Genomic DNA, 56,841 nt, shown 5'->3' with positions numbered 1-56,841 from the left:
CGCGCGCCGGAACGCTCGATCGCCTCGAGGTCCGTGCTCGATGATGGATGCAGGTCGTAATAACTCGAGTCATCCGTGAGGATCGAGCCGATACCAACGACGGCGATTTTGGCTTCGCGCGCCCGTTTGAAGACATCGGCGACCGAGCGCATGTTGATCAGCATGGCGCGCTCGGAAGGGCTGTCGGCAAACAGCGGCGCGTGAATCTGGTAGGCGCGCCCGCCGAGCCTGTCGGCCATCAGGGTCGAGACATGGTTGACATCGGTATAGTGCTTGCCCTGGACGCAGCCGGTGGCCGGGATCACCTCGACATCGAAACGGCGCGGCGCCTGCAATCCGGCAACCACGGCGCTGACACCCTTGCCGCCGGTAATGCAGATCGTATCGCCATCGGTGATCTCCTCGATCAGCAATCGCGCCGCAGCCTCGCCGACCGCCTGAAGCGCCGTCTGCGGATTGTCGGACACCGTCGGCACGACAATGGCACGGCTGATGCCGCCGAGTGCCAGCAGCTGTTCCTCCATATCGACCAGCGGCTCGACCGGCGATTTGATCTTGATCTCGACGAGGCCAAGCTGGCGGCCGCGCTTGATAAGGCGGTTGACCGTCGGCTGCGAAAGCCCGAGCTGGTCGGCAATCTGCGCCTGGGTCAGCCCCTCGAGAAAGTGCAGGACCAGCGCCTGGTGCATCTGCCGCGCGATGACGATCTCCTCGCGCGGAGCCGCGTGTTTCGGATTGAGTTTGATAATCGCCATGTCAGGAGGCCTTCCGCTTGTGCAGGAAATGGTCGATGGAGACGGCCGTCAGAAGAATGCACCCCTTTATCATGTCCTGCCAGTAGACGGAGACATCGAGCAGCACCAGCGAGCTGGTGACGAGCGACAGCAGCGCTATGCCAAGGATGGCGCCAAGGATCGTGCCGGACCCGCCATTGAGCGAGGCACCGCCGATAACCGCAGCTGCAATGATGTTGAGCTCCATGCCGACGCCGAAGGTCGGTGTCGCCGCGCCGAAGCGCGACATGTAGATCACTCCGGCGAACCCCGCGAGCGTCGAGCAGAGAACCGTTACCCAGAATTTCACCTGCTTCGTGCGGATGCCTGAATAAAGCGCCGCCTTTTCATTGCTGCCGGTATAGAAAACCTTGCGCAGGGCGGTGGCGCGCCGCAGCAGGAAATCGAAGAGCATGACCACCGCGAAGAAGATGAGGATGACGTAGGGCACCCCGTAAAACGAGCCCTGCCCGACCGCCTTGAATGCGGGCGGCAGGGTGAAGAGCGAAAGCGGCGTTCCCTTGGTGATGATCAGGCACAGGCCGCGCACGATCACCATGCCGGCCAGCGAGGTGATGAAGTGGTTGAGCCCCACCACCGTGACGAAGAACCCCATGACACAACCGATCAGCCCGCTGGCCAGAATGCCGATGAGCGAGGCCGTCCACGGGTCGAGCCCGGCCAGGAACAGCGTGCCGGAAAGCACCATGGCAAAGCAGACAACCGAACCGACGGCGAGATCGATGCCGCCGACGATCAAAAGGATCGTCATGCCGACAACGACAATGCCTTCCACGGAAAAGCTCATCAGCATGGCGCGGAAGTTGCCAAGCGTCAGAAAATGCGGCGAGACAAAACTCATCGCGATGCAGAGCGCGAGAATGATGGCGATGAGACCGGCTTCGCGCATCGAGCCCAATTTCTTCCAGGATGAAACCTGCACCGTTTTTGCCGTCATCGTCTCGACCGCCATTCGTGTATCTCCCAATCGCTCTTCAGGCTGCATGTTCTGGTGCATGCGTCGTTGTATGTTTCAGTCCGGATGCGAGCCGGATGATCGCTTCTTCGCTCATTTCATCGCTGCCGAGTTCACCGGCCACCGCACCTTCACGGATGACAAGCACCCGGTCACACAGGCCCAACAGCTCCGGAAGCTCGGAGGAAATGACAACAATGCCGATCCCGGAGCGGGCGAGTTCGCGCAGAAGCTGGTGAATCTCGGATTTCGCACCCACATCGATGCCGCGCGTCGGCTCGTCCATCAGGATAACCTTGGGTTGGACCGCCAGTTGCTTGGCGATGGCCACCTTCTGCTGGTTGCCGCCGCTGAGCGATGACACCGGCATGTCGACATGGTTCATCCGCACGCCGAGCCTGCTCGCAAAGTCGCGGGCGAGCTGGCCTTCGGCCTTGGCATCGATCAAACCGAGATGACCGGTGACTGCCTTCAGATTGAGAACGGATATGTTCTGGGCAATCGACAGGTCCAGGAAGACCCCTGATCCCTTGCGGTCCTCCGAAAGGTAGACAATTCCTGCCTTGACCGCATCCGCATAGGTTCGAATGGCCTGCGGCTTGCCGTGCAGGGAAATCTCACCCTCGACAGCCGTACGCAAACCGCAAATGCCCTCGGCAATCTCGGTGCGCCCGGACCCGATAAGCCCGCCAATCCCGAGGATTTCGCCGCGCTTCAGATCAAACGACACGCGGCTGAAACGGTCCCCGTCGCCAAGCGCGCGAACCGACAAGATTGTCTCGCCCGAGCGCTCAGTCTCGATCTGCTTGGGTGGATAGAGCTGCGTGATCTCGCGTCCCACCATGCGCCGCACCACGTCATCGGGGGTGACATCGGCAATATCTTCGGTGGAGACATAGCGGCCATCGCGCAGCACGGTGACGCGATCGCACAGGCTGAAAATCTCCGCCATCCGGTGGCTGATATAGATAATGGAAATGCCGTGCGTCTTCAGTTCCCGGATGATGCCGAAGAGTATCCGCGTTTCCGCTTCCGTCAGCGCCGCCGTCGGTTCGTCGAAAATCAGCACCCGGCAGTCGAGCGTGAGCGCCTTGGCAATCTCCACCAGCTGCTGGCTGGAAATCGCCAGGTCGCCGACCCTTTGCCGGACGTCGATGGGTGCCAGCCGGTCCATGACCGCCTGCGCATCGCGTTCCAGCCTGCGGTAATTCATCAGAAACGACCGGCGTCGGCTTGTGGTCGCCATGAAAATGTTCTCGGCAACGCTGGCATCGGGACAGAGCGCGATTTCCTGATGCACCAGTCCGATGCCCAGTGACTGCGCAACCGAAGGCGATCCAATCTTCTGCGGTTTGCCATCGAGCAGAATCTCACCGTCATCGGGCTGAAGGACGCCGGCAAGAATGTTCATGAGCGTGGATTTTCCGGCACCGTTCTCACCGCAAAGCGCATGAACTTCGCCGCGCGCCAGAGTGAAGTCGACGCCCGTCAGCGCTTTCACCGCACCGAAATGCTTGGTGATACCGCGGATACTCAAGACCGGTTCCGATGCCATCGCGCCTTCCTCCCTCCCGTTCGCCGAGGCTATCCGGACCTTGCGGGCCCGGATAGCCGTCTGCGAAGACTACTCGTCGATGCCCTTGGTGCCGCGACGCTTGAGGTACTTGTCCCAGAAGAAGTCATCCGCATTGTCGGCTGTTACAATGGACAGGCCATTGTCGACGAAGGGGATGCTCATCGGGTTGGATCCGGCGCGCTTGGCATCGTTCATGGGATCGATCAGTTCCGGATGCTTGGCGAACCAGAGCAGCATGAAACCCATATAGCCCTGCATGCCCTGATTGGGATTGATCGAGCCGAAGACCTGACCGGCCTTGATCATATCAAGGATATTGGCATTGACGTCGGCGCACATGACGAGAATCTTGCCGCCGCTTTCCTTGTTGGCCTGCGCGGCGCCAATCGCCGAATTGGCTTCCGGCATGAAGACGGCTGCCAGATTGGGATTGGCCTGCGCGATGCTCATCAGGCCCTGATAGGCCTTTGTCGGGTCCTGATTCGACGCCGCCCTGCCGACCAGCTTCATATCCGGCCACTTTTCCTTCATCCGGTCGATAAAGGCCGTGACGCGGCGGTCATGATTGTCCTGGCCCGGATTTTCCAGAACGGCATATTCGCCCTTGCCGCCCAGCTTCGTGGCGATGGCGTCGGCTGCGTAAATGCCTTCACGCTTGTTATCCGAGGTGATGAATGAAATCCGCTTGGACAGCGGCGAGTCGGCCGCAAAGGTGACGACCGCGGTGCCCTGGTCGACCGCCCGGTTGATCGGTTCGATGAAGGGATCGGAATTCATCGGATGCACCAGAATACCGGCAGGGTTCTGCGCCAGCGCCTGATCGAAACTCGCTATCTGCTTGTTGACGTCATATTCCGGTGTGCCCGTATAGGCTGTCTCGCAGCCCAGCTGCTTGCCCGCCTGCTTGAACATTTCATAGACGGGAAACCAGTATTCAACGCCCGAAACCATGACGTTCATGACGTATTTTTCACCCGGCTTGCAGCGGAACGGATTTTCCGTTTCCGCGTTCGCCGATGATGCAAAGAGTGTGGTCGCAAGGACCGCCATGGCGGTCGTGCCCAGAAAAGTGCGCAAGTGTCCTCCTCGAGGCCGAAGCCCCTCCCATTGGTGTGTGGCGCCTTGTATGGCGGCCGCTGTTCCTTATGAAGACCAGCAATCCTCCTCGAGTGCTGGCAGGGATAACTAAGCGTATGATAAAGCGACTGTCAATATAATTCATAACGTGAATTATAATTCATATAATCCAGGATTTGCCCGGTCAGACGCGGATATGCCCGCGCCTGATAGCGCACGGGAATGGCGCCTCCGGTTGGTGACGATTGCCAGCTGGCCGCGCTGGCGAAAACAGCACCCGCCATGAAACGTTTCATCTATCGCGCGCCGAATTGACCTTTTCTCAACCTATACACGGCAAGTGAAGGCAGTGATAAAATGTGACCGGCAAGCGCTTGCCACATTCTGTCGTCGCTGATCTGATATGCTCATCATCTGCTGCGGCCAGGTTTGATGCACAAACACCAAGAGGGCCACATGGACTACAGCATATTGTTGACCGGTGTTGTTCGTATCCTTGGTCTGACGGCGCTTGTCATCCTAAGCTATTCCATTGTCATCCGCACCTTTTCCAAAGGGTGGAAAAAAGGCGCGGCCGTCGGTGTTCTGCTGGCGCTCGGCGGAATCTTGTCGATGAACGATCCGGTTGTTATCGCACCGGGGGTCATCTTTGATGGACGGACAGCATTGCTTGCCATCGCATACCCCTATGGCGGGCCTGTTGGCACAATCGTTGCCGCCCTGCTCATGGCGGGATACCGAATCTGGCTCGGCGGCGTCGGGGTGGTACCGGGACTGATTTCGATTGTCCTGATTTGCGCCATAGGGTGCGGGATCGCGCTTATCCCCGTGCGCAAGCTTCCGATCGGGTTTATCCGTTCCGTTGTGACAGGCATGCTCGCCTCATTGTCGCTCGTCTCGATCAGCCTGTTGCCGCACGACATCATTGCAACGATCGTCGGGTTTCCCCTCTTTGCCGTCGTCATCGCCAACATTGTGAATGTGGTGATTCTCTCGGATTTTCTCGAGCGGGAAAAGTCCCGCCTGCGGATCATGCGGGCTCTGGAGCACGAAGCCTGGGTGGACCCGCTGACAAAGCTGCAGAACCGGCGCGCTTTCGATCGCGCGGCGCTTCGGGCCATGAATGACAACAAGTCCAAGGCAGCCCATTGTTCCCTGGTCATGATCGACATCGATCATTTCAAGGCCATCAATGATCGTTGGGGTCACGATACAGGTGACATGGTGCTGGCGGATGTCGCCGCCATCATCCGCAGGAATGTTCGCATCACCGACGTTGTTGTCCGTTACGGCGGCGAGGAAATCGTCCTGCTGCTGACGAATACGCCGCAGAACGTAGCCAATGAACTCGCCGAGCGGGTGCGCAGCGAGATCGAGCTTGCGCGCTTTTCCACGGACCTTGAGAACGTAACCGTCACGGTCAGTGCGGGTGTTGCCAGTCTCAACGGGCAGCACACCAGCATGGAAGCATTGCTGAAAGCGGCAGACAGGGCGCTCTATCGCGCGAAAACCAGCGGACGCAACCGGGTGGAAGTCGCCTGAACAATTTTTGACATTGCGTCGTCCTTTCTGCTCATATGGCTGCAAATCAGGTTTCGATCCCAACGGCACACTTGAAGCACCAGCGCTGGAGCAAACATGGACGTGGATTTCGACGACGCATCAAAGAGAGAAGCCAAACCACAGCCGGCACCGGCCAACGGCAGCAAGTCTTCAGCACTCGGTACATTGAGCAATCTTCTGGGCCGTGCCGGCATTCGCGTCAACGGCGACGCCCCCTGGGACATCCAGATCAAGGATCCGAGAGCCGCAACCCGCATCCTGGGGCAAGGCAGTCTGGGCCTCGGCGAAAGCTACATGGACGGATGGTGGGACTGTGCGGCGCTGGATCAGTTCTTTGACCGCATATTTCGCGCCAATCTGACCGAACATGTGACGGCCAAGGACGTGTTGCAAACACTGCGAGCGCGATTGCTCAACTTGCAGAACAGCAGGCGCTCCTGGCAGGTTGGAAAGGAACATTACGACGTTGGTAATGACCTGTTCTCCGCGATGCTTGACCGCCGCATGACCTATTCCTGCGGATACTGGAAAGACGCCGGCAATCTCGACGACGCCCAGAGTGCAAAGCTCGATCTCGTTTGCCGCAAGCTCGGTCTTCAACCGGGCATGCGCCTTCTGGATGTCGGCTGCGGCTGGGGCAGCCTGATGCAGTTTGCCGCCGAGAACTATGGCGTCTCCTGTGTCGGCTTGACCATTTCCAGGGAACAGGCGGAATTCGCGCAACGAACATTGCAGGGTCTGCCCGTCGAATTCCGCCTCGCGGATTACCGGTCGTTCAATGTCGAGGGACTTGAGAAATTCGACCGGATTGCCTCGATCGGCATGTTTGAGCATGTCGGGCACAAGAACTACCCCGCTTTCTTTGATGCTTGCAGACGCAGCCTGTCGGACGACGGATTGTTCCTGCTGCACACGATCGGGCGGAAACGCACCCGGAACATGATCGATCCATGGTTTGACCGGTATATCTTCCCCAATGGCGAACTGCCGTCCCTGGCCGAGATTTCCACCAGCGTGGATGGCCGCTTCGTCATCGAGGACGTGCATAATTTCGGTGCCGACTACGACAGGACACTGCTGGCATGGCATGCGCGGTTCGAAGCCGCATGGCCGCAATTTGCTTCCAAATATGGCGAACGTTTCTATCGCATGTGGCGCTATTATCTGTTGTGCATGGCCGGATGCTTTCGGGCGCGCCAGATCCAGCTTTGGCAGACGGTCCTCTCGCCCCAGGGTGTTGCCGGAGGATATCAGCGGCATTCGTGAACGAGAGCAAGAAGGCCTGTGCGGCCGATCAGCCGCCCGTATTCGGCTTATCCTCAATAGGTGACTGTCACCGTGATCGTATCGGTGTAGGTACCGGGCGCCGGCGTTGTCTGGACGGGAACCCGCCCATAAACCGTGTAGGGCTGCGCCGCGCCGCTACCCGATGCTGAAACCGTATCGGTACCGATGGTCTGCCCCCACACGGTGGTTCTGTTGGTATCGGAATAGAGGGTATAGTTGACCAGCGCGCCGCCGAGCGCGGTCATCTTGCGCGAAGCGACCGTGGCCCCCACGCCGATCCCCGCATCGAGGCCGATATTGTACGGCGTCGTGTTGGTACACTGTACGGAAAGCGTGGTGGACGCATCGTCGTTTGCCGCGATCACACCCACCGAGGTGAAGGTCAGCGTCGCGGTACTCACCAGGGCACAGGATGCCTGAATAGCGATCTGGACTGTAAAGGTACCGGTTGTCGTGACGGCCAATGCCGGACTGGAAAGGCCAAGCAAAGCGGCCAGACCGACTGTCGAGAAATTGCGCACCGAATAGCCGAGACTCATTCATCCTCCTCAAGATATGCTTGCCGCTGGCAAGCACCTCCGATTCTCTATAAAGGACTCAGTAGTTATTCACTGCATAATACTTAATTCTTATACATTTAAAAGAACTTATCGAATGGCAAATATTTACCCTTAACGAGGCAAGATTTAATCACGTATCATTGGTAAGTGAATTTACATTAAGTATCTGACTGCGGAATATTTAACGCATCCGCCCTGTCATTCATCTGTCCGATACATGGCTTTCCATGCAACATGCCGGCGCGGTTGAAGGTGAACACGTGGAACACTTCAAATGAGCGCTCCACGAGCCACAAAGCCAGGGCGGCTTGCAAGACTGACTGTTACCACTTCACGGTCAGGCCAATATTCCCCTCGAAGGCGCGCTTCCGCTCGCCGCTCACATCAAAGGTGTAGTCGGCGGTGGCGAAAGCACTCACATTCTTGGTGAAGTTATGGACGATACCGCCGCCCAATTCGAGTGACGTGCTTTCCGCCTGGGTCGTGATCGGATCGGTGCCGAACAGCACCGTATCGGTGGCCTTGAAATTATGCCAGAGATTGGCCTTGAGGTAGGGCTGGAACAATCCACGCGCGGTCTGGTAATTGCCTTGCAGCCGCGCACCGATACGGCCTGTCACGGCATCGTTGCTGTCGAACGAAACACCGGAGAACGCATCCTGCTGATCGTCGAACCAGGCCCGCTGCCAGATGAGCTGCGCCTGCGGTTCAAGCAGCCAGTTGTCGGTCAGTGCGAAGGGATAGCCGCCTTCGAGCGACACGGTAATGCCGCTGCCGTCATTGTCTATGCCGGCTCCGCTCACCGAGCGCGCATTGCCGCCATACCAGGTTCCCATCACAATACCATCCAGATACCAGCCGGAGGGGCCAATATGCGTCCAGTAACCGCCGACACTTGTCGCGTCGACCTTGATCTTGCCTGTGCTCAAATTGTTCCAGCCAAGGGCCTGACCTTTGACATCGGAATTCATGCCGGCATAACCGAAGAAGATACCCGCAATATCCCGATGGCCGCCTTCACTCTGCCGGCGCAGGATATCGATACCTGTCTGGAATCCCCAGATTGATCCGTCAATCGAGGGTGATGCCGTGCCTGCCCAGCCCTGCTCGATGCTTTGACCGAAAACGCGTCCCCAGGCCGCCGACAGGTCACTGCCCGGCGTGAGAACGCTCTGCTCGCCGCGGCGCTCGTGGAACGTGCCCAGCGTTGCCAGCGTTGCCAGCCTGGCGGCCGGCGGAACTGCGGAATAGGTCGCGACTTCCGGACGAAGCAGCGGCACGACGCTGACGAGCACCCCGCCCCGCTCCTCAACGACCGGGGTAACCGGCGTTGCACCGGGTTCCGGCGGTTGTCCGCCTGGAACGGGCGGCTGTACAACGTTTGGCGTTGCCGGATCGGTTGGCGCAATGACAGGTCCTGTCGGCGTCGGATTGTCCGGCGTCGGCGTGGGCGTGACATAGTCCGAGCGCAAATACCAATTCTGGGTCGTGTTTGCGCTGACGCCACCCTTGAACAGAAAATACTCGTATGCCCCGGCCGCGGCGCGGCCACTCAGAAAAAATGCACTCCCGGCCGTCGTCGCACCATTCACGGCATCGACCACTTTGATGCCGTCAATCACCGTCGCAGCGCCGGTCCCTCCGACGTTGGTAACGGCAATGCCGGTTGTACCGGTCGCCGTTCCACCGGATAGAACGAGCCTATCCGATGCGGAGGAGTCATCGCCAAGAACGGTGTTCAGGAGCAGTGAGCCATTGTTGCCGACATAATTGCCCACGATGGTCAGCCGGTCTCCCGCAGCACCCGAACCATTGGTCAAATCGATGACACCCGCATTGGTGACAGTGATCGCCGGTCCGCCGGCATAAGGCGTGATCGAGGGATTGAAGCCACCTCCGGCGAGCAGTTTCGCCCCCGGTGATACGGTTACATTGCCGGTCAGGTCCTTTTGCAGGGTGAAGTTGCCTGTCTGGATGAAACTGTCGTGAAAATCTCCGGTTCCCGCCCATGTCCAGTCCGTACCCTTCATGTACATCGTCTGGAAATTGGTAAAGGCGTTGTCGATCAGCCCGGAACCCTGAAGGGTCAGCTGATTGTTGCCGCCCCCGCCATTGGCGGTTCCGATGATTTTTGAGCCGGTCTGCAGCGTAAAGTCGATACTGCCGTTGCCGCCGCTCAGGGCGAAACCATTGCCGCCGCTCAGCAATCCGGCATTCGTGATCTTGGTCGGGCCGTTGAGCGTACGGATCGCGGGTCCTTGATCGCTGATGATTTGACCGCCAGCCAAATTCTCGATTGTCGCGTTGAAGCTCGATCCCAGCGTGTTGGAAAACACACCGTCCGAAGGCAGGCCACCGGATGCCGCGCCACCCTGCGCATGAATCACACCGCTGTTGGTGAGACGGGCATTGGTGCCCTGCATGTAAACCGTTGGAGCACTGTTGCCGGTTGTCGTCAATGTACCGGTATTGATGACGGTTCCGTTTTGCCCGAGAATGGAGGCCGCACGCGCATTGCTTCCGTTGGTCGTGACCGTTCCATTGTTGATAAGGGTATTGTTCGGCGATCCGCCGCCGCTCTGCCCCCAACTGGCCGTCATGCCGTAAGCGTTGGGTCCCGTTGTCGTGATCGTGCCATTGTTTGTGAGCGTATTGCCGGAGCCGTCTGCGGCCATGCCATCATTGTATTGGTTGGTCGTGCTGATCGAACCGTTGTTGGTCAGGCTGTTGTTGCTTCCGGTGCCGACCAGACCTGCACCGCGATTGAGCCCCGTGCTGCCCGCTCCCGTCAGCGATATCGCGCCGTTGTTCACGACAGTGCTGCCATCGACGACACTGACACCGGAGTTCTCGGTGGGGCTGCGGACAATATTCAACTGGGCACCACTGCCAACATTGACCTTGACGCCGGAGCTTCCCGCTACCGCATGCACGCCCGCCGTCGCGGGATTGGGTGCCGAGGTATCGCAAGTGACCGTCTGGCCCGATACCGGCGCAAGGCTGGTGCATGCAGCCCAACCGATGGATGGACTGGCAATTGAGATGAGTGCTGTTGTGGTAAAAAGAGACAGAAATCGCGTGTGCAACACGGAAAAACGCATGGTGGCTCCCCCAGCATTCCGGTGCGAACACGCACCCAGGCAGCTCAAAATGCATATTTTGTCGAAATGAGGCTAGTCAGTTCAGAGTATTTCTCTGCTTAATCCACACGGAATAAACATCGAGTGGCAAAAATAACACAATTAAGCACGGCTACTTTCAAAGAGTGTGGAATAAACGCGCAATGCCTTCTATTGCGCGTTTATTCACTACAAGCAGGTACCCATAAAAGGTTAACGCCAACCTCGGAAATACACGCTTTCCAAAGGCAACCCCATGAGAATCATTGGTGCATGGGAATCAATTCTGTCGCAGTTATCAGGCTGCCTTATGCTCAACCTCGACCGTCACGTGCGACAGATCATGAATGTGGGAAAGCTTTGCGCGATAGGAAGACGGCGCTTTCGGATGATCGCTCACCAGCGAAACAATGGCGCCGTGATGACCCGGGCCCAGCTGCCAGACATGCAGATCCGTGATCACATCCCCTTCCCGTTCGATGGCCGAACGGATTTCCTCCGGCAGATCCTCGCTTGACGGAACATAGTCCAGCAACACGCCCCCGGCACGCCGGATGAGCCCGAACGACCAATTGGCGATGACCAGCGCACCAATGATGCCGATGGCCGGATCGAGCCAAAGCCATCCATAGAGACTTGCCGTTACAAGAGCGCCGATGGCCAGCACCGAAGTCAGCGCGTCAGCGAGCACGTGGATATAGGCCGCTTGAAGGTTATTGTCGTGCGCATGAGCATGAGCATGATCGTGATGATGCTCATGGTCGCCATGATGCGAATGATCATCGCGCAGGAGCCAGGCGGAAAGCAGATTGACCGCAAGACCAACGACGGCAATCGATATTGCCTGGGGAAAATTGATCGGAACGGGATTCGCCAGCCTGACAAAGCTTTCCCAGGCAATCAGCAGTGCAATCAGAGCCAGAACTACCGCACTGGCAAAGGCCGCCAGATCGCCGAATTTTCCGGTTCCGAACGTGAACCGCGAATTGTGCGCGTGCTTTCGCGCATAGAGATAGGCCAAGGCCGCTATCAGCATCGCCGCCGCGTGGGTTGACATGTGCCAGCCGTCCGCCACCAGCGCCATTGAACCGTAGACGGTTCCGGCGGCAATTTCAGCAATCATCATGACCGTGGTCAAGGCGATAACCATCCATGTGCGCCGTTCGTTGCGCTCGTGGTTCTTGCCAAGGAATATATGGTCGTGCGAGCCGGCATTTGACTGTGCCGCGTGGTGATTTTTCATTTGAGATATTTCCTTACGACATCAATGAGTTCCGCAGCGCCTTGGGCCCGTTCCACATCGGGGTCCTTGTCCGGATCGACCACATGCATGCGAATGTGATCTTCGATCAGCTCGACAACCAGGCCGTTTACAGCGCCACGGACGGATGCGACGAGATTGAGGATTTCACCGCAGGCAACTTCCGCCTCCAGCGCGCGCTCCACTGCCTCCATCTGCCCTTTCAGGCGGCGGATGCGGGCGATGAGCTTGGCCTTATCTTTGGTTGTGTGTGACATAATATACCCCCCTACCCTATATTACGCAATGATGCAACATATTCTGCCCGCCCCTTGATGGGACGCGCTGACGATCAAACGCGGGAAAACAGCTCAGATCGCGTAGGTCGCGCCGGCGATGATTGTACCGATGACTCCGAGAAGAATGGATGCATACCAGGGCCAGCGGCGGCCGCCGGTAATGATGGCAATGGTCGCGACCGCGATCGCTATGTGCAGGAACGTCGCCGCGATTGTCAGGTGATGGTGCCGCCCTTCATGGACGAGGCCTTCCTGCAATGCATCCTCCGATTTGACCTCGAAATCCCGCGCCGTTTTCTGGATCTCCTGGCTTTCCGCTTCATTGCGCTGTGACTGGGATGCGAAATCAGCCGCCTTTGGTCCGCCTTGCGCTGCGGCAATATCGTACATGTTTTTCTTGAGGCTCTTGGCCTGGAAGAAATTCCAGTTATCCGTTGCCTTGTTCTGGAAGAGCACGGCCTGGGTCTTGGCCGCGGTGGCCCCGCCGCTCTCGATTGTTTCCAGACTGCCGACGCCCGCAGCGACGACTGCAAGAACTGCAATCGTTACCGCAACAATGGCGAGAAAGGCATTCTCGCTGTGCAGGGCGTGCTGGGCATGTTCCGTATGTTCAAATGCTTCAGACGAGATTTCTTCCATCGAGTTTCTCCCATTCTCTTGGCGCTATGGGATCGCTCGCAATTTGGTCGAATTGTGATGAATGCGAACCTACGCATCCATCCCCCTTGTCCAGCAATCCACACCGCTGAGAACCTACACCTCATTGCCGATCGATACGAGCGGAGAAACCCGGCGGCCGACGCGCCTCGTGCCGTTAACCATTTGTTTAACATTTGATTGATTGACGCAGCCGTTTTGGCGTTAACTCCTTGTTAAGAGTTTGTTGGGGTAGCGGCAATGTTGCGTGTGTTGAGCGTTGCGATCTGTGTGTTTCTGGGTCTTTCATCGCTGACGCATGCGGGTTCCTCGAATCCGTCCACGGCGGCCACGGCACGCTCCGTGTCCTTCGAGCGCCGCGCGGCCCTGTTCGGCGCGATTCCCGGCAGCACGAAGCCCTCGGCGGCAAGCGCTGCAGCCACCGGCGGCAAGACGAGCATTCCCTATGGCTGGGTGGATTTTTGCGGCCGGCGTCCCGCGGAGTGCAATGTCTCACCGCTGCCGGCAGCCGATGTCAAACTCACAGCCGAGACATGGAATTATCTTGAACGCATCAACCGCGAGGTGAATGCCTCCATCGAACCGATGAGCAATCTTGAGCATTGGGGCACGATGATGGATCACTGGGATTACCCGGTCGACGGCAAGGGTGACTGCAAGATTTATGCACTCTACAAGCGCAAGCTTCTGCTCGAGGCCGGATTTCCGCGGCAGGCGCTGCTCATGACCATCGTGCGCGACTTGAACGACGAAGGTCACGCCATTCTTACCGTAAAGACGGACCGGGGTGATTTCGTCCTCGACAATCTCGCTGAAGAAGTCAGGCCATGGGACGCCACAGGCTATAATTTCCTCAAGCGCCAGTCGCAGCAAAATCCCAACATCTGGGTATCCATCAATCTGCGCGGCGACGCATCAAGAGCCTCCACCGCAAACCTTCAGGCAAGAAACTGATCTGACGCCGATCATTGCCCGTTCGATTGAAGAATGCCTTCGAGGTCATCGAGCTTTTCATTGATCAGCCAGCCATAATAGTTTTCGACCGGATATTTGCGGTTGCTGCCGCTTGCGATCGCCTGCCGCAACTCGGCGGCCCGGCGCCGTGGCTGCCCGACATTGTACAGGGTCGCCGTGATGCCGGGATTCTTCGAAATGTCGAAGCCCTGCGCCGCATAGGCGTCGATGGCATCGCGCAGGATTGCCGCGATGTAGACGACGCTGCGGTCGGGATCCATGACATCGCGATAAACCGCCTGAGGCTGATCGGGAGAAAGCTTAGGAAGTTTGCTGACCTGCGAGACAAGGTCCGTCACCTCCAGGGCCGCCAGCGGGCTTATCTGACCGAGGCCAAACGTCTGACCGCCGTAGAACGGCTGGAAAAACGCCCGCTGCAGTGAAATGGGTTCATAGGCCACGTCATCGACGGTCTTGCCTCTAAATCGATCATCCCAGACCTGATCGCGGCAATTCCACAGCTCGGCGCTGGCTGTCAGCGCGGCGCAGGCGGCAAATTCCGGCCTTTTGACAAAAGCCTGGATCGTGACGCCCTTGTACCGGAAGGAGAAGTCCGCATTGGCATAGGCCAGCGCCTTGACATAATAGGTCTGCACCTTGCCGACGGCACTGACATTGTACGTATGCTCCCCGACCAGCGCACCGACGATGTGAATGGGATCGATGTGATAGGCGCGGGCGGCATCCTTGATCTGCGCAACCAGCTTTGTCTCGCGCGTGAGCAGCGCAATGATCTGCTTGTATTTTTCGTCATATGTCGTGTTGAATGCTTTTGCCCGGTCCGCCGATGTCTTGGGGATGGGTGGCTGCGTCTCGGAACGGTTGCCCGGCGGCACCAGCACCTCATTGGCAGCATCGGCCGGTTGCCCAAGGAAACTACCGATGCCAATGCCGATGACCAGCATTGCGGCCAAGCGAGATACCGCGGGAAAGCTCATAAAGTACGTCTCCATTCTTGACCGAAAGCATAGGGGAAGCATGCGCTCGTAATATACAGGTAGGAATGTCACGCAGGTATGATTGTGGTAAAGATTGGGTCGGCACCTGCGGCTCTTTTCCACACCTGGCGCTCTTATCATGAATCCCTGCGCTGGCGAGATGCAAGAATCACGTTTGTCCGTAAAAAATCCACGCGCATTGGTAAATTCCTGCACCCGTAGTATATCCTACGCGCATGCGCATACTCCTCGTTGAAGACAATCGTGATTTGGCATCCTGGCTCGATAAGGCGCTGCGGCAGGCCCATTATGCCGTCGACACCGTCTATAATGGCGAGGATGCCGACCATGCGCTGCGGGTCGCCGACTATGCCCTTGTCATTCTCGATCTGTCGCTGCCCAAAATGGACGGAATGACCGTGCTGCGGCGCCTGCGCAAGAGCGGCAGTACCGTTCCGGTCATCATACTGACCGCGAATGCAAGCCTTGGCGGGCGGGTTGCGGGGCTTGACGAAGGCGCCGACGACTATCTGGCCAAACCATTCGAGATCGCCGAACTGGAGGCGCGGATCCGGGCGCAGCTCCGCCGCGGGCATAACCGGGCCAATCCCGAGATCGAGCTAGGTGAATTGCTGTTCGACGGCAGGACGCGGCAGTTCTTTCTGTCGGGCAAGCTCATGTCGCTGACACCGCGCGAGCATGCGGTGCTGGAGCACCTGATCTTCAAGGCGGGGACGACGGTCAGCAAAACTGTCCTGTGCGAAAGTGTCTTCGGTTTCAATGATTTGGCCGATGCAAATGCCATAGAGATTTATGTTCACAGGGTACGCAAGAAGCTGGAAGGCAGTTCGGTGAAAATCGCGACATTGCGCGGCATGGGCTATCTTTTGCGCCATGGCGAGTGACGGCAAGCCCCAGACGCAGTCGAAATTCCGCCGTTTGTGGAAACGGTTGAGCGAGAGCCTGCGGGTCCAGCTTCTGCTCTGGATCGTTCTTCCGCTGATCGGTGTGATCTGCGTCAATCTCGTCATCAGCTTTCAATCTGCCGAGGCCACCGCCGATCTGGTCAGCGATCAGTTGCTGCTGGCGTCCGCCCGGGTGATTGCCGAAGCCGTGACGGTGGACACCAACGGGACCGTTGCCGTGGATATTCCGCCCGCAGCGCTTGAGATGTTCGATATCGGCCATGGCGACAGGGTTTTTTACCGGGTGCTGACGGCATGGGGAACCCTGGTCTCCGGCTTCGACAACCTGCCCGAACCCAAGAAGGAACAGGTGGGCGAGGATGCGATGTTCAGAGACTCTCCGGTACGCGTGCTGACATTGAATCACCCGGTGATCGGCCTGGCACGGGATGCCGAAGTGTCCGTGTCGGTCGCGGTGACGCTGAATGGCGAACGGGCAATGCGGCAAAGGCTCTGGCTGTCGGATTTCACCAAACAGGTACTGCTGGTTCTCGTCGCCGGTTTTGTCGCCATTGTCGGGCTGCAGCGCGGACTCACCCCGGTCCTGCGCCTGCGCGATGCGGTGCGCGAACAGGGACGGGAGCGGCTTGATCCGTTTTCCCCCGAAACCGTGCAGACCGAACTGCGTCCCCTGGTCCACGCCCTCAATGATTATATGGAGCGCGTACAAAGCCAGATGGCGGCACAGAGGCGGTTCGTCTCCAACGCGGCGCACCAGTTGCGCACGCCCCTGACCCTGGTCGCGACCCAGGCAAGCTTTGCCGCCCGGGAACAGGACAACGACCGCCGCAACGAGGCCTTGCAGGCTCTCCGGTCCAGCACGAAGCAGCTCGCCCGCCTCGCCAGTCAGCTGCTGACATTGTCGCGCGCCGAACCAGGCAGCCGCAGGCCGCGGCGCGACAGGGTCGATATGACCGCGGCAACACGGCAGGTCCTCGACACCTATGCCGAAACGGCCTTGCGCCGCCAGATCGATCTCGGTTTCGAGGCCAGCGAACCGGCTTTCGTCGAAGGCGACGGCCCGATGCTGTCCGAGATGATCGTCAATCTCATCGACAATGCCCTGCGCTACACGCCGGTTGGCGGCACCGTCACGGTTTCCATTTCCAAAGGCGATGAATGGGTGCAGCTTCGTGTCGAAGACAACGGGCCGGGTATACCCGACGATGAAAGAGCGAAGGTTTTCGAGCGGTTCTACCGCATCATGGACGTGCAGCCCGAGGGTAGCGGGCTGGGCCTTGCCATCGTCAAGGAAGTCGTTGACGGCGCTGACGGTACGGTGAGTTTGGGCACCTCCCCGAGCGGAGGATTGACCGTGGACATCAAGCTGCCAACAATAAAACAGGACCGGAGCGAGCCGGTCCTGTCTTGATCGCTGGCATGCTGAATTACTGCATGTCGGTGTGCTGTTGCGGGCGCCACTTTGCCAGCCGGGTTTCGATCATGGTCATGATCATTTCCGCCAGCAGCGTAACAAGCATCACCAGAATGATGGCGGCATACATGCCGGCCGCATCGAATGTGCCTTTGGCAATCGAGATCAACTGACCGATACCAAAGCGCGCGCCGACAAATTCACCAACGATCGCGCCGATGATGGCAAAGCCGAAGCTGACGTGCAGGCTGGCGAAAATCCAGCTCATCGCCGATGGTACGATTACCGTGCGCGTCACCTGCCAATTGGACGCCCCGAGAATACGGGCATTGGCAATCATGTTGCGGTCGGCTTCGCGCACGCCCTGAAATGCATTGGCGAACACCACGAAGAACACCATGATGAAGGCCAGCGCCACTTTGGATGCCAGTCCCAGCCCCATGATCATGATGAAGATCGGGGCAAGAACGACGCGCGGGATCGAGTTGATCGCCTTGATATAAACCGAGAAAATGTCGGAAAGGAACTGGTTGCGGCCAAGGCCGATGCCAACCAGAACGCCGGCAATGGAGCCTGCAAAAAAGCCGATCAATGCTTCTTCCATGGTGACCCACAGATTGAACCAGAGCGACCCTTCGGCGGTACCCTCCGTGATCCATTCATACAGGCGCATGACAATGCCGCTTGGGCTGGAATAGAAAAACGGATCGATCCAAAGCCTGTTGGCTGCAAGTTCCCAGATACCGAGAATGCCGACCAGGATGACGAGCCGCCAGAACAAGACAGCGTGTTTGCGGCGTTGCATTGCCTTGAGAGCGGCAGCCTCTATCTCTGCGTCGGAGGTTCCGGCGCGGAAAATCGGAGCAATGTTTTCCAATGGGGTATCGGTCATGATGAAATTCCTCCGGTTCAGGCTGCCTGACTGGCGCGGCGATAGCTCATTTCCACTTCATCGCGCAGATCTTCCCAGATCGTGCGGCAATATTCGATGAAACGGGGCTCGTAGCGAATGTCAGCAACCACGCGCGGACGCGGGAGATTGATGGGATAGACGGATTTCACCGTTGCGGGTCCGGCGGTCAGCACATAGACCTTGTCCGCAAGCGCAACCGCCTCCTCAAGGTCGTGCGTCACAAAGATGACCGAGGCCTTGCGTTCCGCCCACAGGCGCAACAGCTCTTCGTGCATCACGGTCCGGGTCTGCACGTCCAGCGCCGAGAACGGCTCGTCCATCAACAGAATTTCAGGCTCATTGATGAAAGTCTGGGCCAGGGACACGCGCTTGCGCATGCCGCCCGAAAGCTGGTGCGGATAGTGCTGCTCGAAGCGGGACAGCCCGACACGGGCGAGCCAGTCTCTGGCGCTGCGGGTGGCTTCCGCATGGGATTTTCCGCGGAAGAGCGGGCCGGCCATGACATTGTCAATGACATTGCGCCACGGGAACAGCGCGTCGGTCTGAAACACGAAGCCGACTCTCGGATCGATACCATTGACCGGGCCGCCCATGAGGCGCACTTCGCCGGCGCTTGGCCGGGCAAGTCCGGTGACGAGATTGAGTGTTGTGGACTTGCCGCAACCTGTCGGTCCGACAACGGCGACGAACTCGCCGGGTTCGACCACCATGTTGAAATCGCGCAAGGCAGTCAGCGACTTGCCGGTCGGTGAAACGAAGCGGCGGCTGACATTGATCAATTCAATGGCAGGGGTCTGGGATGCATTGTCTTTCATGGCAAATACCTGGGGCGTGCTGAATAACGGGCGTGCACGCAATGCCCGATACCAAGGGATCGCTTCCAGCCGCTGGCGGCCGGAAGCGATAGGCTCGGAAAGGTTATTTGGCAGCTTTCACGAATTCAGACGTGAAGGTCTTGGAAAGATCGATCTGCTTGCCTTTGACGTTCTTGGAAAAGCTCGACAGAACGTTCAGTACGGTCTGCGGACCGTCCGCCGGCATCACGCCGTCTGCGGTGAACATGCCCTTGCCGTCGGCAAGCGCCTTTACATAACCTTCCTTGTCGCCGACGTAGAAATCCTTCGGCATCTTGTCGGCAATGTCATCCGCACTGTGGGTGTTGATGTACTTCAAGGTCTTGACGAAGGCATTGGCCAGCTTCTGCGTCGTTTCCTTGTGTGCATCGACCCACGATGTTTCCATATAGAGCGATGCGGCGGGATAGGTTCCGCCGAGAGCGGCCCGCGTGCTTTCAATCGTGCGCATGTCGATCAGGACGCTTGCTTCCTTGGTCTTGAGCATGCGCGAGATGGTCGGCTCGGTTGTCATGCCGGCCTGGATCTTGTCCTGCTGCATGGCGGCAATGAATGTCGCTCCGGCACCGACAGGCACGGATGTAAACTCTCCGGGCTGCAAGCCGCTCTTGAAAGCCAGATACTGCGTGAGGAAATTGGTGGAGGAGCCAAGCCCGGTGACGCCGAGGCTCATGCCCTTGAAGTCAGCCGCAGACTTGATCTCGGGGTGTTTCGTCGAAACCAGTTCGACTTCGCCCGGTGCCTGGCTGAACTGAACGATCGATTCAACAAGCTTGCCCTTGGCCTGCAGGTCAATGCAGTGATCATAGAAACCGACAACGCCCTGGACGGCGCCTGCCAGCAGCTGGTTTTCGGCATCGACACCGGCCGGTTCGTTGAGCAATTCAACATCCAGGCCTTCGTCCTTGAAATAGCCGAGCGCTTCGGCAAGCTTTGCAGGCAAGTAAATGTGCTTTTCATAGCCGCCCACCATGATGGTGATCTTGTCATCGGCATGAGCGGCGGATCCGGCACCGAATGTGCTGGCGGCCATCAAAACGGCAAAAGAAGCCGTGTGAAAAAAAGAGCGTGAAAGTGCCATTGTTCCGTCCTCGATTTGTTTCCCGCACCCTCAATTCTTTGTCACACCGTGGGTGTGTTCTTATGGATGCAGGGGTACTATAGATGACGCAACCTTTCAGTTAGCTTTCAGCGGCGAAAAGCCGTTTTTCTGTTCTGCGATGCCCCTGTGGAACGGTGGAATTCTAGGCCGACAATGCCAGAATAGTGGTTGGTTGCGGCAGCGGCACTTCCGCTGCAATACCGTCTTCAAGCCTGCTGATCCGGCCACTGATCATGATCTGGTCCAGCGGGGCGGGCCTGCCCAGATAAAAGCCTTGCGCCGCATCGCACCCCTCCGCATCCAGAAGCGACAGCTGGCTCTGCGTTTCGATGCCCTCGGCCAGAACCGGGATGCTGAGGCTCTTGCCCAGCGCGAGAACCGCGCGAATAATGGCCTTTGCCTGCGGGCTCGTCTCGACTTCGCTCATGAACGAACGGTCCAGCTTGATCGTATCGAAGGGAAACGACCGCAGGGTTTCAAGCGACGAATATCCCGTGCCGAAATCATCGAGGGCGATGGTGACACCCAGCTGTTTGATCTGGCGCAGGATATGCAGGGTCCGGACCTTATCGGCGATGATCGTCGATTCGGTCAGTTCGAGCTCGAGGCGGCTGGCGGGCAGCTGGGTTTCCAGCAGGATTTCATGGATCAGCTTCGGCAGGTCCGCATGGGAAAGCTGAACGGGCGACAGATTGACCGCAATCTTGTAGGCGGGCGTCCAGGATGTGGCGGCGGCACAGGCCGTACGCAGAACCCATTCGCCCAGTTGCAGGATCAGCCCGGTTTCCTCCGCAAGCGGGATGAATTCTGACGGCGGGATGAAACCGTGCTTCGGATGCTTCCAGCGCAGCAGGACTTCATAGCCGCGAACTTCGCCGGTCGAAACCGCGGTCTGCACCTGATAGTGCAGGTCGAGTTCATTGTTGTCGAGTGCCTCGCGCAGCTCTCCCGCCAATGTCCGGCGGGCCCGGACCGTTTCGTCCATTCCCTGTTCGTAGAAGCAGACTGCCGTGGTCCGGTCGGCCTTGGCACGATACATGGCAAGGTCGGCATTGTTGATCAGCATTTCCTTGGTATCGGCATCATCGGGATAGAGTGCGACGCCGATGCTCGCTCCAGGGTTCACGTCAAAATCGCCAATGCGGATGGGCTTGAACATCGCTGATTCAATGCGGGCGAGAAACCCGTTCAGCGCTTCTCCGCTGTGCGCGTGATGAATGGCGGCAAATTCATCCCCGCCCAGCCGCGCAACGAATTCCCCGTCATGCAACAGATCGCTCATGCGCAACGCCAGTGTGCGCAGAACCTCATCGCCGGAACTATGCCCACGGACATCGTTGATTTCCTTGAAGCGGTCGAGATCGATGCAGATCAGCGCAATCCGGTTCCTGGTATTGCCGGCGGCGCGGATTTCCCGGTCGAGGCGGTCATTGAAGCTGGCGCGGTTGGGAAGGCCCGTCAGACTGTCGTTCATCGCCATCTGGCGCAGCCGCTGATACGAATCCGCCCGTGTACGGTCATCGATGAGGTAACTGACGAGCCCCGTACCCACGACAATCATGCCCACCAGCGCAATTGCCAGGGCCATGGCCTGCAGGGCCGCATGATCGGTGAACGCACCGGCCGTCGACAACGGGGTAATTTTGAACGCCGTCATGCCGGTAAAATGCAGGCTGACAATGGCAAGCGCCAGCACGCCGGACGCGGCGGCCAACCGCCTGTTGAATTTGCCATTGACGGCAAGGTGCAATGAAACCGCTGAAAGGACGACGGACAGAACAATCGAGGCCATCAAATAGGTCATGTCCCAATCGACAATACCCTGGACGCGATAGGCGAACATGCCGGTATAATGCATGGCTGCGATGGATACACCCAACAGCGAACCGCCGACGATGGAAGGCAGCCGGCCCGATCCGCTCGTGGCTATGACGAAGCTTACCAGCGCTCCGCCGATTGCGACCAGAAGTGAAACGATGGTCAGGACGGCATCGAAGGCGACGGGCGCTCCCGGATCATAGGCCAACATGGCGATGAAGTGGGTACACCAGATCGCCGATCCCGCCGCCGTTGCCGTCAGGAAGTGCCATCCGATTTTTTCCGGGCCCGTTGTATTCGCCGCCCGCTGAAACAGGCGGAAGATCGCCCATGAACCCGATACGCAAACGAAAGCCGCAAGGAGAACAAGCCAAATGTTGTGCTTTCCGCCGATACACGCCATCACCAACATCATGATTACGGTTCTCTCTGTCCCTGTTTGCATCCTCCCGTGGTCTTCCACTACGGACAAACACTTGATGTTGAATTAACGGATCAGGTTATTATTGGGTTGATTTCCAGCTCGCCCAATGGGCGGCACCCGCACGTCCCGCCGAAGCCGGTTTTTCTAAATTTGAACTTGAGCTGTTCAATCAAAATAAATCATGTCGCGACATCGCGGGGCGCCGGTTACACTTTATTCATTTCGAGGCAACCAAATGGTTCAAAATGCTATTTGGGGCACACAAGATGAAATCGGTATTGGCTCTTGCAATTGCAGCTTTGGTTTCGCTCGGCGGCATGGCTTCGGCGGAAAAGCAGACATTGAGAATAGCGACCGAGGGCGCCTACCCTCCCTTCAATTTCATCGATGCCTCCGGCAAGCTGACCGGTTTCGACGTCGAAATCGCCCATGCCCTCTGCAAGGAGATGGACGCAAACTGCTCAATCGTCACGGTGCCGTGGGTGGAGATCATCACGCGGCTTGAACAGCACGAATATGATCTCGTGGTTGCCAGCATGTCGCTGACCGATGAACGCGCGAAGCGCATGGAATTTTCCACGCCCTATTACCGTTCTCATTCGGCTTTTGCCGGCGATCCGCAGAAATTCCACGACATTTCCCCCGCTGCCTTGAAGGGCATTAAAATCGGCGCGGGCAAGGATACGATGCAGGCTGAATATCTCAAGAAAGTCTACCCCGAAAGCACGATCATTCTGGCCGCGGATCAGCCCTCCGCTCAGAAACTGCTGACCTCCGGCAGTGTCGAGCTGATGCTGGCGGACTCAATAGAACTGCTTGCCTTTCTGCAGTCACCCGAAAACTCCAGGTTCGACTATGTCGGTGATCCGCTCACCAGCGATCTCCTGCGCAGCACATCGCATGTGACGGCCTCGAAGGGCAATACCGAGCTTATCCAGCAGGTCAACGAGGCGTTGAGCCAGATCCGGCTGAACGGAACCTATGACCGGATCAACAACAACTACTTTCCCTTCAGCATCTATTAGGCCGTTACCCGACATGCGTAATCCTTTTCAGGGAATGCAAATTTCGATGCGGGCTGCAGGTCAGCTCCTGATTGCGCTTGTCCTCGTCTATGCCGTTGCGGCGGCCGGCTATTCATTCTTCCTGCTGCAAAAGATCGAAAGCAACGCCGATTACGCGCAGGAAAACCAGCTGCCGCTCGTCCTGGCCCAGAACCGCAATGCCCTGAAGATCGAACGGCTGGCGTCGCTTGTCCGCTCCGCCTATCTCGCCCGGGATCGCGAACTTGAACGGCAGGTGCAGCTGCAGACCCATGTCCTCGCCCGAAGCTTCACCCTGGATAACAATGCGCAACTGGCCGACAAGGTGCTGGAAGTCGCCGAACAGGTAAAACGCATCATTGCCAAGCGGGAACAGATCAGGCGAAGCGAGGCACTGGCCCAAACGAAAACCGAAGGGATCTCCGCCGCACAGCTGGATAAGCAGGCGCTCGAGGCCTATCAATCGGCCATGCATCTGACGGACAGCCTGACACAGGACCTGACGACGGACGCCGCGGCGCTCGCCTATGCGATGTCGGGCGACATTCAGAAGACCGCCAGGATGATCCAGCTGGCGTGGATCGTCATCCTGATACTCCCGGTGGCAATCGCCATCGGCGCGCTGTTCGTTGTGGCCCGCCACATCATTGCCCCCATCCATACGGCGATCAACTATCTCGGGTCGATTGACCGGCAGGAAGCGGGCGACGTCAAATTCCGCCATCCCCTGTTCCGGGAGCTTTCAACCATTTTCGATGCTATTCAGGCCTATGGCCGGGTGTCGCGCGACCTGTTGGAAACCAACACCATTCTGCACACGTTGTCCGAGGAGGATGGCCTGACCCGGCTCGCCAACAGGCGCAGTTTTGAGCGAAAGCTGGTTGAGGCGTTCAACACATCCGTCGAGCGGGGCGATGATCTGGCCATCGTCATGGTCGATCTCGATCACTTCAAGTCCATCAATGACCGCTACGGCCATCAGGCCGGTGATACGTGTCTCAAAGCCGCCGCCAGCGTCCTCAGCGGCGTCTGCTCGGACCGGACATGCCATATCGCGCGGTACGGCGGAGAAGAATTTGCCCTTGTTCTTCCCGCCTGCAGTCTGGAAGACGGTGTCGCCGTGGCAGAGGCCATCAGAACCGCCATCAGCAGCCTGCGCATCAAGGCCCCGCAGGACGACATCATAAGAATGACCGCCAGCCTTGGCGTCGCGTCGATGCGAAGCGGCGTTTTCGACAGTTCGGAACAGATTCTGGAAAATGCCGACAAAGCGCTGTACCGGGCAAAACACAGCGGCCGGAACAATGTCAAGGCAATCGCCGGACACGACATTGCCGTGCCGATCGTCGCTTGAGCCGGTAACCCGGCAGCCAACGCGCCGTTCTGACGCTGTGTGGATCAATCGGGAAGAATCCGGACAAATTGCGTCACTAGAAAGAAGGCGCGGAAACGTATAGGTTGTCACTGCAACTTAAGGTTTTATTCATCCGAGGACAATGCGATGAGTCGGCCCTCAAAGTGACAAAGGCCAGCACCACTTGCCTGGCAAATGCCGACCTATCACCCGAGCGGCTGACTGCCGTCGACCTCGGTTCCCCATATCCGATTGCATCGAACGATACTGATATAGGCAAGGCGCTTGATCGCCCGATCGAATTCTCTGTCAAATAGGAGAGAACGGCAATGACCTATCTACTTTCGACGTACTGGCCTTGGATGTTGATTGCGCTTCTTCTGGGCATCGCAGTGGGTTTCATGACCTTCCAGCGATCGGTCCAGGCATGGCGCCCGGCTTCCTGGCCGGGCTCGCTTAGACTGCTTTGTCTGCTCTTCGTCGTCGGCCTCGTGGTCGCGGTGCTGAAATGGCTGCCGGGCCTTGCCGGGCAGTATCTGGAAGCGGCTCTGCTGCTTGTCGGCAGCTATGTCATCGGTTATTTCGCCGGCAGCTGGCTGGCAAGTCTGCGCGCCGCCGAACCGGCTGTCCAACAGCAACCCGCCATGGCGCCAGCGGCACCGGTTGCCGCCGCGCCGGCCGCAACGGCTCTGGCCAGCGACGGTCATCCCGGACAGCGCCCGCCGTCAATCGACAGGGTTGCAACCCCCGACAATCTAAAACGGATAGCGGGCGTCGGCCACACCAACGAGATCAAACTCAACGAGCTCGGCATCTGGACATTCAGTCAGATCGCGGCGTGGAACCATCAGAATGCGGAATGGGTCGGAAGCTACCTCGCCTTTCCCGGACGCATTGAACGGGAAGACTGGATCGGTCAGGCGGCACGGCTTGCACAGGGCCTGGAAACGGAATTCTCACGCAGGGTTGATCATGGCGATGTCCCCACATCGCTCTGATCCAAGCACGCCGGAATGCAGGTGGCGGCAGGGATGACTCATTGCTGCCCCAAAATCCTGCGATCATCGAGATGTTGGAATCATGCGATGGAAAAGAGGAAGAGATGAGTGAAAAACGTTTTTCTGTCCCCGTTGCAGTACGATTGGGCATTGCGGGACAGAGGATGATCTACAGCACATGGGAAGCCGTAGAATGTCTCAAAATCCACTGGCCGCGCAATCACGGCCCCAAATACCGGAAGGCACTCCAATCCTGTATGGATGCCCTTGATGGGTGGAAACCAGCCCACAAGGCCCGGCGTGCATTTGTCGATGCGGCACGCGAGGCCGGCATTTTCCTTGAGGTCAAACCGCAGCATTAAACCGTCTCACCCCGGCCGGTACGGCCGTGAGCTGTCCGCGCGGTGGTGACAGAGATCGAGTGAGGTATCAGCTGCAAGTTATTCTTGTAGCTGCATGTTTTCCTTTGAACCGCTAAACTGGATTAAGTGCTTCGGACAAAGCTTGACCAAATCGTGCGATCGGGTCCGCCAGCCGTCCAGCGGGCGGGCGATGCAGCAGCCAGACTTCCACCTTGGGGTGGAAGTCGGCGGTCTCGATGACCGCAACGGCATCACGCCACTGGCTTTCGATCAGCGCCGACGGCGTGATGATGCCAATGCCCATTCCGCGTGCCACCAGTGACAGGCGCAAATCGGAACTGATTGTTTCCACCGCTATATCGAATGGCAGGCGGGCAGCATCAAACGTTTCCCGCATGAAGGTGCGATAACCGCAACCGCTTTCGTTCATGACCCAGGGATGACGGGAGAGATCGAGCAATGTCGCGGGAGACCGGATACCCAGGCTGGGCGCCGCCACAAGAAGCACATTCTGCAAACCGAAACTCTGGCTGACAAGATCGTCCGGCGGCTTGATGCCTTCAGCCAGACAGATGGCAGCAGCGTCGATCTCATTGCGCTGCACCTGTTCGATCAGACGCGGCGACCAGCCCGAACCGACCTTCAATGACAGCCGCGGAAACTCCGCGCGAAGCCGGTCAATCGGCAGGCTGAGCGCCGCATTGGACAGATAGGGCATGACGCCGAGGCGAAACTCCCCCGACAACTCACCTTCGGGTGAAACCTCGGCTTTCATGTTCTCGATGGAATGCAGGACCCGCCGGCCGTGTTCATAGGCGGATCGCCCGGCCGTTGTGGGCTTAAGCGGCTTGGAGTGCCGGTCAAGCAGTGTCTTGCCGACGGCACTTTCCAGGTTCTGCACCCGCCGTGTGACGGCAGGCTGCGTCAGGTTCAGCCGTGTCGAGGCGGCAACGATGGACCCCGTTTCAACCACCGCAACAAAGGCCTGAATATCTGGGATGTTCATACGAATCTCGCATAATCATTATACTTTGTATTCAATTGTATCATAACAGGAACAGTCCATAAAGTCTGGTCGAACACCATCGACACCCATTCATGGAGCTGGAATGTCCCACTCGATCCAAGCTGCGCACTGCGCGCCAGACAGCGCAGAATCGTCCCTACCGGCCTCTCTCACCATCCTCTTTGGCTCCGCTGTCGGCGTCATCGTCACCAACCTGTTTGCGTCGCAAACACTGGTCGGCATCATCGGGTCCGAATTGCATCTGACGCCGTCGATGAATGGTTTCATTTCAACGGCAACGCTCATCGGCTATTCAGCCGGGCTCTTCCTGCTCGTCCCTCTCGCCGACATGCTGGAAAATCGCCGGTTGGTTCTGCGGATGCTCGCCATCGCCGTTGCGGCCGCCGTCTGCACCGCACTAGCGCCCGGCGCGGTCTCCCTCATTATCGCGCTGCTTGTGCTCGGCGCCGCCTGTTCGGCGATCCAGATACTGGTTCCGGTCGCCGCGGCCATGGTATCCCCGGAACACAGGGGGAAGGCGATCGGCGACGTCATGAGCGGGTTGATGATCGGCATCCTGCTGTCGAGACCGATAGCAAGCGCCCTCGCCGATGTGCTTGGCTGGCGCACCTTCTACTGGTCGAGCGCCTTGGCCATGTTCATCCTGGAGAGCGTGCTCGCCTATCGCCTTCCCACGCGCAAACCGCAATCGCAACAGACCTATCCGCAGTTGATCGGATCGCTCTGGAGCCTCTTTCGCGAGGAGCCCGTCTTGCGCCGCCGCGCACTGTCCGCCAGCCTTGCGATGGCGGTATTCAGTCTGTTCTGGACGGCAATCGCGCTGCGGCTGGCAATGCCTCCCTTTGCTCTTGGGCAAGCCGGCATCGCGCTCTTTGCTCTCGTCGGTGCCGGAGGCGCCGTGGTTACCCCGATCTTTGGCCGGATGGGCGACCGCGGCTGGACGATGACGGCGACGCTCGCCTGCCACATCCTCATCGTTCTGGCATTCGGTCTGGCTGCCATAGCTGGCTGTTCCGATGCGGCGTCTCCCTTCACCTTGCTCACGCTGCTCGGCCTCAGCGCCGTCCTATTGGATGTGGGTGTGACCGGCGACCAGACGCTTGGGCGGCGGGAAATCAACCTGTTGCGGCCGGAGGCAGGCAGCCGGTTGAACGGTCTTTTCGTCGGCCAGTTTTTCATCGGCGGCGCGATGGGATCGGCACTTGCCGGCATTGCGTGGATTTCGGGCGGCTGGGGTCTCATCTGCGCGATCGGTGCGGTCCTCGGCATCTGTGCCTTGATCTTGGACATCAGCCACGTCCGAACCGGAAGACCATAGGCCAAAATACCAGCCCCTACCGTGTCTATTGCGCATTCGACATAGAACTATTCCACATTTGCGATGCCATCTCGTGCGGAAGAGCGCTATGAAAACGCCATAAGGGAGCGCACGGGATGGCACAGGCCAACGGCAATACACAACGATCGAGAGCGCGGGATGTCGGCATTGCTCCCGGCCACTATCCGCCCGGTCCGCTCAACGCGATCACCGATGTGGCTGGCGTGCGTGTGGGGCACGTGACGATTGTCGAAGGCGAAACCATCCGCACCGGCGCCACCGCGGTCCTGCCGCATGGCGGCAACCTGTTCCAGGACAAGGTACCGGCCGCGATTGCCGTGCTCAACGGTTACGGAAAGTTCGCCGGGTCGACCCAGATCGAAGAGCTGGGCGAGATGGAAACGCCGATCCTTCTGACAAACACATTGGCAACCGGCAGGGCCATCGAAGCCATCAACCGCTGGACCCTGTCGCAGCCGGACAATGGCCAGTTGGTCTCCATCAACGCCGTGGTCGGCGAAACCAATGATTCCCGTCTCAATGATATCCGCAGCGGGCGCCCCAGCATCGAGGAGATGGGCGAGGCGCTTGCAGCGGCCACCGACGGCCCTGTCGCGGAAGGCAGCGTCGGCGCAGGCACGGGAACGGTGGCCTTCGGGCTGAAAGGCGGCATCGGCACCAGTTCCAGACGCGTCAGCACAGGCGGAAAGGATTATACCGTCGGCATTCTCGTCCAGTCCAATTACGGCGGGCATCTGCGCATCGACGGCACACCCTATGCCAGCTCGGCAAGCGAAGACCGGGACGGCTCCATCGTCATCATCGTGGCCACCGACGCGCCCCTGTCGGACCGCAATCTGAAGCGTCTGGCCACACGCGCTTTTGGCGGCCTCGCCCGAACCGGTGCGGCGCTGAGCAATGGTTCGGGCGACTACGCCCTGGCCTTTTCTACCGCAACGGAGGTTCGCCGCACGAAAATGCAGCGCAAGAAAGTGACGGCAATCCCGGATCTGCCGAATGAGCTTGTGTCGCCGCTGTTCGAGGCAGCCATTGAAGCAACGGAAGAAAGCATCCTCAATTCCCTGTGCATGGCGCAAACCACCGAAGGCTTCAACGCCGGCACATCGAGCCCCAACCGGGTCGAGGCCATCTCGCTCGCGACATTGAAGCGCCTCGCCCGCCGGTGATTTCCCGGCCGGCGCACCCTTTTCATACCAAGGAGTTCCCATGAAACACACGGCCGACAGCCGCATCGCCTACGTCAACGGCGCGTTCGTTCCCGCTGCGGAAGCACGCATTTCCATCTTTGATCGCGGCTTTCTTTTCGGCGACGGGATTTATGAAGTCACTGCCGTTCTTGGCGGCAAACTGGTCGACAGCAAGCCGCACACCACGCGGCTGCAACGGTCGACGAATGAGATCGGCATCCGGATGGCAGTCTCCCCCGAGGAGATCGAGCAGATTCAAAAGACTCTGATCGAGCGGAATGCGCTCGTCGAGGGACTGATCTATCTGCAGATGACGCGCGGTGCCGAGGAACGGGACTTCCTGTTTTCCGATGACCTCGAACCGACCCTTATCATGTTCACCCAGGTCAAGAAGCTGATCGATTTGCCGGCCGTGAATACGGGGCTCGCCATCAAATCCGTCGACGACATGCGCTGGGCGCGCCGGGACATCAAGAGCACCTGCCTGTTGCCGCAGGTCCTGGCCAAGCGTATCGCCAGGGAAGCGGGCTGCCAGGAAGCTTGGATGATCGAAGATGGCCTGGTCACCGAAGGGGCATCCTCGACGGCCTATATCGTGACACCGGAAGGCTCGATCGTCACCCGCGCCAACAGCAGCAAGACGCTGCCCGGATGCACGCGTCTCGCTCTTCTGCAGCTGGCACAGGAAACCGGCATGCGTATCGAGGAGCGCCCGTTCAGCCTCGCCGAGGCTCTTGCCGCCACCGAGGCGGGCATGAGCAGCGCATCCAACTTTGTCCTGCCGGTCACGACGATCGACGGACTGCCCGTTGGCAACGGTACACCCGGCCCCGTCATGCGGCGGTTGCGTGAATTGTATATCGAGCACGCGCACAAGACGGCGGTCTGACCCTCGGCACCGCGGATCTGCCTTTCCTATGCGGCAAGGCAGATCGGACGGCATCAGTGCGATGACGTCATTTCGGCGATGGCTTGCCAGACGCGGCGAACCACGGGCCGCCGGTTTTGCCGGGACCGGTAAAGCCGGATGTCGACGCTGATATCCCAGCTTGGATCGGCAGCGCGGACCAGCGCGCCCTGCGCGAGATCGGCTCGCGTCAGGCTCTCCGGTGCCCAGGCGACACCCCAGCCGGCAAGCGCCATGCCCGTCAGTCCGACAGCCATGCTGCCCTCATGCACAAGCGTGTAGTCCGGCTGCCGCCTGGCAAAGAGGTCGGCCATCAGCTGGCCGAAGAACGAAGCCTTTTCATAGCTGATATAGGCGACCGGTTTTCCCTCGCGGCCGAGCGCGTGCAACGGCTCTCCATCGACGCCGGGTGCCGACACCGGAATGATATTTTCCGAACCGAGCAGCTGATACTCGAATTCCAGGGGATCGAGCAGCAATGGCACCGACGCGTGGGCATAGGTCAAAAGGAAATCACATTCGCCATCCACCAGGGAATTGGCGTTCTGCTCCATGATGCCGGAGTCCGGGCGCAACCGGGATAGGACCGGTCCGGTTTTCGTGTTCAGCGCCTTCAGCCATTCCGGGAAAAGGGTGAATGACAGGGTGTGCAGCGCCGTGAAGGTGATCGTGTGCGCATCGATCCCCTCGTCCACCTTGAATTTGCGCCGGGCCTGATGAAGCGTCTTCAACGCCTCCTGCGCGACGGGCACAAACTTGTCTCCCGCATCGGTCAGGCGGGACGGATAGGTCGCCCGGTCTATGAGGGTTGTTCCGAGCCAGGCTTCCAACTGCTTGATGCGCCGGCTGAAAGCGGACTGCGTGACATGTCTCTCATCGGCAGCTTTCGAAAAATTCAGCGTATTCGCCAGCGCCAGAAAGTCTTCGAGCCACTTGATTTCCAATGGACGGTTCCTGCTTCACAACAAAAAGGCACCCGCGGTGGGCGGGCGCCTTCCCGTATTACGGAAAGCGATGCGGATTTCAAATCAAAATCAGCGTGCCAGCGTATATTCCATCATGCGGCTGCGGCTGAGAACCAGCTCGACTTTTCCGTCGGCAAGGCAATGCAGGCAGATGCGCTTGCGCCAGGGTCCATCGATGAGAGTGAAGAGGAAACGGCCATTGCCCATAGGAACCAATGGCATGGCATGGCGCGTCGGGCCGATCCCCATGCTTACCATGCCATCGCGTATATCGAAACGCGCCCCATATTCAGCGGCAACCCAATGGCCGTTGAGATCTGCGGATGCCAGTCCCGGCTTTACCGGCAGGAATCGCCGGTTGACACAACCCGCCTCGCCTTCCAGGGCCGTGCCGGTCCAGCGCAGCCGCATCGGCGAGGAAGCAGATCGCGATGAGAACCAGCCGTCCCCATCATCATAGAGCGTGTCCTCCGCGTCGAGATAGGTGGCAATGCCGCCCGCCATTTCAATCCAGTACGGGCCACTTTCCGTGACGTAGAGACCGTCGGGAATGGTGCAGTTCGTCTGCGGCAGCGGCAGTCCCGTGAGGGCGCCCATCGCGGTGAGGGCAATCTTGTAGCCATTGGTATCGTCCCGATTGGAAACGACGACAAATCCGGTACCGGCTTCCGCGTCGAGAAGAAAATAGGATTTGTAACCGGGGTGCGATCCGCCATGGCCGACGAAACGGCGTCCTGCCAGCTCCGACCAGCGCAGACCAAGCCCGTAATCGGATGGACGGCCATCGCCCATACAGCGGGTGGCGGAAAGTGTCGCGAGCAGGCCCGCATGGCGATCACCGCCTGCAAGCAAATGCTGCAGCCATACGGCAAGGCTGTTGCCGCTCCCCGTCAGACTGCCGGACGCGGAGATATGCAGGCCAGCAGCGCTGAGCTGCCACGTTTCACCGTCCTTGAAGTAGCCCGGCACGAGACCGGAAACCGGGTCGTTCCATACCTCCGGCGCCTTGAGGAAGATACCCAGCGGACCGGCAATCTCATCCTGGACGAAAGCGTCGAAGGTCTTTCCCTTGCGTTCGAGAGCGGCCTCGACCAGACGATAACCGGTGTTGGAGTACGAAACGTCGGTGCCGGCATCGAAGTTCAGCCGCGTCAACGAGCCGAGAAAATCCAGGAGCGGCTGTTTCTGTGTTTCCGTATAAACGGACAGCCCGAGAAGCGTCAGGCATTCGCGCACATCCGGCAGACCGCCGCTCATGTCGAGGGCACGGCCAACGGTCACGTCGGCGAGCGGCGGCTGCAGCTCTGCAAGATGGTCACCGAGGCGATCATCCAGCGCGATAAGACCAGCGTTTTGCAGCACCATCGCCGAAAAAACATGCTTGGTCACCGAGGCGTAGCGCACCACGCTGTCAGCTGAAAACGCCGTGGCTGTCGCAAGGCTTTCCAAACCTCCGGCGTAGGCGAAGCGGATGCCTTGCCTATCGAAACCGATGATGGCCCCGCCCGGCTCGTTGGCCGGCCATTGACTTGCAAAGTTTTCGGCACAGGCCGCAGCGGCCACCCAATTCAAACTGACGGACATCCTGTCCTCCGTTATGCCGGTTCTTCGAGATTGATGCTCAACGTGCGAAGCGCCGACGTATGCGCGTGTTTCGCGCGTCCTGCCCGCAGATCGTCGGCGCTCAATTGCTCGACCATCTCGCCGTTCAGCATGACGCCAAGCTGCGGGCACAGATGCGCGATGACCGCCAGATTGTGGCTGACGAGGACATAGGTCAAATTCCGTGCCTGCCTGAGATCGGCCAAGAGGTTGAGAATCTCCGCCTGCACCGACACGTCAAGCGCGCTGGTCGGCTCGTCCAGCAGCAGGACCTGCGGTTCGGCAATCAGCGCGCGGGCAATGGCAACACGCTGGCGCTGGCCGCCGGAAAGCTGGTGCGGATAGCGAAAGCGCACGGTCTGCGGCAGGGCGACGTCCGAAAGTGCCTGCTTGATGCGTTTTTCGACGTCCGGCAGCTTGTGCACCAGGAGGAGTTCACTGAGAATCCGGTCGATGGTCTGGCGCGGGTGCAGCGAACCGAACGGATCCTGGAACACCATCTGCACCTGCCGGAAAAAAGCCGGCGGTCGCCTCAGCGGCGCATCCGTGCCGTCGAAGGCGATGCGCCCGCTCCAGTCTTCATTGAGACCGGCCATCGCGCGCAAAACCGTTGATTTGCCCGATCCGCTTTCCCCAACGATGCCGAAGCTGCCGCCCTTGGCAACATCAAAGGAAACGCCGCGGACAACTTCATGCGTGCCGAATGAGATTCTGAGTTGATCGACCTTGATCATGGGTTGAGCCACGCTGCATCGCGAGTGAGAACGGGAAGTCTTTCCTTGGGGTGCATCAGCGACGGCATGCAATTCAGCAGGCCCTTCGTGTAGGGATGCTGTGCCTTGGCGAGCTCGGAAGCCTTGAGCTCTTCCACAACCCGGCCGGAATACATGACGGCAACCCTGTCGCAGAAATGCGAGACCAGCGGCAGGTCATGGCTGATCAGGATGAGGCCCATGCCCCGGCGCGACACCAGATCGTCGATGAGACGCAGGATTTCCGCCTGCACCGTCGCATCGAGTGCGCTGGTCGGCTCATCGGCGATCAGCAGTTCAGGATCGGGCGCCAGCATCATGGCGATCATGACGCGCTGTCCCATGCCGCCCGAAATCTCGTTGGGATAAGCACCGGCCACCTTGCGAGGGTCGCGGATCATCACCTGATCCAGCAATTCAATGGCAGCTTCCGCCGCTTCTTTCCGGCTGGCCTTCTTGTGGGTGCGCCATGATTCGGCAATCTGGCTGCCAACCGTCTTCACCGGATTGAGCGAATATTTCGGGTCCTGCAGAATGAACCCGGCGCGCTTTCCGCGGATTTGGCGCATGCCGCGCTCCGAAGCACCGAGAATATCGATGCCATCGAATGCAAGCCTGTCGGCTTCAATCTTGGCATTGCTTGGCAGAAGCTTCATCAGGGCGCGCGCCGTCAGGGACTTGCCCGAACCGCTTTCGCCGACGATGCCGAGTTTTTCGGTACCCAGCTGCATGGATACGCCGCGCACGGCCTCGAACCGGCTTGTTCGCGTTTCAAAGGCAATACGAAGGTTCTTGATATCGACCAGCATCCTGTTTCCTAATTCTGCTTCGGGTCGAGGACGTCACGCAGGCCATCACCCAGGAAGTTGAAGGCGAGCGATACCATGAAGATCGCTATTCCCGGGATTGTCGCAACCCACCACTGTTCGAAGATGAAGCGTTTGGCCGTGGCAATCATCGCGCCCCATTCCGGGGACGGCGCCTGCGCGCCCATGCCTAGAAAACCGAGACTGGCCGCAGTGATGATGATCGAACTCATGTCGAGCGTGGTGCGCACGATCAGGCTCGGCACGCACAGCGGCGCGATATGGCGCAGCATGATGCGCCAGCGCGATGCGCCGGTCAGGCGGTACGCGGCGACATAATCGGTGTTGCGGATCGTCATGGTTTCCGCCCGGGCGAGGCGCGCATAGGGCGGCCATGCGGTCAAGGCGATCGCAAGGATTGCACTCTCCACGCCGGGCTTCAGCGCAGCGACGAAGGCGAGAGCAAGAATGAGACGCGGAAACGCCAGAAACACGTCGGTGATCCGCATGAGAGCGGAATCGACGACGCCGCCCATATATCCGGCAACACACCCCACAGCCAGGCCGATGGGTGCAACGACGGCAACCACCGACACCACCATTCCAAGGGTGACGCGGCCGCCGAACAGGATGCGCGACAGGATATCCCGCCCCAGTTCATCCGTTCCGAACCAATGCACAGCCGAGGGACGCGCCAATCTGTTGCCGAGATTTTGCAAGCTCGGATCATAGGGCGCGATCAAGGGTGCCAGCAGTGACAGCAGGGCGAACAGAAGGATGATGCCGAGGCCGATCATCGCCAGAGGATTGGACTTCAGGCTCAGCCAGATACGGTACCGGCGTCCCCAATTGGCTTGCGAGCGCGAGGCGGGGGTTTCATCCAGCGCCCAGTTACGAAAAGATGTCTGTATCATCGGACACGTGGATCCAGCAGTTTGTATAAGATATCGGCGAGCAGGTTGAGAACGACATAGATCAGGCCGATCAGCAGCGTTGCGCCCACAACCGGGTTCATGTCCGCATTCATCAGCGAGATGGTCAGATATTGTCCAAGGCCCGGCCAGCTGAACACCGTTTCCGTCACGACCGCCCCTTCCAGCAAACCGGCATAGGTGAGCGCGAGAACGGTGACGAGCTGAACTGCGACGGTCGGAAAGGCATGTTTCCAGACAACGGCGGCGGCAGAAAGCCCCTTGGCACGCGCGGTAATGACAAACTCGCCCTTGAGCGCATCCAGCATGAAGGCGCGGGTCATGCGCGTGATGTAGGCCATGCTGAAATAGGCGAGGATGCAGACGGGCTGTATCATGTGGATGAGCGCGTCATAAAGCGCATCCCAATCCCCGGCAATGATGGAGTCGATTGTCAGGATACCGGTGACGTGCGGCACCATATCCTGAAAAATGATGTCCTGACGCCCCGGCCCCGGCGCAATGCCGAGTACGGCGTAAAACACCAGCAGCGAAATCATCGCCAGCACGAAAACCGGAACGGAATGGCCGGCGAGGCAGATGACGCGGATGGTCTGGTCGACATAGCTTCCCTGCCGGACCGCGGCCCAGACGCCAAGCGGAATGCCGATCACGGCGGCAAGAATGAGCGCCGCGGTTGCCAGTTCCAGCGTGGCCGGGAAATAACGCGCGATATCGGTCGCCACGGGATTGCGGGTCAGGATGGATTTGCCGAGATCACCCTGAACGATCTGCGCGAGATAGTGGAGGAACTGGATCACCACCGGCTGATCCAGTCCCATTTCGATCCGCGCCCGGGCGATGACGGCCTCGGGCGCATTGTCGCCAACGGCGGCGATCACGGGATCGACCGGCATGACGCGGCCGATCATGAACGTGATCACCGTCAGCCCGAGCAGTGTCAGGAAGACACTGCCGAGAAGGCTGGACAGATTTTTTATCCGCGCGTTCAAGCCTTTGCGATCCCTGCATAGGAGTGGGAGTCAGACAAGGTGCCAAGGCGCATGCCCGAAACAGCCTTGCGGCAGGCAGCCGTGGTTTTTGTCTGCAGCATCAGGGCAAAGGGGCTGTGCTCCATATGCGCTTTCTGCAAGGCTTCGTAGAGCTCGATGCGCTTCTGCGGATCCTTTTCGTCGCGGGCTTCCTCGGCCTTTTTGGTCATTTCCGCATCCTGCCAGGACGAGCGCCAGAGGAACGGCTTGGTCTTTGCATTGTCCGAGTTGTCGAGATTGATGTTGAACACATCGGCATTGGCATGCGGATCGAAATAGTCCGAACCCCAGGCGGACAGCGCCATCTGATGTTCACGGGCACGCATTTTCGTCAGGACCTGGCGGTTTTCGGCCGCCTGCAGCTGAACGCGGATGCCGATTTCGGCAAGGTTCGCCTGAAGAGCCTGCGCAATATCCGGATAGGGCTGGGCCGAATAATGGTCCATGACGATATCGAAACCGCCGGCAAGGCCTGCCTCGGCCATGAGTGCCTTGGCCTTTTCGACGTCCTTCTGGAAGGGTGTGTCGTTCACGGCGCCGGGAAAGCCCTCGGGCAGGAAGCTCTGATGGATTTTGTGCGTCAGCGGCACGATGTTCTGCTGGATGCCCTTGTAGTCGATCGCCCACTTGACCGCCTGCCAGACCTGGGGCTTGGCCAGATTCGGGTTCTTCTGGTTGAGCGAGATGAGAACCAGCGAAGCCACGCCCTTCTGCACCAGCGTATAGTTCTCGTCGCCCTGAAGCGTGCGCAGCTGCTCGGTCGTCAGGTTGCGCGCGATATCGGCATCGCCCTTCTGCAGCATCAGCAGCTGGGATGACGGATCGACCACATGGCGCAGAATAATGCGCTTGATGTTGCCCTTATAGGCGCCTTCGGGGTTGACCTTGAGCGTGACGCTTTCGCTGGGCTTCCAGGCCATGAGCACCCACTCGCCGGAACCAGCACTGTTCTTCTGCAGCCAGCCATTGCCGAAATCGTCGCCCGCCACGTTTTCCAGAACCACCTTCTTCTCGACGATGCTGCCGACATTGGCGGACAGGCAATAGAGCAGGAAGGACAGGGAAACCGGCTTTTCAAGCGTGATCTTCAATGTCTTGTCGTCAACAGCCTTGATTTGCTGCTCGACATTCTCGGCGGTAAAGCCGAACTGCGTGATGATGAACGCGGGTCCCTTGTTCATCTTGACGGCGCGCTGCAGGGAAAATGCCGCGTCTTCGGCTGTCACCGGCGCGCCGCTGGCAAACTTTGCCCCCGCACGCATCTTGAACGTGAACACCTTGCCGTCGGCATCGGCTTCCCATGATTCGGCCAGGCCGCCATCAACCTGATCGGCATTTTCGAGATTGGGATGCACCAGCTTGTGATAGATATTGCCGGCAATCTCGCTGCCGACCGCCTCAAAGCTTTCATGCGGATCGAGGCTTGTCATGTTGTCGATCTGCTGCGCGACAACGAGGATGTCCTTCGGCGTATCGGCAAATGCCTGGGTCAGATTGACATAGGATAGAAACGGTATCGCTGCGCCGCCAATCAACAGATTGCGTCTTGAGATCATGGTGCGTGCCCCTTTGCTCGTGGTTCTTTTGTTCCCGGACGCCGCCCCGCTGCAGACATCGTCTGACTGGCTCGCCGCCCAAATTTCTTGCGTGTCAATTTTTTAAGCAGGCTCTATCATGCTGGTCGAACGGGCGGCCAATGCCGATTTTGGCAGTACCTATGCACACTGTGCATGCGGCAGGAACAGAGGTGCGGAACAGGCGTGCCGATGCGTTGTGCGCATGGGCAGCGACCGAAAACGCATTTGCCATTTGCCGGTATTCGCGCCAAAGCTGGTGACAGCTTCGGGACTCGGCTCCCGCCACCGCAAAACGCACCAAGGTTTCCTGACCCATGACCAGCCATTCAATCGTCCCGGTTTTCGACGGGCACAACGATGTCCTGCTCCGCCTCTGGATGTCGACCGAACCGTCGCCGGAGAAGCGCTTCATCGAGGGGGAAAATGTGGGTCATATCGACCTGCCGCGCGCGAAAAAGGGCGGACTGGCGGGTGGACTGTGCGCGATTTACGTTCCGACGCCATCGCCGCAGAAAAATGCCAATGGCGATTACAACACGCCGGACATGGAAAGTGCGCTCAACACCACCCTGGCCATGGCCGCGCTTCTGACACGGATCGAACGGCAGGCGGAAGGCCGCCTGCGCATCTGCCAGACGGCGGATGACATCCGCAATGCAATGAAGGACGGGGCGTTTGCCTCGGTGCTCCATATCGAAGGCGCGGAAGCCATCGGGCCCGACCTCGATGCACTCTACGTCCTGCATCAGGCGGGGTTGCGCACGCTCGGACCCGTGTGGAGCCGCAGCAATATCTTTGCCCACGGCGTACCCTTCCGCTTTCCCAGTTCCCCGGATATCGGGCCGGGCCTGACCGATCACGGCAAACAGCTGATCCGCACCTGCAATGAGCTGCGGATCATGGTTGATCTCTCCCACATGAACGAACAGGGCTTCTGGGATATTGCGGCCATATCGGACGCGCCGCTCGTGGCCTCGCATTCCAATGCACATGCGCTGTGCACGCACAGCCGCAATCTGACGGACCGCCAGCTTGACGCGATCCGCGATACAGGCGGACTGGTCGGCCTGAACTTCGGCGTCCTGTTCCTGCGTCAGGACGGCGTGAGAAATCCCGACACGGATTTGAGCGAGCTGGTGCGGCATGTCGATTACATCGTCGATCGCATCGGGATCGATCACGTTGCGCTTGGATCGGACTTCGACGGCACAACCATTCCAGCCGCCATGCGCGATGCCGGCGACCTGCAATTGCTGGTCGATGCCCTGCGCCAGGCGGGCTATGATGGAGAGGCGCTCGACAAGATCTGCCACGGCAACTGGATAAGCGTTCTCGAACGCACGTGGACGAACTGACCGGAGTTTCGCCGGTCGGTTCTCTGTTTTTGTTTACATGGTGATTCTGGAGCAATGGGCCAGGGTAACGGCCCAGTCATCCGCCGTGCGGCTCCAGACACGGGTAAAGGCCAGTTTTTCAGAAAACTTTTCGCCGTAGTAGGTTCCGGTAAACCTGACCCGCAACGAAACCAGGACTGCATTGCCGAGCGGCCGGATGATGCTGTCGAGGACGTCGATCTGCTCGAGCGCCAGGACACCGCTGCGATGCGCTTCAAGGTCCTGCGCCTTTTCAATCCGGCGTCCCTGATGATCGATGAAAATGAGGTCGTTGGCCAGCAGCACATCGAGCGCTTCAACGTCGCTGCGCAGCATCGCAGACCTCAGGCGTTCTTCGCACTGCTGAATGGCGGCTTCATCGGCTGTATCGAATGCAGTGGTCATCTCATCATCTCCTCCCCTTTTATTCCGTATCGGCCGAAACCACCGGAGGGCGTGGGCATCGACCGCAAACACGCATAAAGGCTATCCGTCATATCTGAACAAGGCAATAACCTCTAATTTTCTCCGGAACAAGTTGCGCCGTCGCTCCACTTTGACGCGGGCCTTGTCAGAGCGCCGGGGCGGACAAATCGCCGAGAACTGTCGGGATCAGTTCGGAAACGGTGGGGTGGACAGGCACCGCCCATTTGAGCGTGGGATAGCCCACCTTGGCGCTCATCGCGTCGATTATCCCGTGGATCGCCTCATCGCCGCTGGTACCCAGAATCGCCGCGCCCAAAATCTGCTGTGTCTGCGCATCAGCGATGATCTTCATGAAGCCCTGCGTTTCGTCCTTCTCGACAGCCCGGCCAACCCGGGTCATGGGTCGCTTCGACACCAGGATGGGGCGGCCCGTTGCCCTGGCCTGGGTTTCGCTCATTCCCGCCCGGCCGAGCGGCGGGTCGATATAGAGCGCATAGCCGGGAACCCGATCGCTGACCTTGCGGCGCTCGCCATCCAAGAGGTTGGCCGCCACGATCTCATAATCATTATAGGCCGTGTGGGTGAATGCGCCCTGCCCGTTGCAGTCTCCAAGCGCCCAGACACCGTCGGCACTCGTCGCCAGAAAGTCATCAACCTTGATGTAACCCCGCTCGTCCGTCTCGACGCCTGCCTTGTCCAGACCGAGATCGTCGGTATTGGGACGGCGGCCAATCGCCAGCAGCACATGCGAGCCGACCACGCTGCGCGCACCGGAATCGCAATCGAGATGAACTTCCGTGCCGTCGGCATGCGGTTTGAAAGCGATGCAATTGGCATCGAGACGGCAGGCAACGCCTTCATTGTCCAGGATGGACCTGATCGCCTCGGACACATCGGCGTCTTCGCGTCCAACCAGCCGGGGACCTTTCTCAACGACAGTGACCTGCGATCCGAAGCGCCGGTACATCTGCGCAAATTCGAGGCCGATATAGCTGCCGCCAACCACCACCAGATGCCGGGGCAAGGTATCGAGCTGCATCATGGTCGTATTGGTGAGACAATCGACATCCCGAATACCCGGCATATCCGGAATGTTGGCGCGCCCGCCCACATTGATGAAAATGCGCGGCGCCTGAAAAAGCACTCCGTCGACAGCAATCGTATGAGCGTCGACGAACCGGGCATGCCCCTCGACAACCCGGCAATTGCGCATACCGCGCAGCCAGGTCTCGACACCCGTGCGGGCGTTGAACGAAACGGTATCCGCCCTCTGCCGCACATGCTTCATGTCGACGCGAATAGGCTGTTCTATCACAACGCCATAATCGGCCCCGCGCCGGGCAAGGTGCGCCGCGTAGGCGCTGGCAACCATCGTCTTCGTCGGCATGCAGCCGGTGTTGACGCAGGTGCCGCCAAACAGTTTTCGCTCGACAATCAGCACGCTCATGCCAGCCGCGGTCAGCCGGCTTGCGAGCGATGGACCCGCTTGCCCCGCCCCTATGATGATTGCGTCGAATGCGTGGCCCATGGCAGTGCTCCAGCGTTAAGGGTATGCGAGAGTAACAAGAGCGGCATTGGTTCGGAAGCCACGTCTTGCCCGGCAATCGAAACATCGACAGCTGGCTGCAAGACCGGTAGAAGCAAACAATGAACTATCTGCGGCAAGCCACAGCCAGCCTTACTGTTTTCGCAACCGCAAGCGTGCGGGAGCTCCGGTCGTTGGCAAGGCCCGGACCGCGAATGGTCGACGAGTTCGAGTGCGTCATATCCGTGCTGCTCGCAATCATCTTCGCGCACGTCCTTGGGGCGAAGAACGTCGGTTGGGCGGCGTTCAGCGGCTACATGGTGATGCGCTCGCATGTATCGGAAAGTCTCACCCGCGGCATTTTGCGCATCATCGGCACATCGGCGGGTGCGGGTGCCGCTTTGGCCCTGGCCCCGCTTGTCATCGGCAAACCGTTCCTTCTCAGCCTGTCGCTTGTCATTATCGGCGGCGTCACCCTTTACTTCGCCCTCGTCGGCAAACGCAGCTATGCCTGGCTGTTCACCGGGCTGACATTCTGCATGGTGCTGATCGACGGCATGAAACATCCATCGGAATCGGTGCTGCCGTTCGCCCAGTCGCGCCTCGTCGAAATCCTTGCGGGCACCCTCGCCTGCATTCTCGTCAGCGCGGTATCGACCTTTACCATAAGACGCCGGCTGCCGCGGCAATCCCGGGAAACGCCCGCGCAGACCGCGATAAGACACTCCGTGATCTGGCACCGGGGTGCCGCGAAGCATGCGTTGCAGGCCGCAATCGCTCTGGGGCTGATTCCATGGATATGGCTGTGGACGGGCATCACCTCCCTCAGCCAGTCGAGCATTACCATCATGGCCGTGATGATGATTCCGGTGAGCAATCTCGCCGCAAGCGTGCTCAACCCGATCACATCGCGGCTGGTGCTGCGCTTTGTCGGCTGCAGCGTCGGCGGCCTGATCGCCACGATCATCCTGCTCGGCAGTCATCATTCGCCCGTCCTCATGACGCTTGGCGTGTGTATAGGCGTCCTTGTCGGGCGGCATATCGAAAACAGCAACTCCTCCATCAGCTATATCGGAACGCAGTTCGTCCTTGCCTTTCTTGTCGTCCTCGTGCCCGACACCTATACAAGTGCCGCGCTGCAACCCGGTATCGAACGGCTTGCGGGCATCCTGTTCGGCGTGGTCATCCTGGAGCCGGTTCTCCTTGCCTCCCACTATCTCTTCCGTGATCACACGCCGCGAAATGACGGTCCTGACATCAAGCGGCCATCATCAAACGAATAAAATATCGTGACGAATGCGGATCATCTTTCTGCAATAAACTTTACGCGCGCAAATTTTTATATTGACACAGCAACATAAATTGAACATCCATGCGGCGGACGAAGGTGGGAGGAGCATCGGCCATCGCCAACGGACGAAGCACGGCAGAACGGCCATGCAGTATCCGGTTGTGTATCGCCAATGCCCATCTGCCGGCTTTCGAGAAAACAACTGTTCTGGAGGGAACAATGATCCGTACCCATTTTACCAAACTGCTGCTTGCTGGCGCCGCCGCACTGATGGCCACCGGCGCTTTTGCCGAAGGTATCGGCGCTTCGCTGCTTACCCAGCAGCATCCGTTCTATATCTCGCTTGCTTCGGCAATGACCGCGGAAGCCAAGGCGGAAAACCTGCCGCTTGAAATCGCGATTGCCAATCAGGACCTGAACAAGCAGCTCGCCGATGTGGAAGATTTCATCACCAAGGGCGTCAGCGTCATCATCATTTCGCCTGTGGACAGCACGGGCGTAAAATCCGCCATCGCCAAGGCGCAGAAGGCTGGCATCAAGGTGATCACCGTGGACGTCCCCGCCAAGGGCGTTGAAGTCACCTCGCATGTCGGCACCGACAACTATACCGGCGGCGTCAAGGCTGGCGAGCTGATGGCCAAGCAGATCGGCGACAAGGGCAATGTGGCCGTCATCGACTACCCGACGGTGCAGTCGGTGGTCGATCGCGTCGAAGGCTTCAAGAAGGCGATTGCCGCGCATCCCGATATCAAGATCGTCTCCATCCAGACCGGCATCACCCGTCCCGAGGCGCTTGCCGCCGCCCAGAACATCCTGCAGGCGAACCCCGACGTCGTCGGCATCTTCGGCTTCGGCGACGATGCGGCGCTTGCTGCAGCCTCGGCCGTCAAGTCGGGAAAGCTGCAGGATCAGGTCAAGGTCATCGGCTTCGACGGCATGGAAGAAGCCCGCAATGCGGTCAAGAACGATCCTGTCATGGTCGGCGTGATCGCGCAGTATCCGGACCAGATGGGCAAGGTTGCGGTTGCGACCGCAGGCAAGGTCATCAAGGGCGAGACCGTTGACGCCAAGCAGCCGATCGTTCCGGGCGTTGTCACCAAGGCTGGCGAAGAAAAGTAACCCCCGCCAACGTCAACAATCAACAGTGCCACTCGCGCAGGACCGCCTCGCGGGTGGCAGTTCAGGAAGACCTGCGGTAAGGATTGTCATTCATGGCCGTTTCATCCAACGCACCTGTGCTTGAAATCAAGGACGTCGCCAAAACCTTCGGTCCGGTGACGGCACTCAAGCGCATGAACCTTTCCGTGCGGCCCGGGCGCGTGCATACGCTGCTGGGCGAGAACGGTGCCGGCAAATCCACGCTCATGAAAATTCTCGTCGGCCTGTTCCAGCCGACATCGGGCTCGATCACGCTGCGCGGCGAGCCATACGCTCCAAAGAACCCTATCGAGGCAAAGGCGCTGGGTTTGAGCATCGTGTTCCAGGAGCTCAGCCTCTGCCGCAACCTGTCGGTTGCCGAAAACATTCTGGCGACGCATGAACCCAACCGGTTCGGCTTCATCCATGAACGCGATCTCAACGCACAGGCCGCACAGATCGTTCAGGACCTCGGCCTGCCTGTCAATGTGCGCACCAAGGTCGGCGATCTGTCCATCGCCCAGCGCCAGCTGGTGGAAATCGCCAAGGGGCTCAGCCGTCCCGCCGACGTGGTCATCCTTGACGAGCCGACATCCTCACTGTCCGACAGCGAAGCGGAAATCCTCTTCACCATCATCGAACGCCTGAAGGCCAAGGGAACGGCCATCATCTACATCTCGCACCGCATGGAGGAAATCATGCGGATTTCCGATGATATCACGGTGATCCGCGACGGTTCCTTTGTCGCGACGACGGAAAAGCAGAACACGAGCATCGAAGGCCTGATCGCCTTGATGGTCGGGCGGGAGATGAAGGACATCTACCCGCCGCGCCTTGTCGAACGCCCCTCATCTGCGGTGCCTCCGGTTCTTGCGGTTGAAAATCTCTCCGAAGCCGGAAAATTCGAGAATGTCTCGCTGGACGTGCGGCCGGGCGAAGTCGTGGGCCTGTTCGGCCTGATCGGGTCCGGCCGCTCCGATGTGATGAAGGCCTTGTTCGGTTTCGGGCAACCAGCCGGGACAATCCGACTCAACGGCAATCCCGTGCATCTGCGCTCACCGGCCGATGCGATCCGCCACGGCATCGCCTTCGTGACGGAAAACCGCAAGGAAGAGGGATTGGTACTGCAGCACAACGTCGAGCGCAACATCAACATGGTCGCTCTGGGCCAGCTGTCCGGACAGTTCGGCTTTACCCGCCCGGCCCGCGAACGGGCGGCGGCCAAGACGGAAGTCCTGCGCCTTGCCATCAAGACCGCCTCCATCGACACCCCTGCCGGCTCGCTCAGCGGCGGCAACCAGCAAAAGATCGTCATCGCCAAATGGCTGCAGACGCAGCCCAAAATACTCATTCTTGACGAACCGACACGCGGCGTCGATGTCGGTGCAAAATTCGAGATTTACCGCATCATCCGCGAGCTCGCCGCCGCCGGGACGGCGATCCTGATGGTATCGTCGGAATTGCCCGAAGTGCTCGGCCTCAGCGACCGGCTCGTCATCATGCACGACAAGCGCGTGGCAAAAACATTGGATGCGCAGGGCCTCAGCCCCGAAACCGTTATGACCTATGCAGCAGGAATACACCAATGAGCAATTCGACCGAGACGAAGCAGGCGCTTCTGGCTTCCCCCCTCATCCGGCAATATGGTGGCATCGTCATCTCGCTGATCATCCTGTGCCTGGTCTTTTCCTCGATCAGCCCGCGGTTTCTCGCCTTCAACAATTTTATGAACATCATGCAGCAAGTGGCTGTGATCGCAGTTGCTGCCTATGGCATGACCTATGTGATCCTGCTCGGCGATATCGATCTTTCCGTAGGCTCGATCATCGCCGTGGCAGGCATGGTGGCCGCGCAGGCCTTTTCCATGGGTTTTGGCTTTGCACCGACTGTGCTGATCACACTGGCGGCAGGCGCCATCATGGGCGGGCTCAACGGCGTCCTGTCGGCAAAGCTCATGCTGCCATCCTTCATCGTCACGGTTGCGACCATGGGCATCTACCGCGGCGCTGTCAGCCTGCCAACTAACGGCGCCCCCGCCTCCATCGAGAATGAAACATGGCTGGCCATCGGCAGCGAAAGCTGGCTTGGCCTTCCCATCATCATCTGGATCGTCATTGCGCTCTTTGCCATCAACCACATCGTTCTTTCCCGCACGATCTTCGGCCGCCGCGCCTATCTGGCCGGCGGCAACCGCGAGGCGGCGATCTATTCCGGCATCCGCGTCGACCGGCTGAAGATCATCATCTTCATGATCTCAGGCGTCATGGCGGCGATCAGCGGCATCCTGCTGTCCTCGCGCCTTTCCTCGGCCCAGACCAATGCCGGCATGGGCTATGAACTCGACGCGATTGCCGCGGTCGTGCTCGGCGGCACCAGCCTTGCCGGCGGCGTCGGCACCATGGTCGGCACCATTCTCGGCGCGCTCATCATCGGCGTCATCAACAACGGCATGAACATGCTGGCCGTCCCCTATTTCTACCAGCTCATCTTCAAGGGCATCGTCATTCTCTTCGCCGTCTGGCTGGACGTCCGCAGCAAATCAATGCGGGCCTAATCCCGACCGGCAGGCCCGGGGAGGAACACGGCGAACGGTTCCTCCACCGTGCGTTTCAGATAGGCGAGATAGGACGCGTAGCTGCCATGATCGGGCGCGATGCGCCCGAACTGTGCGTCCGGCATAGATGCCATCGGAATGAGAACGATAGGTGCTGATATCGGCGTCAATTGCGCGCCGCGTCCCGCCTGCAATGTGGTCAGGATTCCGTACATTTCGCCCGTGATGGACGGGCGCGAAACGATGATCAGGCGCTGCTGGCCCGATGTATTGGTCGCGAGATAGATGTGGCCGGAGAGATTCGGGATCGCCACCGTCCCCTGCTGGGTAAAGGCCGCGTCGAGCCGTTCTTTTTCAATGAACCGCAGATTGGACGCGGCATCGTTCCAGCCGATCTCGGTGCAATAGGCAAAGATTGCCTTCGGATCGCCAAAGGACGGCCGTAACGTCAGGTACCGGCCTTCAATCCATCCGACAGCCGCGCGGGAATAGGCGCCGAATTCCTCACTGGCATGTCCATTGTTCACCGCAACCGGGTTATCGAGCAGGTCCGCCGCACGCAGACGCATGCCCAGCGCTTCTTCAAGCCGGATCGTAGTTGCCAGTGTGAACGGCCGGTGGCCGGAAAGCGCCTTTTCCAGGGTGGACAGGCTGATCTTCGCCTGGTCGGCCAGATACTGCCGCGAAACCCGCCGCCGCGCCATCTCCTCGCGGATCTTCGTGGCGACGGCCTGGTTCTGCCGCTCCGATAGCTGACTGTCGATATCCCCGGCCATAGCGCCCGCTCCCGTCAAATCACGTACATTCCTTCACATATCCACACAAGGCCGTCGGGGGCAAGACATCTCGTGACGGGGCCGTGCGGAACATTCCCGAAGCTTACGCTGGCGGCAAAAAGGCCCATGTATGAAATGGGGAAAGCTTCCCGATGGGAGCACCAACAGGAGCTTTCCCGATGAAAACCGCAACCTTCCATACCCAGCAATCTCCCCGAGCGATGCCCCATTGGCTGCGCCGTACCTGCCAGGCACTCTGGTTGATCAACGTCGTTGGTCTGCCATTTATTGCGCTCGCCGTATTCTTTTTCAGCCTGGCGACGGCGCATGCCGAAACCGCCCGGTCGCCCCTTGTCACCCTCGATGACGTCAAATCCGGCACGCTTCTGCTGAAGAGCTCGGAAGCCGGCCGCTACGTCGAAGCGCCGCGTGTCGCCACGGATGTCGACATCGTCGTCAGCGGTCCGACGGCTCGCGCCCGCATCACCCAGATATTCACCAACCCGTCCAATGGCTGGGTCGAGGCGGTCTATGCCTATCCGCTGCCGGAAGACAGCGCCGTGCATGCGCTCAAAATGGTTGTCGGCAAGCGCGTGATCATCGGTGATATCAAGGAAAAGAAGGAAGCCAAGGCCATCTATGAAACGGCGAAGGCATCCGGCCAGAAAGCCAGCCTGGTTGAACAGCAGCGGCCGAACCTTTTCACCAATTCCGTCGCCAATATTGGCCCGCACGAGCAGGTTGTTGTGCAGATCGACTATCAGGAGCCCGTGCGCCTGTCCGGCGATGAATTTTCCTTGCGCGTGCCGCTGGTTGTCGCCCCGCGCTACAATCCTGCACCGATCACGCAGACCGCCGACCTTGCGGTCGACGGTTCCGGCTGGGGCACCACAGCCGATCCCGTCGCCGATCGCAGCAAGATCACGCCGCCCGTGCTTGATCCGCGCATCAATGCCCCGGTCAATCCGGTCAGTATCAAGGTCCGCCTGCAGGCTGGTTTTGCCCTGGGCGAGGTGAAGAGCCATCACCATGCCGTCAACACCGAAACCATTGATGCGCAGACACAGGTCGTCTCGCTGGCGGGTGACAACCACGCCGACCGCGACTTCGAACTGACCTGGAAACCGCAGAATGCCAAGGCACCCGCTGTCGGCCTGTTCCGCGAAACGGTCGGCAAGCATGACTATGCCCTCGCCTATGTCACGCCGCCGGTTGTCGAACAGAAGCAGGAGCAGCGCCCGCGCGAAATCGTCTTTGTCATCGACAATTCCGGTTCGATGGGCGGAACATCGATGAATCAGGCCAAGGCCAGCCTCGACTATGCGCTGAGCCGCCTCAAACCCGCTGACCGCTTCAACGTCATCCGCTTCGACGACACCATGACCTCGCTGTTCCAGGATACCGTTGCTGCCGACCGCGAGAACGTCTCCACAGCCCGCGAATTTGTCGGCAACCTCGAAGCATCCGGCGGCACGGAAATGCTTGCGCCGCTGGAAGCAGCCCTCAACGACCGGCGTCCCAATGATCAGTCCTTTGTCCGCCAGATCGTGTTTCTCACTGACGGCGCCATCGGCAACGAACAGCAATTGCTCGATACCATCGCCGCCAGGCTCGGCCGTTCGCGGGTTTTCATGGTCGGCATCGGCTCTGCCCCCAACAACTATCTGATGAACCGCGCCGCTGAACTTGGCCGCGGCACCTTCACCTCCATCGGCTCGACGGATCAGGTTGACGAGCGCATGCGCAGTCTCTTTGCCAAGCTGGAAAGTCCCATCATCACCAACCTCAGTGCCACTTTCTCGTCCGGCAATGCCGATGTGACACCGGCCATTCTGCCCGATCTCTACCGCGGCGAGCCGCTCGTCATTGCCGCCAAGCTCGGTTCGCTCTCCGGCACCCTGACAATCAAGGGCATGATCGGCACGCAGCCATGGGAGGTCACTCTACCGGTTGCCAAGGCTGCGGAAGGTGAAGGCCTGTCAAAACTCTGGGCCCGCCGCAAGATTTCCGATGCGGAAGTCGAAAGCACCCTCGGCAAGATCAGCCGTGAGGAAGCCGACAGGCGCATCCTGAAACTGGCCCTTGAAAACAGCCTCGTGTCGCGCCTGACCAGTCTGGTTGCCGTCGACAAGACCCCGTCACGGGCGCAGGACAAGCCGCTGACCCGCGCCGACGTCCCGCTCAATCTCCCGGCAGGCTGGGATTTCGACAAAGTGTTCGGTGAACAGGCAACACGCAAGGCCAGCCTCGACAATGGTCCGGACGTCCAGTTTGCCAAGCTGGCGGCAGGCAAGAAGCCGGTTGCCCAACAGGCTCCTGCCGATCAGCTTGCCCTGCCGCAGACGGCAACCGATGCGGAACTGCGCATGATCGCCGGGTTGATGATGCTCTTCGCCAGCGCCGGGCTGTTCTTCTTCAGCCGCAAGACAATGGGGAAAGCATGATGAGCACGATCCGCACACGGCACGGCGTCTCCAAGCGGAAAGGCAGGGCGGTTCTCCGCCCTGCCCTGCGGGCCGGAATGATCGTGATGGCTCTGGTCGGGCTGGTACTGGTCAGCCAAGGCCTGTGGATTCATGCGAAAGCCATGGTGGCGCAGGTGCTTCTCGACCGTGCCTTTACCCGGAGCGTCGCAACCGGCCAGCCGGTCAAACCCTGGTCATGGGCCGATACCTGGCCGGTCGCACGGCTTGAATTCCCGCGCATTGGCGAAACCTCCATCGCCCTGCACGGGGCAAGCGGACAGGCCTTGGCCTTCGGTCCCGGCCATGTGGACCGCAGCGCCGAAGCAGGCGACAGCGGCACGGCAGTCTATGCCGCACACCGCGATACGCATTTCGCCTTTCTGAAGGACGTGCAGATCGGCGATGCGGTCCGGATTACCCGGCGCGACGGCAAAGTGTTCACCTATCGGGTCACGGAAACATCGGTCGTCCGCTGGGATCAGTCCGGCATTGATACCAATGCCGCCGGCAAGAATCTGGTTCTTGCCACCTGCTGGCCATTCGATGCCGCAACATCGGGACCGATGCGCTATCTGGTGAAAGCGCGGATGCTGGAATGAGATCAGCTGTCCAGTTCACCCCGCCGGATCAGTTCTTCCCTGATAAGCTTCTTGGCGATCTTGCCATAGGCGGATTTGGGCATATCCGGCCAGAAGACGAAACGCTTGGGCAGTTTGTAGCGCGCCATCTTGCCGTTCAGCCACGCCATGACGGCCTCGCCATCGGGCGCGCTGCCGGAGCGTGCAACACAGACCGCCAGCCCGACCTCGCCCCACACCGGATCGGGAATGCCAAGCACCGCCACTTCGCTGATATCCGGATGAGTGAGTATCTTTTCCTCGATCTCGCGCGGATAGACGTTGGAACCGCCGGAGATATACATGTCGGACGCCCGGCCGGTGATGTAGACGAAACCCGCCTCGTCCATGTGGCCGAGATCGCCAGTGCGGAACCAGCCATCGCGAAAGGCTTTCGCATTGGCTTCGGGGTTGTCGTAATAACCCGCAAACACCGCCGGCCCGATGACACAGATCTCGCCGGTTTCGCCCGGTTTGACCTCTTGGCCGGTGTCGTCCTGAATGGCGATCTGCATGCCGGTCCGCGCAAAGCCGCAGGTGCCGAGCCGCGCATCGGGACCATCCCGCGTCGTATGATAGGCAGGCGGCAGGACCGTGATGTTGCCGGTCACCTCGCCAAGGCCGAAATACTGCACGAGCACCGGCCCAAGCGTCTTCAACGCATGAATCTGGTCGGTCCGGTACATGGGCGCACCGGCATAGATCACGTAGCGCAGGGAGGAGTGATCACGCTCATGCACCGCTGGATGTTCCGTCAGCATTTTCAGGATCGTCGGCACCGTGAACATATTGCTCACGCGCCATCGCTCGACCAGCCTCCACGCTTCGGCAACATCGAACTTCTCCGTCGGCAGCAGGATCGTCTTCGCACCGCGCGCCACCTGGGTCAGCTGGTGAATGCCCGCGCCATGCGACAGCGGCGCAACCACCAGCGAAGCATCTTTTTCCGTCGTGCCGGGCATGAGATCGCACAGGTGATTGGTGATGACGAACGCCATCTGGCCATGGGTGAGGACGGCCGCCTTGGGCCGGCCTGTCGTGCCCGACGTGAAGAAGAACCAGCAGGGATCGTCGTGATCGACAGCGGCAGTTGCAACGTTCCGGCCGTCAAAGCGGGCGACGATGTCATCGTAATCGTCGCCGAAATCCGCCTTGCCGATGGCAATGACGAAAGCAAGATCGGGATTCAAGTCCCGGCTTGCCGCGACATGGTCGGGGAAGAGGTGACCGCAGATCATGCCCTTGGCTCCGCTCGCCTTGGCGAGATAGGCGACCTCATCCGGTGTCTGGCGGAAATTCGCCGGCACCCACACGGCGCCCAGCTGGAAACAGGCGAACATGGATTCGAACATCTGGTTGCAGTTCTGCGACTGGATCAGAATGCGGTCGCCCTTGACGACACCAAATTCGCTGTGCAGTGCCGCAGCCATCGCATCGACGCGCCGTTGCAGTTCGCTCCAGCTCCAGCTTTTCTCACCCCAGACAAAACCTGTTTCGTCAGGCAGGCGGCGCGCGGTCTGCGCCAGGAAACCCGACAGGTTCATCACGCGTTTCGACATGGCCGTGATCAGCGCCGCATCCTTGCTGCTCATGCTTTCATCCGTTCGGGTCTTGCTCTGGATTTCACACCGGCCGCCGAAGCCCGTTTCGGCCGGTCATTGAGCGGCTGGAGATGGGCCAGCCGCGCCTCGATCTTTTTCGCCTCGCTGCGCATCAGCTCCGCCAGTTCCTGCTGGCGCGCAGGCTGCATGCGGCTGTCGATGGCCGCGATGCTCAACGCGCCGGCGGCCCGCCCATCCGGAAAATGGATCGCAAGGCCAATGCCCCAGGAATTGGCCAGGATACGCCCGGGGTTGAGGGCAAAACCCTGTTCCCGCGTAGCCGCGATATCCTCCCTGATCTGCCACGGCGGAAGATTGGGGTAATCGGCAAGCAGCACCGCCTCGTTGGCGGCCAGGATGATATCGATCTCGTCATCCGGCATCGTTGCAAGGATGGCCAGTGAACCGCCGCCGACACCGAGAGGATGCCGGTACCCCGCCTGCAGCGCATGGGTGCGGATGGGATAGGTGCCTTCCTCCCGGTGCAGGCACACCGCATAGGTCTCGCGCTGGATGGAGAGAAAACTGGTATCCTGCGTTTTGGCGGAGAGAATGCTGAGGCTGTCGCGCGTGATCTGCAACAGGCCGTAACGGCGGGTGGCGAGCGTTCCCAGCACATAGGCTTCCTGTCCGAGATAGTAACGCCGGGTCTGTGCATCCTGTTCGACCAGCCCCGAGCGGATGAGTGCAAGCAGCAGACGCCGCGTCGTTGGCTTGTTGAGGCCGCCCTGCTCGACAATCTCGCTCAGCGATCCGCCCTGATCGCCGAAATAGCTGACAAGACTGAGAAGACCCAGTGCCCTGTCGACACTTTGCGACCCGTTGAGACTGGCTGGTGCCGTCATCTTTTCTTCCATGCTCTCCCACACGCATTTTGATCCATATTGTGGATCATTTTGTTGTTCTATTGAACTATGGCATAAAAAATATTGCAAGATGCCAGCATTTGTTTATGGTTTTATCCAATTCAAGGAGGAATTGCATTCTATAATATGGACCTATGATTTGAACCGATGCGATGGAGGTTGCTTCGTTCAATGAGTTCCAGGGGAATGCGCCACGCTGTTCGGGAGGAATCACATGAACAATCTGTCACGCCGCCAGGTCCTGGCCGGCACCGCTGCAACACTGGTTGCCAGCCCCTTCATCATGCGGCGTCCGGCCCATGCGGCCGAATTTTCCTATAAATACGCCAACAACCTGCCGGTGTCTCATCCGATGAACATCCGGGCGCAGGAAGCCGCCGACAAGATCAAGGCGGAAACCGGCGGCCGCTTCGAACTGTCGATCTTCCCGTCGAGCCAGCTCGGTTCCGACACGGATACGCTCAGCCAGCTGCGTTCCGGCGCGGTGGAATTCTTCACGCTGTCCGGTCTGATCCTCTCGACACTCGTTCCGGCCGCATCGATCAATGGCATCGGCTTTGCTTTCCCCGACAGCGCCACCGTCTGGAAGGCGATGGATGGCGATCTCGGCGCCCATGTGCGCAAGCAGATCGAGAAATCGAATCTCGTCGCCATGGAAAAGATCTGGGACAATGGCTTCCGCCACATTACGTCGAGCACCAAGCCGATCACCACACCGGATGATCTGAAGAACTTCAAGATCCGTGTTCCGGTCAGCCCGTTGTGGACATCCATGTTCACCGCTTTCCAGTCATCCCCCGCCAGCATCAACTTCAACGAGGTGTACTCCTCGCTGCAGACCAAAGTTGTCGAGGGTCAGGAAAACCCGCTCGCCATCATCTCGACGGCCAAGCTCTATGAAGTGCAGAAATACTGCTCCCTGACCAGCCATATGTGGGACGGCTTCTGGTTCCTGTCGAACCGCCGTGCCTGGGAAGCCTTGCCTGACGATATCAGGACCGTCGTTGCCAAGCACATCAACGCCGCCGGCCTTGCCGAACGCGACGATGTGGCCAAGCTCACCGAAACCTTGCAGGCCGACCTGAAAACCAAGGGTCTTGAATTCAACACGCCGGACCCCGTGCCCTTCCGCGATGCCCTGCGCAAGGCAGGCTTCTATTCCGAATGGAAGGGTAAGTATGGCGAGGAGGCCTGGGGTCTTCTGGAAAAAGTCGTCGGCCAGCTGGCATAGGGGCGAACCCGATGGCAGGGCTCAGACTGACCGAAGACGCCGTGGCGGCGGAGGGCGAAAGCATGCTTTCTCCCCCGCCCCGCAATGACCACTCCATCGCATCGAAACTCGACCGGCTGCTTGGCCATCTCGTCGAGTTTCCCGTGGCAATCCTCGTTGTTGCCGAGGTGGTCATCCTGTTTGCCGGCATCATCGCCCGCTATGTCGTGCATCAACCGCTGATCTGGTCGGATGAACTCGCTTCAATCCTGTTCCTGTGGCTCGCCATGCTGGGTGCCGTGGTGGCGTTCCGGCGCGGCGAACACATGCGCATGACGGCACTGGTCGGCATGATGAACCCGCAGCGCCGGGCATTTTTCGATGTCATCGCCATTGTTGGCGCAATGGCATTTCTCCTGTTCATCGTCTATCCCGCTTATGACTATGCCCACGAAGAAACCTACATCACCACGCCGGCCCTGGAGATAACCAATGCATGGCGCGCGGCGGCATTGCCCGTCGGTGCCGGACTGATGATCGTCTCGGCGCTTATCAAACTCTTTCAGGTGTCGAACCTGCGGCATGTGGTGACGGCGATTGCCCTTATCGGCGTGCTGACGCTTGTCTTCTGGCTGCTTGGCCCTTCTTTGAAGCCGCTGGGCAACATCAATCTGCTGATCTTCTTCGTCGGTGTCGTCGCAGCCCTCGTTCTCAGCGGCGTTCCCATCGCCTTTTCCTTCGGTCTTGCCACCTTCGGCTATCTCGCCCTGACGACGAATGTGCCGATGATCGTGGTCATCGGACGCATGGATGAAGGCATGTCGCACCTCATTCTCCTCGCCGTGCCGCTCTTCGTGTTTCTCGGCGTGCTCATTGAAATGACCGGCATGGCGCGCGCCATGGTGCAGTTTCTGGCAAGCTTGCTGGGGCATGTGCGCGGCGGCCTGTCCTACGTGCTGATCGGCGCGATGTATCTGGTCTCCGGCATATCGGGCGCCAAGGCCGCCGACATGGCCGCCGTCGCGCCGGTGCTCTTCCCGGAAATGAAGGCCCGCGGTGCCAAGCCGGGCGATCTGGTTGCCCTGCTTTCGGCCACCGGCGCACAGACGGAGACCATTCCGCCCAGCCTCGTGCTCATCACCATCGGCTCGGTCACCGGCGTGTCCATCGCGGCGCTGTTCACCGGCGGCCTGCTCCCCGGCGTTGTCCTGGCTGTGATGCTGTGTTTCGTCGTCTGGCGGCGCTACCGCCATGAGGACCTGTCGCATGTCACGCGCGCCACCGGTGGGCAGATCGGTCGGGCTTTTGTCATCGCCCTGCCTGCCCTGGCGCTTCCCTTCATTATCCGTGCTTCCGTCGTCGAGGGTGTGGCGACGGCAACGGAAGTATCGACCATCGGCATTGTCTACTCCATCGTCGCGGGGCTTTTCATCTACAGGCAATTCGACTGGGCACGGCTGAAGCCGATGCTGGTGGATACCGCCTCGCTTTCCGGCGCCATCCTGCTGATCATCGGCGCGGCAACCGGCATGGCCTGGGCATTGACGCAGTCCGGGTTCTCGCGCGAACTTGCCGCCGCCATGACGGGGCTGCCCGGCGGCCCCATCACATTCCTTGCCGTTTCGATTGTCGCGTTCATCATTCTCGGCAGCGTTCTGGAAGGCATACCCGCCATCGTGCTCTTCGGCCCGCTGCTGTTTCCCATTGCCCGGCAGGTGGGCGTGCATGAGGTGCACTACGCCATGGTCGTGATCCTTTCGATGGGCATCGGCCTTTTCGCCCCGCCCTTTGGCGTCGGCTATTATGCGGCCTGCGCCATTGGCCGGGTCAATCCCGACGAGGGTATGCGGCCCATCTGGGGCTATCTCGCCGCCCTCATTCTCGGCATCATTCTCGTGGCTGCCGTCCCGTGGATTTCGATTGGCTTCCTCTAATGACTGAACGACTGAAAGATAAAATCGCCATGGTTTTCGGGGCAGGCTCGTCCGGCCCCGGATGGAGCAACGGCAAGGCTGCCGCCATCGCCTACGCGCGGGAAGGTGCAACCGTCGTTTGCATTGACCTGCAACAGGAAGCCGCCGAGGAAACGGCAGCAATCATTGCGGCGGAAGGCTTTTCCGCTTTGGCGGTTACGTCGGATGTCACCAGCAGCGCTTCCGTCACAGAGGCCGTGGACGCCACGATCGAGCGCTATGGCCGGATCGACATTCTGCACAACAATGTCGGCGTCGCCACAGCGGGCGGACCGGAAGACCTCGATGACGAAAAATTCCGGATGTCGCTCGATATCAATGTCGGCTCGGTGTTCCGCACCGCCAAGGCCGTCCTGCCGCATATGAGGGCGTGCAACTCCGGGGCGATCGTCAATATTTCCTCGCTGGCGGCCATCCGCTGGACCGGCTATCCCTATTTCGCCTATTACGCGGCCAAGGGCGCGGTCAACCAGGCGACCGTGGCGCTTGCCCTGCAATACGCACCGCACGGCATCCGCGCCAATTGCATCATGCCCGGCATGATCGATACACCGCTGATCTACAAGCAGATTTCCGGCAACTACACATCGAACGAAGAGATGGTTGCCGCGCGCA

The 56,841-nt window shown here is 59.5% G+C and carries 51 protein-coding genes (2 of these 51 only partly in view); 22 read left to right on the top strand and 29 right to left on the bottom strand.

Features of this window, described 5'->3' with window-relative positions; genetic code table 11:
- The 5 genes from ACZ5FP_RS24225 to ACZ5FP_RS24205 form a co-directional block, all read right to left on the bottom strand.
- A protein-coding gene (locus ACZ5FP_RS24225; protein ID WP_288192261.1) for a sugar-binding transcriptional regulator crosses the window boundary here: on the bottom strand, positions 1 to 755 show its 5' portion. 250 nt of this gene lie to the left of the window's left edge; the window shows 755 of its 1,005 coding nt (coding positions 1–755); its start codon is at positions 753 to 755; the stop codon falls past the left edge of the window.
- 1 nt (position 756) lies between these two features.
- On the bottom strand, positions 757 to 1,746 hold the full coding sequence (locus ACZ5FP_RS24220; RefSeq protein ID WP_223614913.1) for an ABC transporter permease: 990 nt from the start codon (positions 1,744 to 1,746) through the stop codon (positions 757 to 759).
- A gap of 22 nt (positions 1,747 to 1,768) precedes the next feature.
- Positions 1,769 to 3,304: a sugar ABC transporter ATP-binding protein gene (locus tag ACZ5FP_RS24215; RefSeq protein ID WP_464664586.1), complete on the bottom strand. Its 1,536-nt coding sequence runs from the start codon at positions 3,302 to 3,304 to the stop codon at positions 1,769 to 1,771.
- 69 nt (positions 3,305 to 3,373) lie between these two features.
- Positions 3,374 to 4,402: a substrate-binding domain-containing protein gene (locus tag ACZ5FP_RS24210; protein WP_223614911.1), complete on the bottom strand. Its 1,029-nt coding sequence runs from the start codon at positions 4,400 to 4,402 to the stop codon at positions 3,374 to 3,376.
- A 131-nt stretch (positions 4,403 to 4,533) separates the two neighbouring features.
- Positions 4,534 to 4,698, bottom strand: a complete 165-nt coding sequence (locus tag ACZ5FP_RS24205; RefSeq protein WP_464664585.1) for a hypothetical protein — start codon at positions 4,696 to 4,698, stop codon at positions 4,534 to 4,536.
- 160 nt (positions 4,699 to 4,858) lie between these two features.
- Between ACZ5FP_RS24205 and ACZ5FP_RS24200 the strand changes: the two genes are divergently transcribed.
- Both ACZ5FP_RS24200 and cfa read left to right on the top strand, forming a co-directional pair.
- On the top strand, positions 4,859 to 5,944 hold the full coding sequence (locus ACZ5FP_RS24200) for a diguanylate cyclase (protein WP_464664584.1): 1,086 nt from the start codon (positions 4,859 to 4,861) through the stop codon (positions 5,942 to 5,944).
- A 96-nt stretch (positions 5,945 to 6,040) separates the two neighbouring features.
- Positions 6,041 to 7,231 (top strand): cyclopropane fatty acyl phospholipid synthase, encoded by a 1,191-nt coding sequence (gene cfa / locus ACZ5FP_RS24195; RefSeq protein WP_464664583.1) that lies wholly within the window; start codon positions 6,041 to 6,043, stop codon positions 7,229 to 7,231.
- A gap of 53 nt (positions 7,232 to 7,284) precedes the next feature.
- Here cfa and ACZ5FP_RS24190 read toward each other — a convergent pair whose 3' ends face one another.
- The 5 genes from ACZ5FP_RS24190 to ACZ5FP_RS24170 form a co-directional block, all read right to left on the bottom strand.
- On the bottom strand, positions 7,285 to 7,791 hold the full coding sequence (locus ACZ5FP_RS24190) for a Csu type fimbrial protein (protein WP_464664582.1): 507 nt from the start codon (positions 7,789 to 7,791) through the stop codon (positions 7,285 to 7,287).
- Positions 7,792 to 8,135: 344 nt separating this feature from the next.
- Positions 8,136 to 10,913 carry an autotransporter family protein gene (locus ACZ5FP_RS24185; protein WP_464664581.1) on the bottom strand — a complete coding sequence of 926 codons (2,778 nt, stop codon included), beginning with the start codon at positions 10,911 to 10,913 and terminating at the stop codon, positions 8,136 to 8,138.
- A 316-nt stretch (positions 10,914 to 11,229) separates the two neighbouring features.
- Complete coding sequence (gene dmeF / locus ACZ5FP_RS24180; RefSeq protein WP_464664580.1) at positions 11,230 to 12,174, bottom strand: CDF family Co(II)/Ni(II) efflux transporter DmeF; 945 nt, start codon at positions 12,172 to 12,174, stop codon at positions 11,230 to 11,232.
- Positions 12,171 to 12,449, bottom strand: a complete 279-nt coding sequence (locus ACZ5FP_RS24175; RefSeq protein WP_403182467.1) for a metal/formaldehyde-sensitive transcriptional repressor — start codon at positions 12,447 to 12,449, stop codon at positions 12,171 to 12,173. Before ACZ5FP_RS24175 ends, dmeF begins: the two co-directional genes overlap by 4 nt.
- 93 nt (positions 12,450 to 12,542) lie before the next feature.
- Positions 12,543 to 13,109: a DUF4337 family protein gene (locus tag ACZ5FP_RS24170; protein WP_403182464.1), complete on the bottom strand. Its 567-nt coding sequence runs from the start codon at positions 13,107 to 13,109 to the stop codon at positions 12,543 to 12,545.
- Between the two features lie 258 nt (positions 13,110 to 13,367).
- Between ACZ5FP_RS24170 and ACZ5FP_RS24165 the strand changes: the two genes are divergently transcribed.
- Positions 13,368 to 14,081, top strand: a complete 714-nt coding sequence (locus tag ACZ5FP_RS24165; protein ID WP_464664579.1) for a transglutaminase-like cysteine peptidase — start codon at positions 13,368 to 13,370, stop codon at positions 14,079 to 14,081.
- An 11-nt stretch (positions 14,082 to 14,092) separates the two neighbouring features.
- Here ACZ5FP_RS24165 and ACZ5FP_RS24160 read toward each other — a convergent pair whose 3' ends face one another.
- On the bottom strand, positions 14,093 to 15,079 hold the full coding sequence (locus ACZ5FP_RS24160) for a DUF1402 family protein (protein WP_403182459.1): 987 nt from the start codon (positions 15,077 to 15,079) through the stop codon (positions 14,093 to 14,095).
- 236 nt (positions 15,080 to 15,315) lie between these two features.
- Here ACZ5FP_RS24160 and ACZ5FP_RS24155 point away from each other — a divergent pair, with 236 nt between their 5' ends.
- Together ACZ5FP_RS24155 and ACZ5FP_RS24150 are read left to right on the top strand one after the other, a co-directional pair.
- Complete coding sequence (locus tag ACZ5FP_RS24155; RefSeq protein WP_105733521.1) at positions 15,316 to 15,984, top strand: response regulator; 669 nt, start codon at positions 15,316 to 15,318, stop codon at positions 15,982 to 15,984.
- Positions 15,974 to 17,416, top strand: a complete 1,443-nt coding sequence (locus tag ACZ5FP_RS24150) for a sensor histidine kinase (protein ID WP_464664578.1) — start codon at positions 15,974 to 15,976, stop codon at positions 17,414 to 17,416. Before ACZ5FP_RS24155 ends, ACZ5FP_RS24150 begins: the two co-directional genes overlap by 11 nt.
- A gap of 16 nt (positions 17,417 to 17,432) precedes the next feature.
- On the opposite strand, the gene ACZ5FP_RS24145 is transcribed toward ACZ5FP_RS24150, so the two are convergent.
- The 4 genes from ACZ5FP_RS24145 to ACZ5FP_RS24130 form a co-directional block, all read right to left on the bottom strand.
- The gene (locus ACZ5FP_RS24145) at positions 17,433 to 18,311 is read right to left on the bottom strand and encodes an ABC transporter permease (RefSeq protein WP_346305088.1); all 879 of its coding nucleotides are present in this window, start codon (positions 18,309 to 18,311) and stop codon (positions 17,433 to 17,435) included.
- Positions 18,312 to 18,328: 17 nt separating this feature from the next.
- Positions 18,329 to 19,147 (bottom strand): ABC transporter ATP-binding protein, encoded by an 819-nt coding sequence (locus ACZ5FP_RS24140; protein ID WP_223614899.1) that lies wholly within the window; start codon positions 19,145 to 19,147, stop codon positions 18,329 to 18,331.
- 103 nt (positions 19,148 to 19,250) lie between these two features.
- Positions 19,251 to 20,267, bottom strand: coding sequence for an ABC transporter substrate-binding protein (locus ACZ5FP_RS24135; RefSeq protein ID WP_223614898.1), 1,017 nt, complete (start codon positions 20,265 to 20,267; stop codon positions 19,251 to 19,253).
- A gap of 163 nt (positions 20,268 to 20,430) precedes the next feature.
- Positions 20,431 to 22,521, bottom strand: a complete 2,091-nt coding sequence (locus ACZ5FP_RS24130) for a putative bifunctional diguanylate cyclase/phosphodiesterase (protein WP_464664577.1) — start codon at positions 22,519 to 22,521, stop codon at positions 20,431 to 20,433.
- A gap of 275 nt (positions 22,522 to 22,796) precedes the next feature.
- Between ACZ5FP_RS24130 and ACZ5FP_RS24125 the strand changes: the two genes are divergently transcribed.
- The 4 genes from ACZ5FP_RS24125 to ACZ5FP_RS24110 all read left to right on the top strand — a co-directional run bounded on the left by ACZ5FP_RS24125 (position 22,797) and on the right by ACZ5FP_RS24110 (position 26,287).
- Entirely contained in the window at positions 22,797 to 23,555 is a 759-nt protein-coding gene (locus ACZ5FP_RS24125; protein ID WP_223614896.1) for a transporter substrate-binding domain-containing protein, read from the top strand.
- A gap of 46 nt (positions 23,556 to 23,601) precedes the next feature.
- A complete protein-coding gene (locus ACZ5FP_RS24120) occupies positions 23,602 to 24,927 on the top strand; it encodes a GGDEF domain-containing protein (RefSeq protein ID WP_464664576.1) in 1,326 nt (441 codons plus the stop codon).
- A gap of 329 nt (positions 24,928 to 25,256) precedes the next feature.
- Complete coding sequence (locus tag ACZ5FP_RS24115) at positions 25,257 to 25,925, top strand: hypothetical protein (RefSeq protein WP_464664575.1); 669 nt, start codon at positions 25,257 to 25,259, stop codon at positions 25,923 to 25,925.
- A gap of 41 nt (positions 25,926 to 25,966) precedes the next feature.
- Positions 25,967 to 26,287, top strand: a complete 321-nt coding sequence (locus ACZ5FP_RS24110) for a DUF982 domain-containing protein (RefSeq protein ID WP_464664574.1) — start codon at positions 25,967 to 25,969, stop codon at positions 26,285 to 26,287.
- A gap of 112 nt (positions 26,288 to 26,399) precedes the next feature.
- Here ACZ5FP_RS24110 and ACZ5FP_RS24105 read toward each other — a convergent pair whose 3' ends face one another.
- On the bottom strand, positions 26,400 to 27,293 hold the full coding sequence (locus ACZ5FP_RS24105; RefSeq protein WP_464664573.1) for a LysR family transcriptional regulator: 894 nt from the start codon (positions 27,291 to 27,293) through the stop codon (positions 26,400 to 26,402).
- A 103-nt stretch (positions 27,294 to 27,396) separates the two neighbouring features.
- On the opposite strand from ACZ5FP_RS24105, the gene ACZ5FP_RS24100 reads away from it, so the two are divergent.
- The 3 genes from ACZ5FP_RS24100 (at position 27,397) to ACZ5FP_RS24090 (ending at position 30,729) form a co-directional block, all read left to right on the top strand.
- Entirely contained in the window at positions 27,397 to 28,632 is a 1,236-nt protein-coding gene (locus ACZ5FP_RS24100) for an MFS transporter (protein ID WP_464664572.1), read from the top strand.
- A 116-nt stretch (positions 28,633 to 28,748) separates the two neighbouring features.
- Positions 28,749 to 29,819, top strand: a complete 1,071-nt coding sequence (locus ACZ5FP_RS24095) for a DmpA family aminopeptidase (protein ID WP_464664571.1) — start codon at positions 28,749 to 28,751, stop codon at positions 29,817 to 29,819.
- Between the two features lie 40 nt (positions 29,820 to 29,859).
- Positions 29,860 to 30,729 (top strand): D-amino-acid transaminase, encoded by an 870-nt coding sequence (locus tag ACZ5FP_RS24090; RefSeq protein WP_464664570.1) that lies wholly within the window; start codon positions 29,860 to 29,862, stop codon positions 30,727 to 30,729.
- Between the two features lie 53 nt (positions 30,730 to 30,782).
- Here the strand turns inward: ACZ5FP_RS24090 and ACZ5FP_RS24085 are convergent, their stop codons facing one another.
- The 8 genes from ACZ5FP_RS24085 to ACZ5FP_RS24050 form a co-directional block, all read right to left on the bottom strand.
- Positions 30,783 to 31,691, bottom strand: a complete 909-nt coding sequence (locus ACZ5FP_RS24085; protein ID WP_464664569.1) for a LysR family transcriptional regulator — start codon at positions 31,689 to 31,691, stop codon at positions 30,783 to 30,785.
- A 90-nt stretch (positions 31,692 to 31,781) separates the two neighbouring features.
- The gene (locus tag ACZ5FP_RS24080) at positions 31,782 to 33,296 is read right to left on the bottom strand and encodes a serine hydrolase domain-containing protein (protein ID WP_464664568.1); all 1,515 of its coding nucleotides are present in this window, start codon (positions 33,294 to 33,296) and stop codon (positions 31,782 to 31,784) included.
- A gap of 11 nt (positions 33,297 to 33,307) precedes the next feature.
- Positions 33,308 to 34,048, bottom strand: coding sequence for an ABC transporter ATP-binding protein (locus tag ACZ5FP_RS24075; RefSeq protein WP_464664567.1), 741 nt, complete (start codon positions 34,046 to 34,048; stop codon positions 33,308 to 33,310).
- Positions 34,045 to 34,875, bottom strand: a complete 831-nt coding sequence (locus tag ACZ5FP_RS24070) for an ABC transporter ATP-binding protein (RefSeq protein WP_464664566.1) — start codon at positions 34,873 to 34,875, stop codon at positions 34,045 to 34,047. Before ACZ5FP_RS24070 ends, ACZ5FP_RS24075 begins: the two co-directional genes overlap by 4 nt.
- Before the next feature lie 8 nt (positions 34,876 to 34,883).
- The gene (locus ACZ5FP_RS24065) at positions 34,884 to 35,786 is read right to left on the bottom strand and encodes an ABC transporter permease (protein WP_223614888.1); all 903 of its coding nucleotides are present in this window, start codon (positions 35,784 to 35,786) and stop codon (positions 34,884 to 34,886) included.
- Positions 35,783 to 36,796, bottom strand: a complete 1,014-nt coding sequence (locus ACZ5FP_RS24060; protein WP_223614887.1) for an ABC transporter permease — start codon at positions 36,794 to 36,796, stop codon at positions 35,783 to 35,785. The genes ACZ5FP_RS24065 and ACZ5FP_RS24060 overlap by 4 nt, the downstream gene beginning before the upstream one ends.
- Entirely contained in the window at positions 36,793 to 38,391 is a 1,599-nt protein-coding gene (locus ACZ5FP_RS24055) for an ABC transporter substrate-binding protein (protein ID WP_464664565.1), read from the bottom strand. The genes ACZ5FP_RS24060 and ACZ5FP_RS24055 overlap by 4 nt, the downstream gene beginning before the upstream one ends.
- 94 nt (positions 38,392 to 38,485) lie before the next feature.
- Positions 38,486 to 38,728, bottom strand: coding sequence for a hypothetical protein (locus ACZ5FP_RS24050; protein WP_464664564.1), 243 nt, complete (start codon positions 38,726 to 38,728; stop codon positions 38,486 to 38,488).
- Between ACZ5FP_RS24050 and ACZ5FP_RS24045 the strand changes: the two genes are divergently transcribed.
- Positions 38,727 to 39,767 carry a dipeptidase gene (locus tag ACZ5FP_RS24045; RefSeq protein WP_464664563.1) on the top strand — a complete coding sequence of 347 codons (1,041 nt, stop codon included), beginning with the start codon at positions 38,727 to 38,729 and terminating at the stop codon, positions 39,765 to 39,767. The genes ACZ5FP_RS24050 and ACZ5FP_RS24045 overlap by 2 nt on opposite strands.
- 33 nt (positions 39,768 to 39,800) lie before the next feature.
- Here the strand turns inward: ACZ5FP_RS24045 and ACZ5FP_RS24040 are convergent, their stop codons facing one another.
- Positions 39,801 to 40,190, bottom strand: coding sequence for a nuclear transport factor 2 family protein (locus ACZ5FP_RS24040; RefSeq protein ID WP_223614884.1), 390 nt, complete (start codon positions 40,188 to 40,190; stop codon positions 39,801 to 39,803).
- Between the two features lie 166 nt (positions 40,191 to 40,356).
- Entirely contained in the window at positions 40,357 to 41,739 is a 1,383-nt protein-coding gene (locus ACZ5FP_RS24035; protein WP_464664562.1) for an FAD-containing oxidoreductase, read from the bottom strand.
- Between the two features lie 212 nt (positions 41,740 to 41,951).
- Between ACZ5FP_RS24035 and ACZ5FP_RS24030 the strand changes: the two genes are divergently transcribed.
- The 4 genes from ACZ5FP_RS24030 to ACZ5FP_RS24015 all read left to right on the top strand — a co-directional run bounded on the left by ACZ5FP_RS24030 (position 41,952) and on the right by ACZ5FP_RS24015 (position 46,718).
- Entirely contained in the window at positions 41,952 to 43,019 is a 1,068-nt protein-coding gene (locus ACZ5FP_RS24030; protein WP_464664561.1) for an FUSC family protein, read from the top strand.
- A 227-nt stretch (positions 43,020 to 43,246) separates the two neighbouring features.
- Positions 43,247 to 44,146, top strand: a complete 900-nt coding sequence (locus tag ACZ5FP_RS24025) for a substrate-binding domain-containing protein (RefSeq protein WP_464664560.1) — start codon at positions 43,247 to 43,249, stop codon at positions 44,144 to 44,146.
- Positions 44,147 to 44,238: 92 nt separating this feature from the next.
- Positions 44,239 to 45,753: a sugar ABC transporter ATP-binding protein gene (locus tag ACZ5FP_RS24020; protein WP_464664559.1), complete on the top strand. Its 1,515-nt coding sequence runs from the start codon at positions 44,239 to 44,241 to the stop codon at positions 45,751 to 45,753.
- Positions 45,750 to 46,718, top strand: coding sequence for an ABC transporter permease (locus tag ACZ5FP_RS24015; protein WP_223614879.1), 969 nt, complete (start codon positions 45,750 to 45,752; stop codon positions 46,716 to 46,718). Before ACZ5FP_RS24020 ends, ACZ5FP_RS24015 begins: the two co-directional genes overlap by 4 nt.
- On the opposite strand, the gene ACZ5FP_RS24010 is transcribed toward ACZ5FP_RS24015, so the two are convergent.
- The gene (locus ACZ5FP_RS24010) at positions 46,715 to 47,494 is read right to left on the bottom strand and encodes a helix-turn-helix domain-containing protein (RefSeq protein WP_464664558.1); all 780 of its coding nucleotides are present in this window, start codon (positions 47,492 to 47,494) and stop codon (positions 46,715 to 46,717) included. The two genes, ACZ5FP_RS24015 and ACZ5FP_RS24010, sit on opposite strands and share 4 nt — an antisense overlap.
- 221 nt (positions 47,495 to 47,715) lie before the next feature.
- Between ACZ5FP_RS24010 and ACZ5FP_RS24005 the strand changes: the two genes are divergently transcribed.
- Positions 47,716 to 49,938, top strand: coding sequence for a marine proteobacterial sortase target protein (locus ACZ5FP_RS24005; protein ID WP_464664858.1), 2,223 nt, complete (start codon positions 47,716 to 47,718; stop codon positions 49,936 to 49,938).
- Positions 49,938 to 50,558: a class GN sortase gene (locus ACZ5FP_RS24000; protein ID WP_464664857.1), complete on the top strand. Its 621-nt coding sequence runs from the start codon at positions 49,938 to 49,940 to the stop codon at positions 50,556 to 50,558. The genes ACZ5FP_RS24005 and ACZ5FP_RS24000 overlap by 1 nt, the downstream gene beginning before the upstream one ends.
- A gap of 2 nt (positions 50,559 to 50,560) precedes the next feature.
- On the opposite strand, the gene ACZ5FP_RS23995 is transcribed toward ACZ5FP_RS24000, so the two are convergent.
- Complete coding sequence (locus ACZ5FP_RS23995; RefSeq protein ID WP_464664557.1) at positions 50,561 to 52,168, bottom strand: acyl-CoA synthetase; 1,608 nt, start codon at positions 52,166 to 52,168, stop codon at positions 50,561 to 50,563.
- Entirely contained in the window at positions 52,165 to 53,034 is an 870-nt protein-coding gene (locus ACZ5FP_RS23990; protein ID WP_464664556.1) for an IclR family transcriptional regulator, read from the bottom strand. The genes ACZ5FP_RS23995 and ACZ5FP_RS23990 overlap by 4 nt, the downstream gene beginning before the upstream one ends.
- 223 nt (positions 53,035 to 53,257) lie before the next feature.
- Here ACZ5FP_RS23990 and ACZ5FP_RS23985 point away from each other — a divergent pair, with 223 nt between their 5' ends.
- The 3 genes in view from ACZ5FP_RS23985 to ACZ5FP_RS23975 are tightly spaced (at most 11 nt apart) and all read left to right on the top strand, a layout consistent with a single transcriptional unit that may run on beyond the window.
- A complete protein-coding gene (locus ACZ5FP_RS23985) occupies positions 53,258 to 54,274 on the top strand; it encodes a TRAP transporter substrate-binding protein (RefSeq protein ID WP_288192232.1) in 1,017 nt (338 codons plus the stop codon).
- A gap of 11 nt (positions 54,275 to 54,285) precedes the next feature.
- Positions 54,286 to 56,187 (top strand): TRAP transporter large permease, encoded by a 1,902-nt coding sequence (locus ACZ5FP_RS23980; RefSeq protein ID WP_464664555.1) that lies wholly within the window; start codon positions 54,286 to 54,288, stop codon positions 56,185 to 56,187.
- Positions 56,187 to 56,841: the 5' portion of an SDR family NAD(P)-dependent oxidoreductase gene (locus ACZ5FP_RS23975; RefSeq protein WP_464664554.1), read on the top strand. The gene runs 149 nt beyond the window's last position; only the first 655 of its 804 coding nucleotides appear in the window; it begins with the start codon at positions 56,187 to 56,189; its stop codon lies beyond the right edge, outside the window. The genes ACZ5FP_RS23980 and ACZ5FP_RS23975 overlap by 1 nt, the downstream gene beginning before the upstream one ends.

It is taken from the genome of Phyllobacterium sp. T2-21 (assembly GCF_055378485.1).
The sequence above is the reverse complement of the archived record's forward strand: the minus strand, read 5'-3'. Positions and strand labels throughout refer to the sequence as shown.

Excerpts from the sequence above, each read along its gene's own strand:
- ACZ5FP_RS24080 (WP_464664568.1), bottom strand. The coding sequence starts at position 33,296 with ATGTCCGTCAGTTTGAATTGGGTGGCCGCTGCGGCCTGTGCCGAAAAC.
- ACZ5FP_RS24175 (WP_403182467.1), bottom strand. The coding sequence starts at position 12,449 with ATGTCACACACAACCAAAGATAAGGCCAAGCTCATCGCCCGCATCCGC.
- ACZ5FP_RS24035 (WP_464664562.1), bottom strand. The coding sequence starts at position 41,739 with ATGGGCCACGCATTCGACGCAATCATCATAGGGGCGGGGCAAGCGGGT.
- ACZ5FP_RS24000 (WP_464664857.1), top strand. The coding sequence starts at position 49,938 with ATGAGCACGATCCGCACACGGCACGGCGTCTCCAAGCGGAAAGGCAGG.
- ACZ5FP_RS23980 (WP_464664555.1), top strand. The coding sequence starts at position 54,286 with ATGGCAGGGCTCAGACTGACCGAAGACGCCGTGGCGGCGGAGGGCGAA.
- ACZ5FP_RS24020 (WP_464664559.1), top strand. The coding sequence starts at position 44,239 with ATGGCCGTTTCATCCAACGCACCTGTGCTTGAAATCAAGGACGTCGCC.
- dmeF (WP_464664580.1), bottom strand. The coding sequence starts at position 12,174 with ATGAAAAATCACCACGCGGCACAGTCAAATGCCGGCTCGCACGACCAT.
- ACZ5FP_RS24010 (WP_464664558.1), bottom strand. The coding sequence starts at position 47,494 with ATGGCCGGGGATATCGACAGTCAGCTATCGGAGCGGCAGAACCAGGCC.
- ACZ5FP_RS24065 (WP_223614888.1), bottom strand. The coding sequence starts at position 35,786 with ATGATACAGACATCTTTTCGTAACTGGGCGCTGGATGAAACCCCCGCC.
- ACZ5FP_RS24025 (WP_464664560.1), top strand. The coding sequence starts at position 43,247 with ATGATCCGTACCCATTTTACCAAACTGCTGCTTGCTGGCGCCGCCGCA.
- ACZ5FP_RS24190 (WP_464664582.1), bottom strand. The coding sequence starts at position 7,791 with ATGAGTCTCGGCTATTCGGTGCGCAATTTCTCGACAGTCGGTCTGGCC.
- ACZ5FP_RS24145 (WP_346305088.1), bottom strand. The coding sequence starts at position 18,311 with ATGACCGATACCCCATTGGAAAACATTGCTCCGATTTTCCGCGCCGGA.
- ACZ5FP_RS24165 (WP_464664579.1), top strand. The coding sequence starts at position 13,368 with ATGTTGCGTGTGTTGAGCGTTGCGATCTGTGTGTTTCTGGGTCTTTCA.
- ACZ5FP_RS24185 (WP_464664581.1), bottom strand. The coding sequence starts at position 10,913 with ATGCGTTTTTCCGTGTTGCACACGCGATTTCTGTCTCTTTTTACCACA.
- ACZ5FP_RS24015 (WP_223614879.1), top strand. The coding sequence starts at position 45,750 with ATGAGCAATTCGACCGAGACGAAGCAGGCGCTTCTGGCTTCCCCCCTC.
- ACZ5FP_RS24220 (WP_223614913.1), bottom strand. The coding sequence starts at position 1,746 with ATGGCGGTCGAGACGATGACGGCAAAAACGGTGCAGGTTTCATCCTGG.
- ACZ5FP_RS24200 (WP_464664584.1), top strand. The coding sequence starts at position 4,859 with ATGGACTACAGCATATTGTTGACCGGTGTTGTTCGTATCCTTGGTCTG.
- ACZ5FP_RS24130 (WP_464664577.1), bottom strand. The coding sequence starts at position 22,521 with ATGATGTTGGTGATGGCGTGTATCGGCGGAAAGCACAACATTTGGCTT.
- ACZ5FP_RS24115 (WP_464664575.1), top strand. The coding sequence starts at position 25,257 with ATGACCTATCTACTTTCGACGTACTGGCCTTGGATGTTGATTGCGCTT.
- ACZ5FP_RS23995 (WP_464664557.1), bottom strand. The coding sequence starts at position 52,168 with ATGAGCAGCAAGGATGCGGCGCTGATCACGGCCATGTCGAAACGCGTG.
- cfa (WP_464664583.1), top strand. The coding sequence starts at position 6,041 with ATGGACGTGGATTTCGACGACGCATCAAAGAGAGAAGCCAAACCACAG.
- ACZ5FP_RS24215 (WP_464664586.1), bottom strand. The coding sequence starts at position 3,304 with ATGGCATCGGAACCGGTCTTGAGTATCCGCGGTATCACCAAGCATTTC.
- ACZ5FP_RS24140 (WP_223614899.1), bottom strand. The coding sequence starts at position 19,147 with ATGAAAGACAATGCATCCCAGACCCCTGCCATTGAATTGATCAATGTC.
- ACZ5FP_RS24155 (WP_105733521.1), top strand. The coding sequence starts at position 15,316 with ATGCGCATACTCCTCGTTGAAGACAATCGTGATTTGGCATCCTGGCTC.
- ACZ5FP_RS24070 (WP_464664566.1), bottom strand. The coding sequence starts at position 34,875 with ATGCTGGTCGATATCAAGAACCTTCGTATTGCCTTTGAAACGCGAACA.
- ACZ5FP_RS24050 (WP_464664564.1), bottom strand. The coding sequence starts at position 38,728 with ATGGGTCAGGAAACCTTGGTGCGTTTTGCGGTGGCGGGAGCCGAGTCC.
- ACZ5FP_RS24100 (WP_464664572.1), top strand. The coding sequence starts at position 27,397 with ATGTCCCACTCGATCCAAGCTGCGCACTGCGCGCCAGACAGCGCAGAA.
- ACZ5FP_RS24090 (WP_464664570.1), top strand. The coding sequence starts at position 29,860 with ATGAAACACACGGCCGACAGCCGCATCGCCTACGTCAACGGCGCGTTC.
- ACZ5FP_RS24205 (WP_464664585.1), bottom strand. The coding sequence starts at position 4,698 with ATGAAACGTTTCATGGCGGGTGCTGTTTTCGCCAGCGCGGCCAGCTGG.
- ACZ5FP_RS23985 (WP_288192232.1), top strand. The coding sequence starts at position 53,258 with ATGAACAATCTGTCACGCCGCCAGGTCCTGGCCGGCACCGCTGCAACA.
- ACZ5FP_RS24120 (WP_464664576.1), top strand. The coding sequence starts at position 23,602 with ATGCGGGCTGCAGGTCAGCTCCTGATTGCGCTTGTCCTCGTCTATGCC.
- ACZ5FP_RS24075 (WP_464664567.1), bottom strand. The coding sequence starts at position 34,048 with ATGATCAAGGTCGATCAACTCAGAATCTCATTCGGCACGCATGAAGTT.
- ACZ5FP_RS24095 (WP_464664571.1), top strand. The coding sequence starts at position 28,749 with ATGGCACAGGCCAACGGCAATACACAACGATCGAGAGCGCGGGATGTC.
- ACZ5FP_RS24125 (WP_223614896.1), top strand. The coding sequence starts at position 22,797 with ATGAAATCGGTATTGGCTCTTGCAATTGCAGCTTTGGTTTCGCTCGGC.
- ACZ5FP_RS24105 (WP_464664573.1), bottom strand. The coding sequence starts at position 27,293 with ATGAACATCCCAGATATTCAGGCCTTTGTTGCGGTGGTTGAAACGGGG.
- ACZ5FP_RS24135 (WP_223614898.1), bottom strand. The coding sequence starts at position 20,267 with ATGGCACTTTCACGCTCTTTTTTTCACACGGCTTCTTTTGCCGTTTTG.
- ACZ5FP_RS24150 (WP_464664578.1), top strand. The coding sequence starts at position 15,974 with ATGGCGAGTGACGGCAAGCCCCAGACGCAGTCGAAATTCCGCCGTTTG.
- ACZ5FP_RS24040 (WP_223614884.1), bottom strand. The coding sequence starts at position 40,190 with ATGACCACTGCATTCGATACAGCCGATGAAGCCGCCATTCAGCAGTGC.
- ACZ5FP_RS23990 (WP_464664556.1), bottom strand. The coding sequence starts at position 53,034 with ATGGAAGAAAAGATGACGGCACCAGCCAGTCTCAACGGGTCGCAAAGT.
- ACZ5FP_RS24005 (WP_464664858.1), top strand. The coding sequence starts at position 47,716 with ATGCCCCATTGGCTGCGCCGTACCTGCCAGGCACTCTGGTTGATCAAC.
- ACZ5FP_RS24045 (WP_464664563.1), top strand. The coding sequence starts at position 38,727 with ATGACCAGCCATTCAATCGTCCCGGTTTTCGACGGGCACAACGATGTC.
- ACZ5FP_RS24055 (WP_464664565.1), bottom strand. The coding sequence starts at position 38,391 with ATGATCTCAAGACGCAATCTGTTGATTGGCGGCGCAGCGATACCGTTT.
- ACZ5FP_RS24160 (WP_403182459.1), bottom strand. The coding sequence starts at position 15,079 with ATGAGCTTTCCCGCGGTATCTCGCTTGGCCGCAATGCTGGTCATCGGC.
- ACZ5FP_RS24170 (WP_403182464.1), bottom strand. The coding sequence starts at position 13,109 with ATGGAAGAAATCTCGTCTGAAGCATTTGAACATACGGAACATGCCCAG.
- ACZ5FP_RS24030 (WP_464664561.1), top strand. The coding sequence starts at position 41,952 with ATGGTCGACGAGTTCGAGTGCGTCATATCCGTGCTGCTCGCAATCATC.